The organism is Rhodococcus sp. WWJCD1, assembly GCF_002258735.1.
Classification (GTDB): domain Bacteria; phylum Actinomycetota; class Actinomycetes; order Mycobacteriales; family Mycobacteriaceae; genus Rhodococcoides.
In genome coordinates, this window is record NZ_NOXY01000020.1 from 1 (window position 1) to 56,939 (window position 56,939).

Consider the following 56,939-nt stretch of genomic DNA (forward strand, 5'->3'; position numbering starts at 1 on the left):
CAGGATTCCGAGTCCGTAGCCGTCGACGCCGCAGTTGTTGGAGAACACCTCCAGCTCGTCGGCGTCGGTGTTCGCGATGGCCTCGATGAGAGCGTCCGGGATACCGCACAGCCCGAAGCCGCCGACCGCGATGGTCGCCCCACGGCCGATGTCCGCGACCGCGTCGGCAGCGGACGCGTAGGTCTTTCCTGTCACAAGAACTCCTGATGTGTTCGTTGAGCAAACGATGACTTCAGTGAACCTGAGCTGCACTTCGTTGTGGCAAGAACGGCTCTGATTGCTCGGTCGGTGAACGGATTGAGGCATGGTGTCCACTGAATGGACGTACGATCCTCGGGTGACGTCATCGGATGCCAACGCGAGTGTGATCGGGAAGATCTGTTCGTTGCTGAGGGCAGCGGGAGCCGAGGAGCCGTCCGGTGCCTCCACCACTGCCCTCGCGCGGGCGGCCGGTATCGCGCGACCCACCACCCATCGCCTGCTGTCCACGCTCGCCGAACAGGGATTCGTCGATCGTGACACTGCGACCGGCCGCTGGTCGCTGGGGCCGGAGATCTACCTGCTGGGGTCCATGGCGGCCCTGCGGTACGACATCACCGACCAGGCGCGAAAAGTTGTGCAGGCGTTGGCAACCGAGAGTGGTGAGAGTGCGTTTTTGTCGGCCCGCCGGGGTTCGGAGACGGTGTGCCTGCTTCGAGTGGAGGGAAGTTTTCCGCTGCGCTCTCATGTGCTGTACGAGGGAATCCGGCTGCCGCTCGGAGTGGCGTCCGCAGGGTTGGCCATTCTTGCGCACCTACCGGATCGGGAGGTCGACGAGTATCTCGATGCCGTGAACCTGGTGCCGGAGTGGGGAGAGAGTCACTCGGCCGTGGAGATTCGCAGGCGGATAGCGAATACCCGCTCCACGGGATTCGCCGTCAACCCGGCGTTGCTCGTGGAGGGTAGCTGGGGGCTCGGTGCCGCCGTTTTCGATCGCGCCGACAAGCCGGCATGGGCGCTGAGCTTGACCGGTGTCGAGACACGATTCCGCGACGATCGACGGCGTGAGCTGGGCAAGATGCTCCTCGACGCGGCGCACCGACTCACCCTGCAACTGGGGGAGCGGCCCACACCCGGCTAGCTGTCGAGCTCGTCCAGGATGTCCGCGGCGTCCTGGCTGCCTGCGGCCGCCAGCCTGTGCAGCTCGACGCGATCACCGCGTTCACCGGCAAGTTCGACCAGGATGTCGACGGCATCGGTACTGCCTGCGTCGGCGAGGGAGCGCAGTTCGTCGACGTCGTTTCGAGAGCCTGCGAGTTCGACCAACTGGTCGAGTGCATCCTGATCGCCGCTGCTGGCCTGGGCACGCAACTGGGCCAGCTCGGCCGGGGTGGAATCGGGCTCGGTCATGGGTCGGAGTGTAGAACGATTCATCGAATAGTGGCAGGCCAGCCGACCTTTTTGCGGTCTGTGCGTTCTTGTCGGTGGGTCGAGATAGTCTTCATTCAGTTCGAACGCATGTTCTGAATCGTTGCTCACCGGGGGGTGAAAAATGGGTGCAGTACCGATCGTGTCGCTGGAGGCGTTGACCGCTGCTGCGTGTGCAGAAAATCGTCACGCTGCCCGGAAGGTCGCTGCCTGCTACCGCGTGCACTGCGACTGGATCACCCTCGATTCCAAGTACAAGCACTACAGCCGGTACGGACGCACCGAGATGGCAGTGGCGTTGGGATGTTCGGCGACAGTCGCCGAATCGTACGTCTCCGTGGGCGTCGCCCTGCATACCCGACTCCCACTGCTGCGGTCCGCATTCGAGACCGGGGAGATCGACTTACCCCGGGTGCGGACGGTGTGCCGCATCCTCGACAACCTCTCCGACGACATCGTCACGATGGTCGAAGACGAGATCGTCGAAGCAGCACGCAGGTCGTCGCCGGGTCCGTTGGAGAAGGAGATATGGGAGATCCTGCTGCGGGTCGCACCCGACGAAGCAGCAGCACTACGAGAGTTCGCAAAACGGTTTCGCAACGTCGGCTACAGCCCCGCCGGGGAACTGGCCCGGATCCGCGCGGAATTGACCGCCCCCGAGGCTGCCGCCGCATGGCAGTTGCTCGAGGAGATGGCCGACACCCTCTGCCCGAAGGACCCCCGAGGCAAGAAAGAGCGCCTGTGTGATGCGTTCATGGCGCGCATGCACGGCGAACCCCGCCTGGCATGCCTGTGCCGACGTGATGACTGCCCGAAAAAAGATGTAGAGCTGCCGGATCGTCGGGTGCCGTTGACGATGATCACCGTCGATATCGCCACCCTCATCGGACTATTGGCGAACCCCGCGTACCTGGCCGGGCATGGATCCATCGATCCTGATCTCGCGCGGGAGTTGGCGCGCAACAGTCAGTGGCAGATCCTGCTCACCGACGCAGTCACCCTCGCGGAGAAACTGGGACTGGCCGTGCAGAACCCGGAAACCGGGGAATGGGAACGACGCCCGGACAGTGAGAAGACAGGGGCTGCAGCAGGACCCGAGACGGGAACAGCGACGGAACCGGACGCAGACACAGGCAGAGACGCCGACACGGACACAGGCGCAGATGTGGATTCGGCTGCTGATGCTGATGCTGGCGAGGGAACGGGGTCGGCCACGGATTGGGATAGAGAGGCTGATTCCTCGACCGAACCGAATTCGTCCAGTTCACCTGCACCTGCACAGGGGAACATCTCGGCACCGGCACCAGAGGCACAGGCAGATGAGCTCGACGATGCCGAGGAGAACGACGAGTCCACGCCCGTACCTGCGAGCGTCCCATCGACAACTCCCGACCTGGACGCCGCCGATCCTGTCCGGAAGCATGCAGCAACACGCGCGACGGCAACGGCGACGGACCCGCGAGGGGACGCAACGTCGGACACCGACCGTGAGGCAGCTGCGTCGTCTGAACCCGCATCGGATTCACGATCACCTGCGGAACTGACATCGCCGGCACCTGATACCGGACCGAGCTGTTCGGAATTAGGCTCTTTCACAACGGCATCCGGCTCCACAACGCCATCCGGCTCCACAACGCCATCCGGCTCCACAGTGCCATCCGGCTCCACAACGGCATCCGGCCCCACAACGGCATTCGGCTCCACAACGCCATCCGGCTCCACAACAGCCGGTCCGACTCCAGTACCTGAACCAGCGGCGGACACCGCGTCATCGCCTACTCCGAAGCCGCCGGCCGAGCGGAGTTCGTTACCGGATCCAGTCCCAGCAGAGGCTGGCCCGACCGACCCGGCACCGGGCGACGATCGATCTCAGCGTCGTCTGCAGTCGCTGACCTCCGCTGCAGCCCTGTTCTGCACCCACACACCAGTCGGCAGGGGCACACGGCACAGCTCTGCCCTCGATCTGTCCTCCGTAATCCGGCGCAACAACCGAACCATCCACACACCCTCGGGCCTCTATCTCGGAAACGCATCGCTGGCCGCGGCACTCGAAGCCGCGATCGCCGCCGACCCCACCCTCGGAAAATCCGTCGCACGGGACCCACTGACCGACCGAGCCCTGATCTACCGACCCGACACCCTCACCACTGCCGCCGTACGGCTACGTGACCGACACTGCCGCTTCCCCGACTGCCACCGCCCCGCCGACCGCTGCCAACTCGATCACGTGATCCCCTTCGATCACGCCAACCCCCTCGGCGGCGGCTGGACCACCGTCAACAACCTGCAATGCCTGTGCGAGTTCCACCACACCGTCAAAACCTCCGGCTACTGGACAGCCGTCATGCTCCCCGGCGGCGCCATCCTGTGGACCTCCACTTCCAAGACCACCCGAATCACCCTGCCCGCCAACGGAACAGCCGTACCCATCATCGGCAACGACCTGAGGCCACACATCCCCACCAAACCCAGACGATCCGGCATCATCGCCTACCCCGACCCACCCGACAACGAACAGCCCGAGACAGACGACACGGCAGCACCGCCGTTCTAGGCGATGCTGCCGTGAATCCCTGTGCCTGCTCCGTCAGACCCGTGCCCGCTCGGTCAGACCAAGTGCTGAATGTGATCGCGCGTGAATTCGATGCGCTCGTCGACGCGGCCGTCGCCCACCTTGTTCACCCACTCCGGATCGGACAGCAACGCGCGCCCGACGGCCACCAGATCGAACTCGCCGTCCTGGAATTGGCCGACGAGAGCGTCCAATCCGGTCACACCCGACGCGGCATCCTCCGACCATGCCGACGTGAACACCGAGTCGAGGCCGACCGATCCGACGGTGATCGTCGGAACTCCGGTGAGCTTGCGCGTCCAACCGGCCAAGCCGAGCCTTCCGTCGTTACCGTCCAGCTCGGGGAACGCCGGATCCCAGTGGCGTCGGGTCGAGGCGTGCAGCACGTCCACTCCGGCGTCGACCAGTGGCGTCAGGACGCGTCCGAGCTCCTCGGGGTTCTGTGCGATCCGAGCGTCGAAGTGATTGCTCTTCCACTGCGAGAATCGGTACACGATGGCGAAGTCCTCGCCGACGGCCGCACGAATCGCAGCAACGACCTGTGCGGGGAAACGGGTGCGGGCTTCGAGCGAGCCACCGAACTCGTCGTCGCGCACATTGGTTGTAGCCCAGAGGAACTCGTCGAGCAGGTAGCCGTGAGCGCCGTGCAGTTCGAGGCCGTCGAAGCCGGTGTTCTGTGCGTTGACCGCAGCCTGTACCCACTGAGAGGTGAGTTCGTCGAGGTCGGCGTCGGTGAAGGCTCTACCGACCGAGGAGCCGTCGAGGGCGATTCCGGACGGGCTGACGGTGGTGACGTCTGGGAACAGGCGAGGCTCGGTGCCCCGCTCGACGCCGAGGTGCCACAGCTGCGGGATGATCGCGCTGCCCTCGGCGTGCACCGCGTCGACGACGCCCTTCCAGCCTTCGAGGCTGGCGTCGCCGTAGATCCGTGGGACGCGGGTGTGAGGACCTGCGGCGGGGTCGGGGATGTAGGTGCCCTCGGTGATGATGAGGCCGGTGCCACCGGCGGCGCGCTTGCGGTAGTACTCGGCCACATCCGGGCCGGGGATGCCGTCGGGCGAGAAGGCGCGCGTCATCGGGGCCATGGCGAAGCGGTTGCGCAGCTTCAGCGACTTGACCTCGAACGGTTCGAAGAGCCCGGCGGTGGACAGATGCTGAGTTGTGGATGCAGTTTCGGTCACGCCTGCGCACAACCTGCACCAACCCCGAGCTATTCCCCGTGCGGGGCTGTTAGCGTCGGATCCTTATGAGCCCTTCGCCGCTGATCTCTGCCGCCGAACTGCACGATCTCTTCGAGATGGGACGGGCCCCCGTCGTCCTCGACATCCGGTTCACGCTCCAGACCGGGAGCGACAGAGCAGGTTACGAGGCCGGGCACATCCCGCACGCCCAATTCGTCGACCTCGATGCCGATCTGGCCGCCCCGCCGGATCACGGGAGTGGAGCCAGCAGGAACGACCCGAATCACCGCGGCCGTCACCCATTGCCCGACGAGGAGACCTTCGTTGCAGCGATGCGCGGCGCCGGCGTCAGCGACGGCTCGTCGGTCGTCGTCTACGACGGAGGACCGGCGACCGCTGCCGCGCGCGGCTGGTGGCTGTTGCGCTACTACGGCCATGCAGACGTACGAGTCCTCGATGGCGGTCTGGCTCAGTGGGTGGCCGCCGGATTCCCGATCGACACCGAACCGTCGATCGTGGCGGCCGGATCGTTCACCGCCCGGCCATCCCTGGCACGCGTCCTCGACGTCGACGACGTACTCGATTTCGCCCGGGACAACGTACTGCTCGACGCCCGGGCACCCGAACGATTCCGCGGCGAGGTGGAGCCGGTGGATCCCGTGGCCGGTCACATCCCGGGCGCGATCAACCGACCGACGACCGACAACGTCGATTCGGACGGAAAGTTCCTGGATCCCGAGGTACTCGATGGCACATTCGGTGGACTTGTGCCGGAAGGGAAAGACGTCGCTGTCTATTGCGGATCCGGGGTGACCGCCGCACACCAGATTCTCGCCCTGGAGTTGGCTGGTATCGACGCTGCGTTGTATCCGGGCTCGTGGTCGGGATGGATCACCGATCCGACGCACCCGAGGGCAACGCACCCCGCCTGAGCTGCCCGTTCACCAAACCAGGGTTGAACTTGAATCTGACTTCAACTATACCTGGGGAATGAAGGTTGAAGGCAAGGTTGCCATCGTCACCGGCGGTGGTGGCGGAATCGGCGGGGCCATCGCTGCTCGACTCTCGGAGCACGGCGCACGCGTCGTCGTCTCCGACCTCGACGGGAAGACGGCTCGAGCAGTGGTCGACGCCATCGAACGAGACCGGCCGGGGACGGCCGTCGCGGTCGCGGCGGACGCGTCGAACATCGCGGATATCGAACGGCTGATCGCACAGGCCGAGGCCTCGTTCGGTCCGGTCGATCTCTACTTCGCCAACGCAGGCATCAGTGGCGCACCCGGACTCGACGCCACCGAACAGGACTGGGACCTCTCGTTCGATGTGAACGTACGCGCACACATACGCGCTGCGCAGCTTGTGGTGCCGGGTTGGCTCGAGCGCGGTGAGGGGTATTTCGTCAGCACCGCCTCTGCAGCAGGTCTGCTCACCCAGATCGGTTCGGCCACATACGCAACGACCAAGCACGCGGCCGTCGGATTCGCCGAATGGATGAACGTCACCTACGGCAACCGAGGCATTCGTGTCAGTTGCCTGTGCCCCATGGGTGTCAACACCAAACTGCTCTACGAGGGACGCGAGTCGGGAGATGCGTTGGGAGCGGCCGCAACTGCGGCGGTTCTGAGCGCCGGTGCCGTACTCGAACCCCTCGACGTTGCCGATGTGGTGCTCGACGCGATGGACCGCGAGCAGTTCCTCATCCTGCCGCATGAGAACGTACTGGACATGTACCGCAACAAGGGTGCCGACTACGACCGGTGGTTGCGCGGCATGCGTCGCTACCAGGACAGCTTGCTCGACAACAACCGATAGGGGCCCACCGTGGCATTTTTCGAGACCTCCGACCGTGCGAAGAAATACGAGTCGGATCTGTTGGAGTTCATGGACTCTCACGTCTACCCGGCCGAGGCCGTGTACGAGCAGCAGATGCTCGACTCCGGTGACCCGCACTTTCAGCCGCCGATCATCGAGGATCTGAAGAAGGAAGCGCGCTCACGTGGACTGTGGAATCTGTTCCACCCGCACCCCGAATGGGGCCCCGGTCTGACCAACCTCGAGTACGCCCCGCTCGCCGAGATCATGGGCCGCAGCCTGCTCGCTCCCGAGGCATGTAACTGCAACGCACCGGACACCGGCAACATGGAGGTGTTCACGCTATTCGGCACCGACGAGCACAAAGAGAAGTACCTGAAGCCGTTGCTGGACGGCACCATTCGCTCAGCCTTCGCGATGACCGAGCCCGACGTGGCCAGTTCCGACGCCACGAACATCGCCATGAAGATGGACCGCGACGGGGACGACTTCATCCTGAACGGTCGAAAGTGGTGGACGTCCAACGCAATGCACAAGAACTGCAAGGTTCTCATCGTCATGGGCAAGACGGATCCCGAGGCCGCTACCCACCGTCAACAGTCGATGCTGGTGGTACCCATCGACGCACCCGGTGTCACGGTCCTGCGTAATCTGCCGGTGTTCGGCTACATCGACCGCGAAGGTCACGCCGAGGTGCTCTTCGAGGACGTGCGGGTGCCGGCAAAGGACGTGTTGAAGGGCCCGGGCGAGGGCTTCGCCATCAGTCAGGCTCGCTTGGGGCCCGGCCGTATCCACCACGCGATGCGCACCATCGGCGTCGCCGAGCGGGCGCTCGAATTGCTCTGTCGCCGTGCAGTATCGCGAGTGACGTTCGGTAAGCCGGTGGCGATGCGCTCGAACATTCAGGACTGGATCGCCGAAGCGCGCATCGAGATCGAGAAGACGAGACTGCTCACGTTCAAAGCCGCGTACCTGATGGACACCGTCGGGAACAAGGAAGCGCGCACCGAGATCGCCGCCATCAAGGTTGCTGCACCCGAGATGGCACTGAAGATCATCGACCGTGCCATCCAGGTGCACGGCGGCGGCGGAGTGAGCAACGATTTCCCGCTAGCGATGATGTACGCCCACATTCGCACCTTGCGTCTGGCCGACGGTCCGGACGAGGTGCACAAGATGTCGATCGCGAAAATGGAGCTGAAGAAGTACTTCTGAACCTAGGTCATCGACCCGGCTGCCAGGCCGGGTCACGGCCGATGAAGGCCATCAGCTTGTCCTGCGGGGAAGCGTCGTCGCCGACCGGGACGGAGGGTCCGTACTGTCCGCTGTCCCGTAGCATCTGCTCCATCGGTCGCATGGCGTCGAGGGCCGCAGCGCAGCGACCTTGGCCCAAGTCGTGTTCCAGGCCGAGGGCTTTCGCAAGGTCCCAGGAGTGCATCCAGATGTCGGCGGTGTAGAACATCGCGATCGCCTCGTCCACCGGCATGTCTCCCGTGTGCGGGTTGCTCAACACGCGGTCGGAAGGGTCGTCGAGAATTGCCTGGATGTCGGCGACGTGGTGTCTCCATGCGGCTTTCGGGTCGGCGTCGATGTCCAGGGTCTCGAACTCGATTCCCGCGCCGCCGGCGAGAAAGCCGCGAGACCACTCGATCAGGTGCTTCACAACATCGATTGCGGCCCAGTCCGATACCGGGCTGGGGCGTGACCAGTCCTCGGGCGAGGCGGACTCGACCAGCGCGGTGAACATCGCCGCGTCCTGTAGGTGCTGCTGGGCCGGCCCTTTTCGTTGCCCGAGCAGTTCGTCGAGTTTGTCGTAACCCTCTTTCACCCCGACATCCATGCCACTGGACAGCATCCCGTCGCGAGTTGCGAAGTCCGACATCACACTGAGAACTTTCAAGAGCGTGCCCCCGCCGTCGCGCCGCTCGAAGGTGAGGGTCTCGAGGGCGACCGAATCGGGTTGGCCCTCGTAGGTGAACGTCCACACGATCCGCTCGTTGTCCCTGACCTCGTGGAAACTGCCGAAGAAGGCTGCGATCTCCTCGCCGCCCCGATCGTTGGCAAAGGCCCAGGACCCTCCGGTGCGTCCCTCCCACTTCAGAATTCGCGTGGTCAACGATCTGGGCCCCACCCATTGCCGATACAGCTCGGGATCGATATGAGCGCGGAACACCTGCTCCGGTGCTGCATCGAACTCTCGAACGATCTCGATCGTGGGTACTTTCTCGTCTGCGAGGATCTCGGTTTCGTGCACAGTCATGACACCTCTTTCGTCTCGGTGGTCTTGTCGTCTGCGATGCCGTCCAGCAGGGCGTCGAGGCGTCGATAGCGTTGTTCTGCTTCCTGCCGGTACCGCTCGATCCACTTCGTCATCAGCCCGAACACCTCCGCGTCCAGATGCACCGGCCGACGCTGGGCATCTTTGCTGCGGGTGACCAGGCCGGCCTCCTCGAGCACCTTCACGTGCTTGGATACGGCCTGCAGGCTCATGGCGTACGGCTCCGCCAATTCGCTGACACTCGCATCCGAGGCGGCGAGCCGTGCCACCATGTCGCGTCGAGTGGGGTCGGCCAAGGCCGCGAACGTCTTGTCGAGTTGCTCCGTGTGATCCTGCATCGGCTCCTCGCTTTCTCGATGAAGCCGAGAGTAAGCCGCGTGACGTGCATAGTCAACCATTTGGTTGAGTACTTCCCTTGGCCTACCCTCGTCGGATGGGCATCGGTGATGACATGGTGCGGGACGTGATCTCTCGAGATCTGGGGCACCCGCTACGTGTGGCGATCGACGGGGTGACGGCATCGGGAAAGTCGACCTGTGCGCGGTGGCTGGTGAGTGCTGTTGCAACGCAGGGGCGTCCTGCGATTCATGTGACCATGGACGGTTTCCATCACCGGCGCGCCTATCGGTATCGGCAGGGGCGAGCGTCGGCTGTCGGTTACTACCGGGACGCATACGACTTCGACGCGCTGTGTACGCAGGTGCTGATCCCGTTGGGCCCGACCGGAAGCGGCGAAATCCGGCGTCGGATCATCGATCTGGCGTCCGATGAGCCGGTGGAAGATCCGCCTGAGCCGGTGCCTACCGACACGATCGTCGTGGTGGACGGAACGTTTCTGCACCGGCCGCCGCTGCCTGACTACTGGGACTACACGGTCTTCGTCGACACCCCGATGGACGTCGCACGGGCTCGCGGTACAGCCCGGGATGCGGATGCGCTCGGGGGTGAAGTGGCCGCGGGTATGGCCTTCGACCAGCGCTATCACGCGGCGTGCCGGATCTATCTGGACGAGGTGGATCCGCGCGCGCGAGCCACTCGGGTGCTGCCGGGTATTGACAGCCTGCTGTCAATGGGGTGATGATTGACAGCATACTGTCAATCGATGCGAGGACGTTCCGATGACCACCATTGCGCTCTACGCCACCGACACCATGGCCGACTGGGAATACGGGTACCTCACCGCCGGCCTGGCCATGGCCCGTGAACAAGACCCGGAAGCCAACCGGCTGATCGTCGCCTCGGAGACGGGGGAGGCTGTGACGACGATGGGAGGATTGCGCATCACGCCGGACGTCGGCTTGGCGGATCTGCCGACACTCGACGCGTTGATTCTGCCGGGAGCGGGCAGTTGGGAGTCCGGGCACGACACGGTACTGAAGCTCGCCGCCGTACTCGTTGCGGCGGGGACCCCGGTGGCGGCGATCTGCGGTGCCACCTACGGGCTGGCTCGGACCGGACTGCTCAACGACCGGCCACATACGTCCAATGCTGCCGAATTTCTCACTGCTGCAGAGCTATACAGCGGAGCCGAGCACTACCGAGACGACAAAGCGGTGTCCGACGGTACGGTCATCACTGCCGGCGCGACGGCACCCATCGAGTTCGCCAAGCTGGTATTCGAGCGGCTGAACGTGTTTCCGCAACCCGTCGTCGATGCCTGGTACGGCCTGTACACGACAGGCGAGCGAAAGTACTACGACCAGCTGGCGGGGGCATGACCGACCGCAGCCCGGAGGGTGATTCGCTGACGGCGGTAGTGCTGCCCGTTTTCGAGCTCAACGGCGAATTTCTCGCTGCCGCACAGGACATCACCGAGCCGACGGGCCTGACTCCGGCCTGGTGGCAGGTTCTGGGGGCCACCCTGGACGAGCCATTGTCGGTCGCTGATATCGCGCGACGCGTCGGGTTGGGATTGGCACGGCAGAGCGTGCAGCGGACGGCAAATCTGTTGGTGGACAAAGGCTGGGCGGTCTACGTCGACAACCCTCACCACAGGCGGGCCAAGCTCCTCGAACCCACTCCCAAGGGACGCGAGACAGTCGCCGCACTGAGAGATGCTCAACACGCGTGGTCGGACGCCGTGGGTGCCGCGGTGGGTGAGGACGAATTACGCTCTTTCGCAGCTACCCTGGAGAAGATCCTCGCAGCCTCACGTCACTACCGCGGTGGCCGTGCATAATTCGGCAATGGCTGTGCTCGCACTACTGCTCTCCGGACTGCTGGCCGGTTTGCTGTCGCAATCCGACGGGGTCGACATTTTCGGCGACACCAGCGTCGGCGGCGTGCTGCACTCCAGCGGTGGAGGGGGAGTTGCGACAGCAGTGATTCTGGCGTCTGGTCTGGCGATGCTCGTTCGTCGGCGCAGTATTCTGGCCGGCCTGTCCATCGCCGCTGCCGTTGTCGCCGGGGTGACGGCACTGCTGATGCCCTCCGACCTCGCCGAGGTGGTGGCAGGCGGAGTTCTTCTGGGATGCACTGCAGTACGGGCGAACGGTGCACGAGTTCGACAAGCGCTGCTGATCGGGTCGTTCCTTCTCGGTCTGCTCAGTGCAGGCGCGGTCGAGGCTCTGCACTACCCGAGTGTCCCGCGTCGCTACGCCGATTACCTCACCGAGTCCGATATCGGCACACCAGTGGTCGTACCGGTCCTCTGCGCCCTCGTGGTGCTGACGGTGTTCTTGGCAGCTCGTGTCGACCGCGGTGACGACTGTTCGTCACCCGAGCGGAACATCCGTACGGTCGGGGCGATACTGCTGGTCTCGATCGGTGGCCTTCTGCTCGATGTACTGTTCGGGCTCAGCGTGTTTCAGAGCGAATACGGGTTCGTCGGTCGTTGGTACTTCGGAATCCTCGTCGTACCCGTACTGTTCGCGGCCGCTGCTCTGCTGCCGGGCCGCGGTGGCAGGCTCGTTCTCGCCGGGACCGCCGTCCTGCTCACCTCGAACACCACTTCCGGTGTGGGTATCGATGTGTCGGAAGGAGTCTGGGTACTCGGGCTGGTGGCCGTCACGGCACTCGCCGTGTCGGTCGGTGTGGCACTCGGAATACGCTGGGGGCGTTCGTGGATCGGCATCACTGCTCTGGCACTGGTCTGTGTGACCGCACTGTTCGAGTACCCGCCGCTGGACAACGTGCACTACGTGGCAAGTCTGGTGGTTTTCCCCGCAGCTGCGGCCTACCTGTACGTCTCGTGCACCCCCTCGACCCCCACGACCGCGACCCCCACGACCTTGACACTGGGCCTCGCGGTTCCGGTGGCGATCACGGTCCCGATGGTCGTCACCTACGGCTGGACTGCCTACACACCGTTGACGTCGATCGACACGAGCACGTTCTCTCCCAGCATCGACCTGTGGCTCTCGACGGGAGTTGCCTTCACGACGGTGGTGCTCGCCGGCGTCGGGATGTGGGCCCTCGGCCGCTACCGGACTCTGGGGTAGACGACGTGCGAAACCTGTTCTGACGTCTCGGTATTTACGGCAGTGCTGGAGCCGGTATGTCGGCGTCGACGGAGGCTTCGAGAGCTGCCGCAACTGCGAGGGCGGTGGCGTCTTGCCCAGGCGCGGCAGCGACGGTCAGACCGTAAGGTAGGCCGCTCGTCGTGCTACCGATCGGGATCTGAACCGAAGGAGCGCCGGTGTTCGCGCTGATACCGCACGCTGCCGTGCCCGCCCACTCCGCTGAGGCTGTTTCGGGCGTCGTCGGGTAGATGAGGACGTCCACATTCTGGGCGGCCATGAGGTCGGTCAGCGCCTGCGTTCCTGCCTGTTGTTTCGCGTTGATCGCATCCTGCGCCGGATTGGGCAACGGGGGTGCCTCCGACCACTCTGCGATCGTGTCTGCTTCCAGCGCACTGCCTTCGGTCATATCCTCGAAAGTCAGAACATCCGAGGGGAGGGCCCTCGCGGCAACCTCGGGATCGTAGGCGGCGTTCGTCGAACTGAGAAACTGGTCGATGGATGGCCGTGCATCCTTGTAACCACTGTCCGTCAGAACGTCGGTGGCGAACTCTTGGTTCAGCTCGGGTAGGTCGACCAACCGCGGTCCCGACTGGGTGAGGGCCTCGACGGCCGCATCCGAACCGCTACGGATCTGAGGCCGCACGGCCTGGTCGGGACTGTCCGGATCAGCTCCACGAGCGTCGAACGGCCAGGTGAGGTACGCCGCCGTTACGGATGTGAGGTCTACTGCTGCTGCGGAGTCGGACCATCCGTTGTCTCTGCCACTGGTCAGATCGGCTACCGCCGCTGCGTCGGCGACCGAGTGCCCGATCGGCCCGACCACGTCCTGCGCGAGAGACAGGGGGACGACGCCGTCCCTGCTGATCGCGTCGTGACTCGGGCGAAATCCCACCAGGCCGGCGTGGGCGGCCGGTCCGACCACCGAGCCACAGGTGTCCGTGCCCAAGGCGATCGGGGCGAACCCCGCCGCCACGGCAACTGCGCTTCCGCCACTGGAACCGCTGGCGCTGAGGTCACGGTCGAAGACGTTCGCGGTCGTACCTTCGACGGAACTCCTGGTAAACGTTCCATGCCAGGCGAATTCGGACATGTTGGTGGTTCCGAGGATGATTGCGCCCGACTCTCGCAGGTTGCGAACCACCGCAGAGTCCTCGACGGGACGGAACGAACTCAGGTTGACGTTTCCCGCCGTCGCGGCAAGCTCCGAACTTCCGATGTTGCTCTTGATCAATACCGGAATACCGTGCAGCGGGCCCCGTATTCTTCCCGCCGCGCGCTCGTCGTCCAACGTGCTCGCCTCGGCCAGTGCGTCGGCATTGACGTCGACAACAGCGTGCAGCGGCGTCGGGCCAGTGTCGTCGTACTTCTCGATCCGGTCGAGGTACGTCCTGGTGATATCCGCGCTGGTGTACTGACCCGACTCCAAGCTCGACCGAAGATCGTCGACGCCGAGTCCCTGCAACGGGAGGTCGGAACCGTTGTCAGGAGTGCTGGTCGATTGACAACCGGCGGCGCTGAGCGTGAGAGCCGTGATCAGTACGAGAACGCCCCTGCGGTCTTTGATGGACACGGTAACGACGCTAACGAGGCCGTATGCACAGGCTGTTACACATCAGTAAATTCGAACCGCGTGACAGTACGGAGTCGGAGCTGCGGCCGGAGTACCGTTTTCTTCATGGCTTACAGATACCTCGGAAACAGTGGACTCAAGATCTCGGAGATCACCTACGGCAACTGGTTGACGCACGGATCGCAGGTGGAGAACGATATCGCCACCCAGTGCGTACGCGCGGCTCTCGATGCGGGCATCACCACGTTCGATACGGCCGACGTCTATGCCAACGGAGCTGCCGAGACGGTGCTGGGCGACGCGCTGAAAGGCGAGCGTCGGGAATCGCTCGAGATTTTCACGAAGGTCTACTTCCCCGTCGGACCCAAGGGCCCCAACGACACCGGACTCTCCCGCAAACACATTCTCGAAGGCATCGACGCCTCGCTGCGTCGGCTCGGCACCGACTACGTCGACCTCTACCAGGCTCATCGCTACGACGTCGAGACCCCGCTCGAAGAGACCATCGCCGCCTTCGGTGACGTCGTCCGCCAAGGAAAGGCGCTCTACATCGGCGTCTCGGAATGGACCGCCGACCAGCTCCGCGCCGGGCAGGAACTCGCCCGCCAGAACGGCTTCTCGATCATCTCGAATCAGCCGCAGTATTCGGCTCTCTGGCGTGTCATCGAGGATCAGGTGATCCCGACGTCGAAGGAACTGGGCATCTCGCAGATCGTCTGGTCGCCCATCGCCCAGGGTGTGCTCACCGGTAAGTACCTTCCCGGTCAGCCCCTGCCGGATGGTTCTCGCGCGAAGGACGACAAGGGCGGCGACAAGATGATCGCGCGCTACCTCGACGATCAGACGCTCACCCGGGTGCAGCAGCTGAAGCCGATCGCCGACGATCTCGGAATCACCATGGCGCAGTTGGCCGTTGCCTGGGTGTTGGCCAACGACAACATCGCCGCCGCGCTCGTCGGTGCCTCGCGGCCGGAGCAGATCGCCGAGAACATCAAGGCCTCCGAGGTCACCCTCGACGCCGATGTGCTCGCGAAGATCGACGAGGCCCTCGGTGATTCCGTCGAGCGTGACGCGGGCAAGACGGGCTCGCCCGAGGCACGTCTGGTCTGAGCACCCGAAGTTGCCGGTCCGACCGACAAGGCGAAGCGAACAGGGTAATAAGGACGTATGGACACGATCATCGTCGATACACCTCAGGGCCAGGTTCGCGGTCGGACCGGCGCAGGCGTCACCTCGTTCCTCGGAGTGCCGTACGCCGAGGCTCCGTTCGGACCCCGCCGATTCCAAGCGCCGTCACCGCCACCCACGTGGGACGGCGTGCGCGACGCGCTCGAGTTGGGGGCGACCGTTCCCAAGGTGGGTTACCGTCCGCCGACCAGCGAGATCCTCAGTGAGCCGGTGGTGCCCGGCGAGGACTGCCTGAACGTCAACGTCTTCACCCCCGATGCCGGCGGCTCGGCACCGGTGTTCGTCTGGATTCACGGCGGCGCATTCGTCAACGGCAGCAACGCCATTCCCACGTACGACGGTTCCGCCTTCGCGCGCGACGGCATCGTGGCCGTGGTGATCAACTACCGACTCGGCGTCGACGGTTTTGCACTGATCGATGGAGCTCCCGCCAACCGCGGGATGCTCGATCAGGTCGCGGCCCTCGAATGGGTACGCGACCACATCGCTGCCTACGGCGGCGACCCGGCCCGGGTGACCATCGCGGGAGAGTCTGCGGGCGCGATGAGCGTCGGCACCCTGATGTCGATGCCCCGTGCCGAGGGGCTCTTCCAACGGGCGATTCTGCAGAGCGGTGCCGGTCACCACGTCATCACCGCCGAGACCGCCGCGAAGGTATCCGCTGCGTTGGCGGCCTCGCTCGGCGTCGAGGCGACGGTCGACAGCCTGGGGTCGGTGCCGGTGGATGCCTTGGTCGATGCTCAGCGTGAACTGTCCGATCGAATCACGGCCGAGGCTCCGACCGGAGCCTGGGGTGAGCTCGCCCTGAACGTGATGGCCTTCGAGCCGTACATCGACGGTGATGTCGTTCCGGGGCTGCCGTTTTCGCGAATCATCAGTGATGGCGCGAGCGCACAGGTGGACGTGCTGATCGGAACCACCAGCGAGGAACATGCGTTCTTCATCGTCCCGGCCGGGATTGTCCCGCACCTCACCGAGGACTACGTGAAGATGGTCCTCGCCGGGTATCGAGCCGACCCGTCGGCGCTGGACCGGTACCGCGAACAGCTGCCCGACGCCTCAGCCGGCGAGCTGATGATCGCCGTCATGACCGACTGGTTCTTCCGTATCCCGGCCACGCGCCTGGTCGAGGCCCGCTCCGGTAACGCCTTCGTCTACGAATTCACCTGGCGCTCATCACTGTTCGACGGCGCGCTCGGGGCCTGCCATGCACTCGAGATCCCGTTCGTGTTCGACATGCTGCACAAGCCCGAGACCGCACGAATCACCGGCCCGAATCCGCCGCAGAAGGTTGCCGACGAGATGCACCGTGCCTGGGTCGAATTCGTGCGCGACGGCTCTCCCGGATGGGACTCGTACGGCACCGACCGTGCGGTGATGATGTTCGGCGACGAGCCGGGGGTCGTTCTGGACCCGCGGTCGGCGACGCGCGCGGTGTGGGACGGGATACGCTGAGCACCTGAGCGGCTGAGCACCTGAGCACCTGAGCACCTGCGCCGCATGTGCACGGAACCTCGTACTCTGCTACGAGGTTCCGCGCACATGGGTCACCGAAGGTGATGCACTTCCTGCAGCCCGTAGACCGGGGTGTCGATACCCTCGTAGCGCGCCTTGATCTGGAGCGCGAGGTAGAGCGAATAGTGTCGCGACTGATGCAGATTGCCGCCGTGGAACCAGAAGTTCTCCTGCTGCGTCGGCTTCCACATGTTGCGCTGCTCGCCCTCCCAGGGGCCGGGATCCTTGGTGGTGTCCGACCCGAGGCCCCAGCATTTGCCGACCTTGTCCGCGGTCTCCTGATCGATCAGGTCGGCGACCCACCCGTTCATCGAGCCGTAGCCGGTGGCGTAGACGATGAGGTCGGCCGGCAGCTCGGTACCGTCTTCGAGGACGACGCCGGTCTTGCTGATCCGCTCCACCTGTCCGGCAACGAGTTTGATCTTGCCGTCCGCGACCAGCTCCGAGGCACCGACGTCGATGTAGTAGCCCGAGCCGCGGCGCAGGTACTTCATGAACAGTCCCGAACCGTCGTCACCGAAGTCGTGTTGGAAGCCGGCCTTCTCGAGGCGATCGTAGAAGTCCTTGTCCTGCTCCGCGATCTGCTGATACACCGGGATCTGGAACTCGTGCATGATCCGGTACGGCAGCGAAGCGAACGTGAGATCGGCTTTGCCCGTAGTCATTCCGGACTCGACGGCCCGCTCGGAGTACAGATCCCCGAGGGCGATCTCACACAGCGAATCGGACTTGACGATGTGTGTGGACGAGCGCTGCAGCATCGTGACGTCGACGCCGGTCTCGTACAGAGCCTTGCAGATGTCGTGCGCGGAGTTGTTGGAACCGACGACCACGACGCGCTTGCCGACATAGGCGTCGGGACCGGGGTGTTCGCTGGAATGATGCTGCTCGCCCTCGAACTCGTCCATGCCGGGGAAGTTCGGGACGTTCTTCTTGCCGGACATCCCGGTGGCCATCACCAACTGCTTGGGCCGCAGGATCACTTCCTCACCGTCGCGGTCGACGACGACCGTCCACTCCTTCGCCACCTCGTCGTAGGTGGCGGACTTCGCGGTGGTCTTGCTCCAGTACGGAACTTCCATGACCTTGGTGTACATCTCGAGCCAGTCGCCGATCTTGTCCTTCGGCGCGAACACCGGCCAGTTCGGCGGGAACGGCAGGTAGGGGAGGTGGTCGTACCAGACCGGGTCGTGCAGGCACAGCGACTTGTAGCGTCCACGCCACTGATCGCCGGGGCGTTCGGCGCGATCGACGACGATCGCAGGCACCCCCAACTGCCGGAACCGAGCGCCGAGAGCGATACCGCCCTGACCGCCACCGATCACGAGGGCGTACGGCTGCACGCTGTAGCCGAGCTCGTTCTCCTCGATCTCCTTCTTCTCCGCCCAGTTCTGGGTATCGGCGTTCGAGCCGTGCACCGCGCCTTTGATACGGGACTTGCCTTGACGCTCCTCATGGCCCTTGAGCTCCTGCATGGTCGTCAGCAGAGTCCAGGCCACGTCGTCGCCGGTGTCGGCATCGACCGTCAGGCGCAAGTGCCCTTTACCTCGGCTCGTTGCGGTCTCGAACTCGATCCACGCCGAGATGACGCCGTCCGCCTCGTCGGGTACTTCCGTGGTGTGAAAGCCCGTCGGATCGGTGTCGTCGAGCCGCTCGGAGAGCATGTCGGAAACGCCGTCCCGGCCCTCCACCGTCTTGAGATTCCAGGTGAAGGTGACGAGGTCACGCCAGAAGCTGCTGACGGCGAACATGCCGGCAACGCGGGGGATGTCTCGTGCGACCAGTGCGTCCTCGAACTTCGACAGCCAAGCGTCGACCCGTTCCTGCGGGGTGTGTGTGCGGGTGATCGAGGCCGGCTCGATGGTCTGGGTCATCAAAACTCCTAGCGATTCGTGGTTCCAGCGATGTGACCCAGCACACTCCTGTTGCGCGCTGGGGTCGAGAGTTGCAGTGGGTTGCACTGCGCGATGGGCGCTATAGTTCTAGGAATTTCCGGGGGAAACATGATTCGTCGCATGGCTGCAGCTCTTGTTCTCGTCGTCCTGACGGGATGCTCGTCTGCGCCGCAGGACGTGCCTGCTGTCGCTACCGGAACACGTTCTCCGACGGTCCCGTGCATCGATTCCGTCGGCGAGAACTCGATGCCGACCGTCATGGGTGACGCGCTTCTCCACACGCCGTATCTGCGTGTGCGGGGACACGTGCGCACGGAGTTCGAGGAAGAGTTCTATTGGAGAAACGGTCAGCCCGACGACCCTTTCGATTCGCAAAGACTGAGCGCGTTCGTTCCCGGCGGCAGCAAGACCGCATTGCTGTACCCGAACACACCTGCCGGCGGCGATGCGGAATTCGCCGCAGCCACATGCGGTCTCGAATTCGAATGGAAGGCAGGCCTGTCGTCCGCCGAGTTCGAGTCGGTGGTCTCGACCCCAGGGTTCTTGCGCAGTCTGGGCCGTCGACTCTGCACCGAAATAGAGATGTCGGGCGACACTGCCGATTACCTCGCCAGGGCCGATGAGGAACTGGCCGAATCCGAGGACAACAGTGCTGGCGCTGTCGACTTCATGAGGGCGACGCACCAGAACTCGCTGCAGGACCGCCTCGACTACCTTGCCTCGGCCGTGGAGCCGGGTGAGCTTCCGGAGAATCGACGAAGTGCCCGACACGATGTGATCGAGTTGCAGGACATCCTTGCGCGACTTGAGCATGAGACCGATGAACATCTTCTGCAGATCAAACGAGATCGGGTCGAATTCATCAGAGCTGCACTGACATTTCAGTGCCCTGCGCTCGACGACTGATCGGGCTGTCAGCGAACGAGGTCAGCCGTGCGAGAGCTTCTTCAACCCCAACGACTGGAATCCGACGACGTAGATCAAGGTCCAGAGCACCAGCCAGTCGATGAATCCCAGTGCGTTCCCGGAGATCCCGGCGGCGACGGTGGGCTCGTGCAGTATGTGCTGCGCGACGACGTAGTAGTAGGCCAGGAACGTGCCGATGGCCAAGGCGAAGGTCAGCACCGCGCGCCCCGCCGCGGGGAAGCGATTACCGAAGCCGTTGGCCCAGAAAATCATCCAGAAGGCCCAGCACACGCCGATCTGCGCCGGGAACTGGTTGATGACGGAGCCGAGCTCGGCGGTGGCGTCGGACCCGACCAGGAGCTTCGCCAGGGGAACCATCAGGAAGTAGATCGCGGTGCCGAGAACCGCGTTGCCGACCGTTGCCGCCAGGGCGGTCCGTCCGCCGCCACCGGCCAGTTTCCACGGCCAGTTGTCGAGGGTCTGGCCGGTGAGGATCACCGAGACGACGATCGAGTAGAACCAGCCCAGTGCGGTGTCGACGGACATCAGTGGATCGGTGGCCGAGAGCGAGACCGAGGGCAGCCCGAACACGAAGTACAGCGCGAGAGTCGGGACGGCAACGACGGCGATCTCGCACAGCCCGATCAGCGGTTGCTTCATACGCAGTACGGTCCACGGCCAGTGCTGCCAGTTCAGGACCACCATCACCCAGGTTCCGAAACCGAACAGCACGAACAGCGCACCGGCGAAATAGCCGAGTCCGCCCTCCCGAGAGCCGGCGAAATCGGGATACAACGACCCGAGGCCGCTACCGAGGATCCAGGTGACGGCCACGGCGAACACTGCCGTCGAGGCCAGGATGGTGAGCCCGCGTATCGGTTGCTTCAGTGAGTCGAATCCGGCGAATTCGCAATCGAATCCGATGAACACGATGAACAGAATTGCCCAGAACAGCGCGGCGTTGAAGGGGAGGGGATAGAAGTTCCACGGACTGGTGGTCGGGTCGGCCAGCAGATACCACGCCGCAAGCGACACGGCCACCACAACGGCGAGGTTGGCAACTCCGAACACGAGCCAGTTTCCCTGTGGTGGAGTGATTTTCGGCTTGCTCAGTGGGCGGTCTGCGGTAGCGGTCATGTGCTGCTCGTTTCGTTCGAGGCGAAGGTGACGCCGTCACTATGAGCTGAATCACACCCGACCGTCAGGGTTGCGGGAGGTTGCACTGCGGCCGGCGCAGTGCAACGCGGTGCAACCCTGGCGGTTGTGCTCCGGGTCACATAAACCTGAGTGCATCCAATCCAGTCAGGAGTGAAAACCGATGCGCGCAGCTATGTACTACGGACCCAACAAGGTGGAGATCACCGACGTCCCCGAGCCTCATCCCGGTGAAGGGCAGGTCAAGATCAAGATCGGGTTCAACGGAATCTGCGGAACCGACCTGCACGAGTACTACGCCGGCCCCATCTTCATCCCCACCTCGCCGCATCCGCTGACCGGTCAGGAGATGCCGCTGATCCTCGGGCACGAGTTCTCGGGAACCGTCACCGAGCTCGGCGCGGGCGTGACCGGCATCGCGGTCGGCGACCGCGTCGCCATCGAGCCGCTCTATCGGTGCGGACACTGCGGGCCGTGCCGGGCGGGCAACTACAACATCTGCGCGCAGATCGGCTTCCACGGACTGATGTCCGACGGCGGAATGGCCGAATACACCGTGGTCCCCACCGACATGATTCACGCCTTGCCCGACAACGTCTCGCTCGAACTCGGTGCGCTCGTCGAACCGATGTCGGTCGCCTATCACGCTGCGACACTGGGAGATCCGAAGACCGAGGACACCGCGATGGTGTTCGGAGCAGGGCCCATCGGCATCGGACTGTGGTTCGCGCTGCGCGGCAAAGGACTCGACAACGTCTACGTGGTCGAACCGTCGCCGACGCGTCGAGCATCGATCGAGGCCCTCGGAGCGAAGACCCTCGATCCGACAGCTCTCGACATCCCGGCCTACATCGCCGACCTCACCGACGGCAAGGGTGCCGACGCCATCTACGACGCAGCCGGCGTGCAACCTGCCGTCGAGGCCGCGCTCGGTTGTATCGGTGCGCGTAAGCCGCTGATCAGCGTCGCTATCTACGAAAAGCCTCTCACCACGCCGCTGCAGAAGCTGGTGATGAACGAATCCCGAATTCAGGGCTCGCTGTGCTACACCTCCGCCGACTACGAGGCCGTCATCGATCTGATGAGCCAGGGCCACTACGACACGACTGGCTGGGTGGACAAGATTGCGCTCGACGGCGTCATCGACGACGGGTTCGAGGCGCTGCACGCAGGCACGAAGATGAAGGTTTTGGTCGATCCTTCGACTGGAGCATCCGCATGAGCGCGGTGTTGGTGACCGGAGCGGGTCAGGGCATCGGCCGCGCCATCGCGTTGCGGTTGGCGAACGACGGTCACGACATCGCATTGGTGGATTTGGCCGAGGACAAGATCGCAGGCGTCGCCGACGAGGTGCGTCGAACTGGCTCGAAGGCAACGACATTCGTGGCCGACGTCAGTGATCGCGACCAGGTGTTCGCGGCCGTCGACCACGCGCACAGCGCGCTCGGCGGGTTCGACGTCATCGTCAACAATGCGGGAATTGCGCAAGTGGCCCCGCTCGACGATGTTCGGCCCGAGGACGTCGCGACGATCTGGGCCGTCAACGTCGACGGCGTGCTGTGGGGAATCCAAGCGGCCGCAGCAACATTCAAGTCTCTCGGCCAGAAGGGCAAGATCATCAACGCGTCGTCCATCGCGGGTCACGACGGATTCGCGATGCTCGGGGTCTACAGCGCAACAAAATTCGCGGTTCGGGCACTGACCCAGGCTGCGGCCAAGGAATATGCCGCTGAGGGCATCACCGTCAACGCGTACTGCCCCGGAGTGGTGGGCACCGACATGTGGGTGACCATCGACAAACGGTTCGCCGAGCTGACCGGCGCCGCGGAGGGCGAAACCTACGACAAGTTCGTCGGCGGTATCGCTCTCGGTCGGGCGCAGACGCCCGAGGACGTGGCAGCGTTCGTTTCGTATCTCGCTGGACCCGACTCGGACTACATGACGGGCCAGGCACCGTTGATCGACGGTGGCCTGGTCTATCGGTAACCCCCGTTGATGTCGATCTGTGAGCTGGAGCACAATTGACTGTGATGACGCAGTCGACAGGTCCTGAACCTGCGCTGGCGGCCGGCGAAGACCCGCGCCGCTACGCGCAGATTCTCACTGCCGTGTACGACGCGACCATGACCGGCGGCAAGTCGCCCGCACGTCCCCGCGAGGTCATCGGTGACTCGTGGCGGCGGTTGCAGACCCTGGGCATCGACCCCGAACTGGGCAACCCAGCCGAGACGCAGATGGACGTGTCCGATCTCGAGCTCAGCCGTCGAGAATCGGGGTTGTTCGACATCCTGGACGATCTGGCCCGCGGCCTGGAATCGGTGGTGCAGGACGGCGACAACATCCTCGTCGTCGCCGATCGTCACGGCCGCGTGTTGTGGCGGAGCGGATCGACGGCCGTCCTCGACCGCGCCGACGATCTCGGATTCGTCGAGGGGGCCAACTGGGCGGAGGACTCGGTGGGCACCAATGCCATCGGCACTGCGCTGGTCTCGCGGCGCGCGGTCCAGATCTTCTCGGCCGAACACTATGTGCGCAGCCATCATTCGTGGACGTGTGCCGGCGCGCCCATCCGTGATCCGCGAACCGGACAGGTACTGGGAGCCATCGACGTCAGCGGACCGGCCAAGACGGTGCATCCCACCACCATCGCACTGGTCGACGCCGTCGCACGGTTGGCCGAATCGCAACTGCGCGAGATTCATCGGAGCACACTCGATCGACTGCGTTCGGTGGCCGCACCGATGCTCGCGCGCCTGCAGTCCCCGGCCCTGGCCGTCGACGCGAACGGCTGGGTCGCGGCCGTCGAATCGGTGGCGCTGCGCAATCGCATCCTGCTGCCCGAGGATCTCGCGACGGGACGCTTCTGGCTGCCGACCCTCGGTGTGTGCGATTTCGAGCCCCTGCCCGGTGGCTGGCTCGTCCGACCCGCAGGCCCAGCGGACTCGTCGGTCGCGGACTCGGGCAACACGACGAGAATTCGCATCGACCTGCGCAATTCGCAGAAGCCTCGCATCGAAGTGCGCAGCGAGGTGGGGGAGTGGACCCACGAGCCGACGCCCCGGCACGCCGAGATCCTGTACCTGCTCGGCACCCATCGCCAAGGACGGACCGCCGCGCAGATGGCGACCGATCTCTTCGGCGACGACGGCCGCGCGATCACCGTGCGGGCCGAGATGTCGCGGCTTCGCAAGCACCTCGCAGGCATCATCTCCACGCAGCCGTATCGGTTGGACGAATCGGCGACCGTGGAGGTGATCACGCCTTCGGACATGAGCCGGTTGCTACCGCATTCGTCGGCCCCTGCGATCCGGGCGGCACGGGGCTGAGCCGTAGCGCAGAATCGGGGAATGAAGCGCCTCGCCCGAATCCTCGACGCCTCGGATCCGGGGCAGGTACGGCTGCGCAGCGCGTCGGCGACGACGCTGACGGTGCTGTTGGCGATGGTGACGCTGGTGCTCACCACGCGCGCGATCGGTCAACCCGTGACCGTGGCGATGCTCGGAACCGTCGTGGCGATGCAGGCGTCTGCAGCAGTGAAGGACAAGGACCAGCGCAGTCGGCTGATCACCACCGCGCTGATGGCGCTGCCCGCATCGGCGGCGGTGGCGTTGGCGGCGTTGCTCTCCGAGCTCGGCAAGGTGGCCGACGTCGGATTCATCGTGGTGCTGTTCGCGGCGGTGTGGGTGCGCCGGTTCGGCCCTCGCGGTACGGCGCTGGGGATGGTGTCGTTCATTTCGTACTTCTTCGCGCTGTTCCTGCGAGCGACCCCGGGGCAGCTACCGATGTTGATCGCAGCCATCCTCGGCGGCTTGGTGATCGCCCTGTTCGTGCGAGCCGTCGTCTTCCCGGACCGGCCGGTCGTGGAGGTGCGCCGGCTGTTGTTCGCGATGCGGGCGGTATCGGCCTCGGTACTCGAGGCGGCGTCGGCAGGGGAGAGCCGCGACCTGAACCTGGTGCGCCGCAGGCTCGATCGGCTCGGCAATACCGCGTTGATGATCGACGACTGGCTGGACCGACACGATGCCGGGCAGCTACTCAGCGTCACCAGTGCCGATCTCTCACTCCGAGTGTTCGACGCCCAGATCGCGACCGAGCAGCTCGTCAGCTCACTGTGGGCTCTCGATCCCGTCAAGCCGTGGCCGACGGCCCTGGGACAGGCGACCACCGCGCTCGGATCGTGTCTGCAGAACACACCGTCCTCGGAACAGCTGCGGGCGGCTCGCCGATTGGCGGCGGCAGCAGCCGAGCGAGCCGACCCGTCCACCCCCGCCGGCATCGCGACGGTTTCTGCGCAGCGAGCCGTGCAGGCGCACATCGCGATTCATCACATCACCACCAATGCGGTTGCCGTCGATGCGGGTCCTCGAGTCGTCACCGAACCTGCCCCGAAGGACGCGCCCAGCGGACTGAACCCCAGCACCAAGGCTGCGATCCAGGTGGCCGTCGCCACCAGTGCGGCGACGGTGCTGGGTGAACTCGTCTCTCCCGACCGCTGGTACTGGGCGGTGCTGACGGCCTTCCTGGTGTTCACGGGGGCATCGACGCGGGGTGAAATCCTTACGCGGGCAGGTCAACGCGTTCTCGGAACGATCGCGGGCGTGCTCGCCGGGGTGGTGATCGCCGCTCTGGTGGGCGACGATCAACCGCTGCAGCTGGTGTTGATCGTCGTCTGCGTATTCTTCGCGTTCTACCTGGTGACGGTCGCCTATGCGCTGCTGTCGTTCTTCGTGACCATCCTGCTCGCAATGCTGTACGGGCTGCTGGGCACGTTCAGCATCGAGGTGCTCGAGCTTCGGATCATCGAAACCGCAGTCGGTGGTGCCGTCGGAATGGCGTCGGCGTACTTCATCTTCTCGACGAGTACTCGAAAGACGTTGATCGAGAAGGTCGATACGTACCTCGAACAGCTGGATGCGTTGATCGAATCGAGCGTCGAATCGGTTCTCTCACCGGGCGGTGCAACCGACCTGGTGGCGTCGACGCGGACGCTCGACAATGCGCTGAAAGATGTTCTGACGTCCGGAAAGCCGCTCGTGCTCGGGCCGACCACCCGCAGCAGACGTGGCGCGAAGCGACTGTTGCGGGTGCTGGCCGTCAGCAGTCGATCGGCGCATGCACTGGCCCGTGCCGGGGTGCTCGCCTCCCGCGCCGATACGCAGTCGGCTCCGTCGGACGAGACTGCCCAGGCTCTGCGCGAGGCTGCGGCTCTGGTGCGCGACACCGTGCGCCAGGTGGAGGCAGTTGTCGCCGGGGAGCACGTCGACCCGCCCGAGAAGATCACCGAGACAACGGTATTGGATGTGCTGCTCACCTCCACCAATGCGCCCGGTCCGCTGCGGGGTGCGGTGCGGTCACTGAACACGATGAACCGAACTCTCGCGGACGTGCTGAGTCGGGGTTGACCTTGGCACGGTGACAAGGTCTTGGCTGGGCCGCATGAACTCGATGAATTCGGTAAACGGGGCACTGCACCACAGCAATCCGTCGGCTCGGCTGCGGGCCGCGCTCGATCTCGGTACGACACCGGATCTGCAGTTCCTCGACGCACTGCTGCAGCGGTGCGCCGTCGAACCGGATTTCCAGGTTCGGGAAATGTTGACGTGGGCGCTGATTCGGCTACCCGCGTCGTCGACGGTTCCGCGGTTGATCGAGGAAGTGCGATCCGGCGGGGCCCAGGCTCGCAGCCAGGCGTTGCACACGTTGTCCAAGATCAAGGATCGGGCGGCGTGGCAGGTCATCACCGAGGCGTTGATCTCCGACCCCGACGACGAAGTCGCACGTAGCGCGTGGCGAGCTGCGGTGGTTCTGGTTCCGACCGGAAGCGAAGAGCAGCTGGCCGCGATGCTGGCCACGCAACTCGGGCGAGGTGGGCACGACGTCCAGCGGAGCCTGAGTCGCGCTCTGGTCGCACTGGGTTCGGTGATCGAGCCGATGTTGCGGCACGCCGCGTCGATCAAGGATGTTGCTGTTCGTGCCCACGCGCTGGCCACCGAGTCGCTGCTCCGAGACCCGGATGCCGGGTTCGCAGTGTTCGAGGCCAAGCGTGTCGATGCCCTTGGCGTAGTCGACACGGCAGGGTGAGATAGGACGATGTTGATCGGTGAGGTGGCGCGGCGGTCCGGGGTCAGTGCGCGCATGCTCCGGCACTACGACCGTCTCGGGCTGGTGCAGCCGACCTCGCGGAGCAGTACCGGTTACCGCGAATACTCCCCGGAGGATGTTCGACGCCTGTTCCACGTCGAATCCCTGCGTTCGCTGGGTCTGTCGTTGCACGACGTCGGTCGTGCGCTGGACGATCCGAGTTTCGCGGCCTCGGGACTCGTCGACCAGCTCGCGGCCCGAGCCGAAGAACGCATCGCGCGAGATACCGAATTGCTCACCCGGCTGCGTCGCATCGGGAGTGCCCGACCCGACGATTGGGAGGACGTGCTCGGCACGGTCGCGATGCTCGGCGATCTGCAGTCGGTGAGTGCAGGAAAGCGGCAGTCGGCGGCGCTGGCGTCCGTCGGAGATCGACCCATTCCGGCGGAGGCCCTGGCCGAGGCAGTGCTGCGCGAACCCGCAACCAACGTGGCAGGCGCACTTCGGTGGGCTCTCGCACAGACGGGTGGCGACGCGATGGGGCCGCTGCGCCAGGGCCTGCACTCACCGGACCCTGAGGTGCGCCGCCGGGCCGTCGATACCGTCGTCGAGATTGCCCACCCCGACGCCACCGACGTGTTGCGCGAGGCGCTGGTCCACGACGACGAGCAGGTCAGGCGGGTCGCTGCGGTGGAGCTGGCGGCCCGGGGAGTGGCCGACGCCGTCCCGACGCTGATCGAGATGGTGCACGACGGAACGAACGATGTCGACGCCGCGGACGCACTCGGGGTGCTGGGATCCGACGCGTCGACAGTTGCGGCGTTGATGGACGGGCTAGACGATGTCGCCGTGAGGCTGCGAGTGACGCAGGCGTTGGCGAGCATCCCGGGACCGGCAGCACTGCAGGCGCTGCAGGAATTGACCGGCGACGCGGACCGATCGATTGCCCTGACGGCCCAGTACATCCTCGGCCGGAGGGAATGAGCCCTTTCGGTACCGTCGAGGTCATGAAGGCATTCGGATTGTTCGCGGCACTGCTGATCACGTTGACTGCCTGCTCCACCGCCACCACCCCGGCCGCGTCCACCGCACCCGTTGCCGATAACCAGGTCACCGTCGCCGATCGGATGTACTCGCCGAAGACACTGACCATCTCCGTGGGAGAGACCGTCACGTGGGTGTTCGCGGACAAAGGTATGGCACACAACGTCGTCGCCGACGACAACTCGTTTCGCAGTCAACTCATGGAGACCGGCCAGTTCACGCATACCTTCGACACCGCGGGCACCTTCACGTACCACTGCACGCCGCATCCGGACATGACGGCATCTATCGTCGTCGAGCCCTGAAACTCCTAGGCTCAGGGGCATGACGGCACCGACCCGATCGCGCAGCATCGCCGCACCCCTCGGTGTGGCCGCTGCGGCTGTCGGTGGTGCAGTGCTGCTGCACGTTCGCGACCCTCGCACCTCGACCTACCTTCCCTGCCCGTTCCATGCGCTGACCGGACTGTGGTGCCCCGGATGCGGAGCCACCCGTGCTCTGGGTGACCTCAGCCGCGGAGACGTCTCGGCGGCCGCGTCGAGCAATGTCGTTGCGGTTGTCCTTGCGATCGTTGCGGTCGGGGTGTGGGCGCTGTGGCTTCGAGCGCGCTGGACCGGCCGTTCGCTGCCGCGCCCGCGCTTCACCCGTCCGACGGTGATCGTCCTGGTCGCTGTTCTCGCCGCCTTCACAGTGGTGCGCAACACCTCGTGGGGCAGCGCAATCGCCCCGACCTGAACCGAAGGAAATGCTGTGCTGCTGGAAATCTTCTCGATCATCGTGCTGCTGGGCGTACTCATCGCGCTCATCCCCACTGCCCGACGCGTGCTCAAGAAAGGTGACGACGAATGAGCGATTCCCTGAAGGACCGGGTGCGAGCGAAGCTGCTCGCACAACTCGCCGACGACGGTGGAACGGCCGCCGAGCAGGCCGAGGGCGACGACCCGCGGCTCAACGCTCTGCGCGACGACCTGGAGGCACTCGAGTCGGCGCAGGACGGGGATCCGGTGATCGACGACATCGCCGCACGCCACTGGGTGCCCTGACCGTTCTGCCCCTGGGGAGTCAATGTGACGTTCGGTGGCCTTTTCGGTAGTCAATGTCACGTCGAGTGGACTTTTTCGGGTCCCGAATTGGTGCACAGTTGAGGTGCATCTAGTATTTATGTTGTGCTCGAGACGAAATCTGCCGCCGATACGGCGTATGCGACGGTCAAAGAGCTCATCGTTTCGGGTGATCTGCCCGGCGGTGAGCTCGTCAGCGAGGGTGAAATCGCAACCCGGCTCGAGATCAGTCGCACGCCCGTACGCGAGGCGTTTCTGCGTCTTCAGGTAGAGGGGTGGATGCGTCTGTACCCCAAGCGCGGGGCACTGGTGGTGCCGATCGCGGTGGGTGAGGCGGAAAGTGTCGTCGATGCGCGTCGCCTCGTTGAGGCAGGAAGTGTTCGCGCGTTCATCGGCGACGTCACCGCCCGGGCATCTGTGGTGAACGCGCTACGCGAGAACCTGCAGCTGCAGGAGAAGTTGGCGGTCGACGGCACCGCCGCGCAGTTCAGCGCAGTCGACGCCGACTTTCATCGCACCGTCGTCCGAGCCGGTGGCAATCCCTTGCTCGACGCGTTCTACGACGGACTTCGCGAGCGTCAGCGCCGGATGACCGCAGCCTCGGTGACGCGCGATCCGGGTCAGATCTCGCGCATCGTCGACGACCATCGCCGACTCACCGACCTGATCGAGGCCGGCGACGCAGACGGATTCGAGCGGGCCGTCGAACAACACATGCGCGGGGTGCACGGCCTACGACCGGACAGGTCAGTCGGAGCAAACAGGGGGGGAACACGATGAGTGAAACGCTCACGAACGAACGAGACATCGAGCTGAGTGCGCGACGCTGGCTGCTGGTGGCGTCGGGCATGTTCGCCGTCGCCTGGGGCGGTAACGAGTTCACGCCGTTGTTGGTGATGTACCGGCTCGATCACGGCTTCTCGGCCGTGGTGGTCGATACGTTCCTGTTCGCCTACGTCCTGGGCATCATTCCGGCGATGCTGATCTGCGGGCCGCTGTCCGATCGACTCGGCCGACGCCCGATCATGTTGCCCGCCCCCGCAATTGCCGCGGCCGGTTCCATTCTGATCGCACTCGGACCCGACAACGCCTTCATGCTCTTCGGTGGCCGTGTGCTCAGTGGCATCGCGCTCGGAATCGGTATGGCCGTCGGCGGTAGCTGGGTCAAGGAACTCTCCAGCCGCGACGCCACCGCCAAGCCCGGTGCCGGAGCGCGCCGAGCCGCGATGTCGCTGACGGCGGGCTTTGCCCTCGGTGCCGGAGTTGCCGGTGTGCTCGCGCAATGGGCACCGTGGCCGACGCACCTCGCCTACAGCGTGCACGTGCTCATCTGCATCGTCGCCAGCGTCGGCATGCTCTCCGTTCCCGAAACACGCACCGCGACAGTGACATCGAAGAGCAAGAAGCTGCTCGACGACCTGAGGATCCCGTCTGCTTCGCACCGCCGGTTCCTGTTCGTCGTGCTGCCGTTGGCACCGTGGGTGTTCGGTGCGGCGAGCGTCGCGTACGCGGTGTTGCCGTCACTGATGGCTGATGCGTTGGCCGACGAGCCCGGGGGCGGCTATCCCGTGGCCCTCTCGGCGGCGATGGCGGTGATCGCCCTCGGCGCCGGATTTGCGATCCAGGCCGTCGGGCGACGGATCGACACACCCGCCAATGCGCGAGGCGCTCTGGTTGCACTGACTCTGTTGGTGGTCGGCATGGCTGTCGCGGCGTGGGCGGCGTCGGTGCTGACCATTGCCGCAGCGCTGATCGCGGCAGCGGTACTCGGATGTGGATACGGCATGGCTTTGGTTTCGGGTCTGCAAGAGGTGCAACGTATTGCGGGCCCCGACGATCTCGCGGGCCTCACCGCAGTGTTCTATTCACTGACATACCTGGGCTTCGCGGTGCCTGCCGTGCTGTCGGCGCTCACCGAGACCTGGCCCGGCGTGGTGACCTACCCGATCATCTTCGGATTCGGCGCGGTGATGGCTGGAATCTGCGGCCTGGTGGTGCGATCGAAGACGTCTGCTCACTTGCCGAGCGCGTAGAGGCGGTTCGGCTCTAGGATCAGCGGCATCATGCTGCAGTCCGCGCGCACTGTCCCGCCGCACCGAGTGCCTTCGACGGCGGCGCTCGCGGCTGCAACCGCATGGAACCGACGCGAGGCGTACTGGTTTCTGATCGCCGTGATCGTGCCGGCTGCCTGCTGGTCGAGGTATCCCGAGCTGGTGCCGTACTTGTTCGCGATCGTTCTGTTCGGGGCGCTGGTGTGTCGCTGGAGACGGATCGGTCAGTGGATGCCGATGCTGCGATGGGGAGTGATTGCAGACGTCGAGACCGTGGACACGGCACTGCGCGGCGACCGCAACCTTCGGCTCGCGCACGCGACCGGCTGGAACGTCCAACGACGTTGGTACACAGGCGTTGTGACCGAGTCAGCGGTGCGGTATCGAGTCGGGGACGCGCGCGGTCACCTGTTCGTTCGGGGACTGCCGTTCACCACAGGGGTCGTCCTCGCGCACTCCAAGCAGCCGTCGTCTGCCATGGCCATCAGCGACTTCCCCTGCGATCTGCAACTGGACGGCAAGGGACGCTGGGCGGCGTCGTTCCCGCACGGCTTCTGGCGTCAAGCACTGGCAACGACGGCACTGTACGGCTACGCGGTTGCTGGGTTGACGGTGTCGCTCGGGTATCGCTGACGCCGGCCGATTCGAGGGCGCGACCTACGGCAACGACGGCAACTGCTTGTCGATCAACCATGCGTCCCACAGAGTTCGGGGGCAACCGAAGCGGGAGGCGAGGTCGGTGAAGTCCGCGGTCGCCACCGTCGAGTAGCGGTACTTGGAGGTCCACTCCTGGATCAGTCCGAAGAAGCGCTCGTCGCCGATGGTACGTCGTACCGCATGCAGTGCCAGGGCACCGCGCTTGTAGACGCGATCGTCGAAGATGCGCTCGGGCCCAGGATCGGTGAGCTGCAGATCCATGGCCAGACCACGCTGAATGGTGTGCGCGCGCTTGGCCTTGTCGTGAGCTGTTGCGCCGCCGGAGTTCTCGGCCCAGATCCACTCCGAGTAACACGCGAATCCCTCGTGCAGCCAGATGTCGGCCCACTTGCCGAGGGTCAGCGAATTGCCGAACCACTGGTGAGCCAACTCGTGCGCCACCAGGCGCTCGTAGTACCGGGAACCCGAACAGTGATTGGCTCCGAAGATCGACAGCCCCTGCGCCTCGATCGGGATCTCGAGATCGTCGTCGGTCACCACCACTGTGTACGACGCGAAAGGGTAAGGGCCGTACAGCCGTACGAAAGTGTCCATCATCTGCGGTTGGCGGCCGAAATCGTGGTCGAACTGCGCGCGCAGTCGCGGGGGAGTGATCGCCTTCATCGGCACCGGACCCGGGCTGACGATGCGATGCTCGTACGGACCGATCTGAATGGTCGCGAGATACGTGGCCATCGGCTCGGGCTGCTCGTACACCCAGGTGGTCCGGCTGGCGCGGGTTTGCTTGCGCACCAACGTTCCGTTGGCCACCGCGTAGTACGGCGAATCGGTGGTGATGGTGATGCCGTAGCTGGCCTTGGACACCGGATGATCGTCACACGGAAACCACGACGCGGCACCGTTCGGCTGACTCGCGACGATCGATCCCTCGGTGAGCTCTTCCCAGCCGACCTCACCCCACAAACCGTTGATGGGCTTGGGAGTTCCGCCGTACGTCACCGTCACCACCAACGCCGCACCCGAGGCGATCGGCTTGGCGGGCGTGATCTTCAGCTTGCCGCGTTGATGGGTGAACTTCACCGAACGCGAACCGTTGACCGATACCTTCGACACGTTCATCGCCGGGCCGAGATCGAACGCGAACTTCGACACCGTCGCAGTGGTGACCGCCGTGATCTTCGCCTTGCCCGTCAACCGGTTGCTCTCCACCTTGTACTCGAGGTCGAGCTCGTAGCGTGAGACGCGGTAGCCGCGGTTACCGTTCTGCGGAAGATACGTGTCGATCGGGTTGTCGCTGGAATCGACGTCGAACACCGGTGCCACCAATCTGCCTCCCACGATCACCCCTCACTTCGGTCGTCGCGAATACGCGGAAAGGGATCACCCTTGGCCCACGGCGCGATCGGATTGCCTTGCCAACGAGTATGCGCGGGAACCGTATCGCCGCGCATCACCAGGGAGGCAGGTCCCACCGTCGCACCTTCACCTATACCCGAAGCGGGCAATGCGACACAGTGCGGTCCCAAGGTTGCGCCTGCGCCGAGATCGACAGTGTCCATGGACATGATCCGATCATGGAACAGGTGCGTCTGCACAACGCACCCTCGGTTGACCGTCGCACCGTCGGCCAACGTCACCAGATCGGCCTCCGGCAGCCAGTACGTCTCACACCACACACCCCGCCCGATGTCCGCACCGAGCCACCGCAGCCACATGTTCAGGACGGCGGTGCCCTCGGCTGCGCGCGCGAACCACGGCGCGGCGACGGTCTCGACGAACGTGTCGGCCACCTCGTTGCGCCAGACGAACGAGCTCCACAGCGGGTGGTCGGTCTTGCCGATCCGGCCCACCCACAACCACTTCGCCAACGCCGACACTGCCGCAGCCACGAAACCGGCGACGAGCAGCACGACGCCACTGAGCAGCGCAGCCAACCAGTAGCCGACGGAGTCGGCGATGGCGGTGAGCCCGAACAGCACCCCGAGCCCGATGCCGAACGTCACGACGACGGGAATCAACCGGCACGTCTCGACGAGTGCACGGGCGATCTTCAACTTCCTGGGCGGATCGAACGTGCGCGACGAGTCCGCGCTACCGGCCGCCCGACGCAATCGCACCGGTGGGCTGCCGAGCCACGACGAGCCCGACTTCGCCTTGTCCGGCGTCGCCGACAGCACCGCGACCAAGCCGTTCTTCGGAACGGTTCGCCCTGGCCCGGTCATGCCGGAGTTACCGAGAAACGCCCGCTTGCCCACTTTGGCGTCGCCCAGATGCATCCAGCCGCCGCCGAGTTCGTAGCTGGCGACCATGGTGTCGTCGGCCAGGAAGGCACCGTCGGCGACGGTGGTGAACTTGGGGATCATCAGCACGGTCGACGCTTCGACGTCCTTGCCGATCTTCGCGCCGAGGAGTCGGAGCCAGTGCGGCGTCAGCAACGATGCGTAGAGCGGAAAGAGGAACGTGCGCGCCGAGTCCATCAACCGTTCGGTGGCCCAGACCTGCCAGCCGATACGGCTGCGCACGGGGTGGTATCCGCCGACGAGTCCGATGCTGAGCAACCGGACTGCGACAACGGTGATCAGTGCGAACACCGCCAGTGACACCAGAGTGGCGACGGGCAACATCACCAGTCCACGTTGGAAGGCGTCGAGCACGGAGTCGGCAGTGTGAATCCACCAGCCCATGAGCACCAGGCTGACACCGATGGAGAACAGTGCCATGCCCGAGAGGAACAGGGATGCGACGCCGTACGCGAACACCCATTTCGTGGCGCGCGGAGGTGTCTCGGCGGGCCACGGATGATCGGCCTTGCCGACCTTCTGCGCCGGCGAACCGGACCACATCTGCCCGGCCTTGACTCGTCCGACGACGGCAGAGCCGGCGGTGACAACCGCGTTCTTGCCGACCTTGGTTCCGGGCAGAAGTGTCGAGCGGGCACCGACGGTGGCACCGGCACCGATCTCGATGCCGCCGATGTAGACGAGATCGCCGTCGATCCAATGCCCGGACAGATCCACCTCGGGCTCGATGGAACAGCCGTCGCCCAGCTCGAGCATGCCCGTGACCGGCGGCAGCGTATGCAGGTCGACGCCTTTGCCGATCTTCGAACCGAGAGCGCGCGCGTAATAGACCATCCACGGCGCCCCCGAAAGATTGGAGGCACCGCTGGCATCGGTCAATCGTGTTGCCGCCCAGAGTCTTATGTGCATGCTCCCGCCGCGCTTGTATGCACCGGGTTTCAACCCGGCCAACAGGACGCGAGATCCGATCACCGAAATCGCCATCCGCCCGACCGGCGTGATGAACAGGACGAAGGCGAGCAGAATCCACCACCACGACAGCGTCGGAGCCCACGACACGTCGCCGAACCACGACATGACGTTGAACAGCAGCCCCAGCCAGGTGACCCACTGCAACCCGGTCAAGGTGGTCAACGGAACCGTCGCCAGAATCTGCGCCCACTGAGCGGTGCGCGACGTCGGGGGCACCTCACGTGGAACGGCCTCGACGACCGGCTTCAGGTCGTCGAGATACTGTGCGAGCGAACCCAATCGGGGATGGTCGTACAACTGCGCGACGGTGACCTCGGGGAACCGCTCACGCAGTGCCGTCACCAGCTGCGCGGCCGAGAGCGATCCGCCGCCGTTGGCGAAGAAATCGGCGTTCTCGTCGGACACCTGAGCACCGAGGATGTTGGTCCACAGCTGCGCCACCCACCCCGCCGTGCCGCCGAGCGCCGACGCACCCGCCAATCCGGGCAGTGGCCACGGCAGAGCATTGCGGTCGACTTTGCCCGAGGTGCGCGTGGGCATCTCGTCGACCAATGCGAGGCGCGGTACGAGCGCCGACGGAAGCTGCTCGGCCAACAGTGTTCGGGCGGCCTCGAGATCGAAATCGGGGTCGGTGCTGGCGAGATAGCCGACCAGAACCGAGTTTCCCGCACCGGTCTTGCGCACGGCCGCAGCAGCACCGCTGACGCCCGGAAGTGCTTGCAGCGCGTTGTCTATCTCGCCGAGTTCGATGCGTCGACCACCGAGCTTGATCTGATCGTCGGCGCGGCCCTGAAAGAGCAGGCCCTCGAGTTCGAGCTTGACCAGATCGCCGCTCCGATACGCCCGCTCCCATCCGAGGGAGGGCATGGGCGCGTACTTCTCGGCGTCCTTGGCCGGATCGAGATACCGAGCCAGTCCGACGCCGCCGATGACGAGTTCACCGATGTCGCCGACCTGTACCGGAGCGCCCGACGCGTCGACCACGGCCAGGTCCCACCCGTCGAGGGGCAGACCAATGCGGACGGGACCCTTCCCGTCCATGATGGCCGCGCACGCGACGACCGTTGCTTCGGTGGGGCCGTAGGTGTTCCAGACCTCGCGGCCCTCGACGGCGAGTCGCTCGGCCAGCTCCGGGGGGCATGCTTCACCGCCGAAAATGAGCAGCCGTACCGCCTCCAGTGCGACCGCGGGCCACAGCGACGCGAGGGTCGGCACCGTCGAGACGACACTGATGTCGCGGGAGACGAGCCACGGACCGAGATCGAAACCGGATCGCACCAGCGAACGCGGCGCGGGCACAAGGCAGGCACCGTGTCGCCACGCCAACCACATCTCTTCGCACGACGCGTCGAACGCCACCGACAGGCCGGCGAGCACGCGGTCGCCGGGGCCCAGTGGATCCTTCTGCAGAAACATGCGCGCCTCGGCGTCGACGAACGCCGCCGCATTGCGATGACTGACCGCAACGCCCTTGGGTGTGCCGGTGGAACCCGAGGTGAAGATGACCCATGCATCGTCCTCGGGAGTGGGTGGCACAGCATTGTGTTCGGGTTCGTCCTGAGGGATGTCCTGCTTGGGGGCGGTCCCGGCCGCGATACCGCCTGCGGTGACGATGGCCGTCACCTTGGCCTCCCCGAAGACCAGCTCGGCGCGCTCTTCGGGGTCGTCCGCGTCGACCGGAACGTAGGCAGCACCGGCCGCGAGGATGGACAGAATGGCCACGTAGAGCGAAAAGGAACCCGACGGCATGCGGATGCCGACGCGATCGCCGCGCCGGACGCCGGCATCGGCGAGCCACTTGGCACCCTCGGCGATGTCGTCCAACAATTCGGAGTAGCTGACCGACACGGCACCGTCGTCGATGGCGGGGGCGTCGGGAAAACGATGGGCGGTGTCTCGGAGAACGTCGATGAGCGTCCGGGCGGGAGGAGCGAGAGACGAGCGAAGAAACGCCGCCGGTGCAGGCGCGATGTCCGCGCTCGAACCCGGCAGATCGTTCTCTTGATGCACAGACAACCGGGCGTCCTTATCGATTCGTTGGCAAGTGACTCTGTGGTGCTGGTGAGCAGCAGCGCCGTTGGTTATCTCACGTTCTGTTTGCCAGCAGGTGAACGAGCGCGCGTTCCCACCGCGGAAATCCTACTGCTGCACACGTGTGAGTCCCGGCTTGACAAAACCGCAGCGGGTTTGCAAAGGTTTTGTCCACGGTCACGAGTACCAGCATCAAGCCCCGGCTCGCTGGTCGGCAACCCTCCTCCGCGGTGGGGTGCTCCGGGTGACGACCAGGCTGTTGCCGGAAAACCGGCGCGGCAAGCGCGGACTCGTTCACGAACTCTTCGGTTGCGGGTCCCTCGAACGTGAGGGCTTGATCTGTCATGACATCTGTACTTTCCCGCCCCTGTGCTCCTTTTGCCCCTGTTTCGGGCACGGATCTGCAGGTACCCCTGGTGCAGGGTGGCTCGTGCACGTACGCCAACTTCGACTACGCGGCCAGCGCGCCGGCCCTGGCGGCAGTGACCGATCGGATCGCGGACCTGCTGCCGTTCTACTCGAGCGTGCATCGAGGTGCCGGCTACGCCTCGCGCGTTTCGACGGCTGCCTACGAGAAGGCTCGGGTGACCGTCGCCGATTTTGTTGGTGCGCAGAAGGATTCGGTAGTGGTGTTCACGCGGAACACCACCGACTCGCTCAATCTGCTAGCCGCGTGTGTGCCGGGCGACACCGTAGTGCTCGATATCGAGCACCACGCGAACCTGCTTCCGTGGCTTGATCGCCGCGTCGTGGTGGCCGCGTCGACACTGGCCGAGACCATCGACCGACTCGACGCCGAGCTGGCCGTGAAACCTGCTGCACTGCTGGCGATCACGGGTGCGTCGAACGTCACCGGCGAGGTTCTTCCCATTGCGGAACTCGCAGCTCTGGCACATCGGCACGGCGCGCGGATCGCGGTGGACGGTGCTCAGCTGGTTCCGCATCGCCGCATCGACATCGCTGCCCTCGGCGTGGACTACCTCGCCTTCTCCGGGCACAAGCTGTACGCGCCGTTCGGTGCGGGAGTGCTTGTGGGCGCACGTGATTGGCTCGACGCCGGTGAGCCGCACCTGGCCGGTGGCGGCGCGGTACGCAGCGTGAGCATCGACCACACGGAGTGGGCACCAGCACCTCAGCGGCACGAGGCAGGCACTCCCAACGTGCTCGGAGTTGCCGCACTGGCTGCAGCCTGTGAGGCCATCGCGGGATTCGACGACGCCGAGCTGCAGGCGCACGAGCACGAATTGTCGTCCCGACTGCGGGCCGGCCTGGCTGCCCTGGACGGTGTCGAATTACTGCAGGTGTGGGCCGACGCGCCCGACACCGTCGGCATCGTCACCTTCACGGTGGCCGGACGCGACCCGGGTGAGGTGGCCGCGTACCTCTCGGCCGAGCACGGCATCGGAGTGCGGGACGGAAAGTTCTGCGCGCATCCACTGCTCCGCCGACTGGGCCATGCAGACGGCGCGGTTCGAGCCAGCATCGGCCTCGGCAGCTCGTCGGCCGATGTGGATCGACTCGTCGACGCACTCGCCGCCCTGGTCGAGTCGGGACCGAACTGGCACTACGCGGAGGACGCCGGCTGGTGGAACCCCGTACCCGACCCGCGACCGTTCCCAGACCTCGCCGATGGGGCGGCCGGGGTTGGATCCCCGTGCACCCCTTCGGACGGTTAGCATGGCGTCATGACCGTCAGTGTCGCGTGGCTGGGCAACCGCCACTGGTGCAACAGATACGTGGATCTGTGCCGCACTGCGTCCGGCTCGTGTTCGATTTCGGCTCCGCTCCGACCGAATGCGTTCTCCGACTTCTAGAATCAGGACCACCACTCATGTCGCACAACCACACTCGCGTCGCCGTCGAATTCGACTCGATCTGGTCCGAACTGACCCTGGGTCCGGACGCGGACATCGTCCGAATCCAGGCCTCCGACCTGCGGGAAGCACAGCAGCAACGCGCGCGGCTACGCGCAGAAGCCGTCGAGCGCGGCGAGTCGGCCGACAGCACGGCCGTGTTCCTCGACCTCGAGATCCACATCGCGGCCGATGCTCGGACGGCTCGTCGCGAGTTCGCCGGACTGGACGCGCCGATCAGCCCGTCGTCCATCCGCTACGTCGGCACACCGTCGGGATTGGCCAGTCTGATCTCCGACGTCACCGCGGCCGACGTCGCCGACGGGGTGACGTTGACAGTGCTCGGCGATGTGGCTCGCCAGGCGGTTCTGGTCAACAACGCAGTACTGCCGCTGCTCGAATCCCGCGGGACCAGACTCGACATCGACGTCGTCGACACGGTCCTCGGCGCACCGATCGCCCCGACGCTCGCATCCTGACCAGACGGTCAGGTGACGTCGATCGCCAGGCCCGCGGTGATCCGCAACAACTCGGTGTACGTCGACCGAAAGATCGTGTTGGTGTGGCCTGCCGCGGCCCACACCTCGGGGTGACCGGCCAGATCCTGGTCGACGAAAGTGTCCAGGTTCGTGGGGTGGCCGACCGGTGCGATACCACCGATCGGCTGCCCGGTCGCGTGTTTGGCAGTGTCGAGATCGGCCCGTGCCAACCTGCCACCGAGACGCTCACCCGTGTGCTCGAGATGGACATTGTGTGCTCCGGACACGAGCAACAGCACCGGCTCGTCGTCGAGTAGAAACACCATCGACTTCACGATCGCACCCACCTCGACACCCAGTGCCGCAGCGGCATCGGCGGCAGTGTGGGTGCCCTCCGGACTGTTCACCACCACTCCGTGATGACCACGTGAAATCAGAGTGTCGGCCACATGGGCTGCATTCGGATGAAGTAGCCGGGACATGAACCAACCCTATTGCCCCGCGACCGTTTACGCAGATGCGTCCAGATCACCGAACAGTCTCAATCGCGCCATGCCGCCGTCGGGGAAGATGTCCATCCGAACCTCGGAGACCGGAGTCTCGTGGTCGAGTACGAAGCGATGCCGGGTGTCGGGTTGCAGCGTCGTTCGCGGCAACAGCTCGATCCATTCGCCGTCACCGAGCCGGCCGCGCAACGATGCGGCACCCGGCGCATTGCCGAGGAAGCACGTGGTGTCGAGCTCGGCGAGGCGGACGAGTCCGGTGCCCGCCAGCTGCACCTGGACCCAGTCGTTCGCATCGTTGCGTCGACGCGAGGTCTCCCAGCCCTCACCCATCGACCGCGGAGGGCCGGGGAACAGCAGATTGTTGGGGGAGCTGTAGAACATGTTGGAGCATGCCGAGACGTAGGCACCGTTCTCGAGTGCGGCCAGGTCGACCGGCCCGGCCGCGAGGAACTTGGGGTCGGGCTTGCCGCGGCCGAGTACTCGCAGGCGAGCAACTCCGCCGTCGGGATAGATCGACAGCTTCACGTGCGTCCACCGAGCGTCGGAGGTGACCTGGAATCTGTTCTCGCTGTCACCGTTGACCGGACTACGGGCGACGATGGTGGTCCACTCGGTCTGCGTGCGTAGCTCGTCCGGGGAGGCAAACCCCTCGACCTCGGCGGCCTCGATCGAGATTTCCGGCGGATAGTTGCCGGTGAACCACGAGGTGTCGACGACGATCGCCGATACGACGCCGGGTGCCCCGAGACGCACGATGGCCTCGTCGTATCCGGCCTCACGTCGCCGACGCGTCTCCCAGCCGTCGTAGATCTGACCCTTGTGCCCGAACGTCGCCGTCGAATAGTCGGCTTTGCCCGGACTGACGAGATTCTCCTTCTCCGCGAACGTCTCGTCGTTCGCCCACACCACTGCGCCTCCGAGAGTGCGGACGGCGAGATCTGGCAGGGGCAGGGGGAAGGTGGCAGTCATGGGATCACACTTTACTGGTCTCGCGCGAGCTCACCGGGTTGTGTGCCCGCCGACGCCGCAGTGCCGCGGTACCAAGGAGTGCCGTACCGGCCAGGAGGTAGAGCGCAAGTCCGAGTGCCGGCTGCCCCAGCCCGGTGCCGGAGAAGTACACGATGCTCCGCACGCCCTCGGTGCCGATGCCCGGGGTGATCCAGCGCCCGATCGAGGCGTGGAACGACGGCAATACATCGGCTCCGAAAGCTCCTCCTGCGCTGGGGTTTCCGAGGATCACGAACAGCACGATCGCGGCAGGCACCGCAGCGACGCCGATCAGTGCGCGCAGGCCCATGGTGACCAGTCCGGTGGCGAAGACCACGCCGGTACCCAGCAGGGTGAGTGGGAACCAGTGGCCGGCAAAGGTTTCCAGAACGTGGGTGGTGAGGAAAGCTCCGAACGCTCCGGATGCGAGGGAGTACACCGCGAGAATGCCGACGTGCATGTAGGTTTCGCGGCGCGAGGACGGTGCCCCGATCAGCAATCCGAATGCCGCGGCCAGCAGATAGCCGCCGACGACCCAGCCGACCGAGAGGTAGAAACCGGACAACCCTCGGTTGTCGTGGACCCCGACCGGGATCTCGTCGCGAACCACGAACTGACGGCCCTGCGCGGCGTCCACTTCGGTGAAGATCGATTGCAACGCGGTGGCCTCGGAACTGCCTGCCGCACTGGCAGTGATGAGCGTGTCCGTTCCGTTCGCGCCGACGACATAGGCCCCGATGATGTCGCGGTCGCGGAGCAGCGAGCGAACCTCGGCGGTGTCGACCGCGGTGCGTGCGTCGAGCGGCGCACCGTCGATGGCGTCCAGACGATCGGCGGTCTGCTGATCGAGTCCTTCCGGGAGGCCGGCTTCGGTCACCACCGCGATCGGGATCGCGTGCGGCGTCGGCTGATGGAACGCCGAGACGTAGCTGAGGATGAAGCCGAGCTGTAGCACCAGGACTGCGGCGGCGAGCAATGACATCTTGCGCATGGGTGAACTCCTGAACGGTGTGAAATCTGCGGGGTCGATTCCCGTGAGTCTTGTCGATACCCGAGGTATTCAATACTCTAGGTATCGTGATTGTCGAGAATCAAGAAAAGTGGGGGTCGACACAGTCGCAGCGACGACCGCAGCGTGCCGACGTACGAGACCGATTGCTCGCCGCCGCTGCCGACGAGTTCACCGACAAGGGTTATGCAGCAGCCAAACTCGTTGACATTGCGGACCGCGCCGGCTTCACCAAGGGGGCCGTGTATTCGAACTTCGAGTCCAAGCAGGCGCTGTTCGCCGAGTTGCTCGCCAAACGCTCACTCGACCTCGCGGCCCGCGTGCTGGCCCACATCTCCGATCTGGACTCCGGTGCAGCAGCAGGAGCAGGCGGCAACGAGATCGCCTCGTGGGTGGTCGCCGAACCCCGCTGGCCGCTGCTCACCGTCGAGTTCGGCATCCTGGCCGGACGCGACCCGGCCGTCGCCGAGCGTTACCGCACCGACCGTCGCGCGCTGCGGCGTGAGCTCGAACGTCTCATCGCCGAACGCGCGGACCAGTGGGGCGTGGGCGACAAGTTCGATGCCCGACGCGTCGCGACGTCACTGACGGCCTTGATCTCCGGATTGGCCGTCGAACATTCGGTGGATCCGGAGGACATCGACGAGGGAATCATCGCCGACGCGGTGTCCGAATTGTTCGCCGGAGCGATAGCTAGGGCACATCTCGATTGAGGGCGACCGCACCGGGTAACCACGCAAGATGAATGCTCAGAATCCGGATCCGGACGTCACAGCAGGACTCGAAGCGGGTGGCGGCGTCACCCCAGGAGACACCCCGCCCGCCGAGACAGGTATCGGCGGACCCAACCACGAACCGCCGCAGCGCAGCCGAGTGATGCCGATTGTGATCATCTGCGTGGTCGCATTGTTGGCCATTTTGATCGCCGGTGGATTGATCGGTCGCGTCGTCGGCCTGTTCGGCTGATCTCGCTCAGAACAGGGGCCAACCACCCTCGGGGCCGAGAAGTCGGTTCAGTCGGATGTGGTTGATTTCCGCGAGCTCGTTGCGCATGATTTTGCGCTCGGTGCGGTCGTCGTTGTCGAGTCGGTGTCCCAGATCCACCAGGATCTCGCGTGGCTCGAACCCCTCGGGTCCGAACATCACACTGGCCACGTACGGAAATCCGAATCGCTCGCCGTAGGCGCGAGCGGCGGTTCCCAGCGCTCCTCGCGTATCTGTATCCATGGCGGCGCACACTTTGCCGGGCTCCGGAAGATTCGCGGCGAGCGAATCGACGTCCTGGTCCGACAACTCGGCCAGTTCGGCATCGGCTGCGGAGAACAGGTCGGCGCGGGAGCGATAGCTGCGGCCGTCGGCCACCCGTGAAGCCCACGCCACCGAGCAGCAGCACTCGTACAGTGCGTGCACCGCTTTGCGACGCGGCAGGTCGTTGAACGTTTCAAGTCCCAATCCCTGGTGCATCAGCATGTGTCGATAGTGGGCCGACTGCGCCGGATGTACCAGAGCTGAGCAGGGACTTAGCGCAGACGTTACGCGCCGTAACATGCGGTGCGGCAATCTCGGGCGATCCCGCTAGGCTCGCACGCATGACGGAACGTACCTGGAAAGCCTTCTCGGTCGAGATCGCGGACCACATCGCGCAAGTGACACTTCTCGGGCCCGGCAAGGGCAACGCAATGGGCCCCGACTTCTGGAGCGAGAGCACCGAGCTGTTCGCGCAGCTCGACGCCGATACCGAGGTTCGGGCAGTGGTGCTCGCCGGCTCCGGCAAGAACTTCACCTACGGACTGGATCTGGCCGCGATGGCAGGTACGTTCGGTCCTCTCATGGCAGACAAGGCGCTGGCCGGTCCTCGAACGTCCTTCCACGACACCATCAAAACGATGCAGAAGGCGATCAACGCCGTCGCGGACTGCCGCAAGCCCGTCGTTGCAGCGATCCAAGGCTGGTGCATCGGCGGTGGCGTCGACCTCATCACCGCCGCCGACGTGCGATACGCCAGTGCCGACGCGAAGTTCAGCGTGCGCGAGGTGCGGGTCGCCATCGTCGCCGACATGGGTTCTCTGGCCCGGCTCCCCGCGATCATCGGCGACGGCCACCTGCGTGAGCTCGCGTTGACCGGCAAGGACATCGACGCGGCCCGCGCCGAGAAGATCGGCCTGGTCAACGACGTGTTCGATGACCACGATGCCACCCTCGCCGCCGCCCGTGAGTGCGCGGTGGCCATCGCCGCCAACCCGCCACTGGTGGTGCAGGGCATCAAGACCGTACTGGACCACTCCCGGTCCTCCAGCGTCGACGACTCGCTGCGGTACGTGGCGGCCTGGAACGCCGCCTTCCTCGCCTCGCACGATCTCACCGAGGCGATCACCTCCGTGTTCGAGAAGCGGCCGGCTCAGTTCACCGGTAGCTGACGTGGTCGAGTTCGCCGAGGAGTTGGGCACCCAGCTGGTTCGATTACAGCGTCTACGCGAGCGCAACATCGCGCAGATCTCGTCGTCGGGTGGCGTCGAGGGTGCCGCTTACGTCTGTCTGTTCCGGCTCTTGCGTGACGGGCCCATGAGGTCCAGTGAGCTTGCCGCCATGGTGAATTCGGATCCGTCGACGGTGAGCAGGCAGGTGGCTCAGCTCGTCGAACTGGGACACGTCGAGCGGCTGCCCGACGAACGGGACGGTCGGGCCTTCGTCCTCGCGGTGACGCAGTCGGGCCAGGAAGTTGCCGCGGCGATTCAGCAACGCCGAACCGAGGCGCTCGGGCGAGTCATCGAGAAATGGGAGAGGGACGACAGATCGGCGCTGGTCGGGCTGTTGGACCGATTCTTGACCGATTACGAAACCGTCAGGCCGGACCTACCCGATCAGCGCACGGGTAACGTCTGAGCCGCGAGGAACCTGAACAACGTCGGATCGCGAGTTCGTCCCGTGCTCGTGATCCCAGCGACGATCGGGACGCAGGCGATGCCTTACCCGGACGCTCGAACTGCCCGAACGGACGGAGGGAATGTGGTGCCAACCGATCACGACAGACCTCCCCGGTCCTCCGACCGGGGACCAGGATCGGGTTCGGTTCGGCTCGAACGCCGCGTTGCGAGAGGAATCGCATTTCTCGTTCCGTCCTTCGGGTTGATCGGCTCGATCATCATGCTGTCCGCCGACGGCCCGGTCGGCGCGACGGCCGTCGTGATCTGCATGATCGTGCTGCTCTCGACCGTGCCGGTGGGAGCATGGTGGTGGCTGCGCTCGGTCGACGCGTCGCACATGCCCGGGTGGTTCGTGATCTACGCCGACGTGGGCGTCGCGGTCATGCTGCTCACCTTTGCCGACCGGAGCTTGGCTTTGTACGGCGCAGCCCTGTTCTCGGTGATCGGCACCTACATCGCCTACTTCTCCCGGCGCAACGTCCTCAAATTCCACACCGCATTCGTCAACGCCGTGATTCTTCTGCTCGCCGTGCTGGCCGTCGTCGAGCAGCCGGGCGATCCCGCGTCGATCGTCGCGCGGGCACTGGTGACGGTGTTGGTGGTCAACTCGGTGCTGGCGTTCAGAGCCGTCATTCAGCGCCAGCTCGACCTCGCCAATACCGACTCTCTGACGGGCCTGCTCAACAGGCGAGGCCTGGAACTTCGGCTGGACCGAATGATGGCCCGTTTGACCGAGGAGCAGTCGGCGGCGCTGATGGTGGTCGATCTCGATCAGTTCAAGCTGGTCAACGACACCTACGGTCACGCCGTGGGCGACCGAGTTCTACGCCGAACGGCCCGGCGCCTCACCGCCGCGACGGGCGGACGGCCCTGCGTGGCGCGCACCGGGGGCGAGGAGTTCACGATCGCGGTACCGGTCTGCGGCGACTCGGCCGACCACCTCGCAGACGATATTCGCGAGGCGGTGCACGATGCGAGTGACGACGTGCCGGTCACGGTCAGCATCGGTGTCGCCGTACTCGATGCCGCTCGGTGGCGAGCGGCCGTGTCCTCGTACGCCGCAGCCGAGCTGGTGCGCAACGTGCTGCTCGATGCCGACACGGCAATGTACGAGTCCAAGCACGCGGGTGGAAACAGAACGACGGTGTATGCCGGCGATTGATCAGCCGACACACACCGTCATTCGTTCGGGGAGAACGATCAGCGCAAGGCGCTCTTGGGGTCGTTCCACAACTGGTCCGTGAAGTCTTCGAGCGCGACGAGAACGATGGTGTCCTCGGTGCGGCGCAGGATCGACTTGCTGGCGCGTACCTGAACGACGTCACCGGTCTTGTCGGTCATCCGCCACAGCGAATCCGCGCGGGTGGCCACCGTCGTCAGGAACATGTCGGCGACGTTGACCCCCTCCGGTGCCCGGTCGGGAAAGATGTCGTGCAGGTGGAAGTCCACGCGTTCGGTGCGGTCGAGACCGAACAGATCGTCGAAGGCCTCGTTTGCGAACACGATCGCACCGCTGGGATCGACAGCGAGGATCGGCACCGGAATTCGGTCGAGAACGACCGTCACCGGCAGATCGGGGAACTGCGTCGGATCCGAGATCGCCCGCGAGTCGAGATTGCGCCGATCACCGGCGGCGCCGTTGGAACTGCTGTCGGTCATAGGTCTCCCCAAACTGTGTTTCGTCGGCGCGCGGCCGAGACGAAGTGTGTAGTGCCGAAACGATCAGTGACCCGGATTGTCCGTCAAGCGCTTGAACGATGCGGCGATTTCGGCCTCGGCCTCTGCGCGCCCCACCCAGTCTGCCCCGGTGACGTGCTTGTTGGGTTCGAGATCCTTGTAATGAACGAAGAAATGCTTGATCGCGTCGAGTTCGAACGTCGATACGTCGCTCAGATCCTGGATGTGATCCCAGCGGGTGTCACCTGCAGGCACGCACAACACCTTGTCGTCGCCGCCCGCTTCGTCGACCATCTTGAACATCGCGACAGGCCGCGCCTCGACGATGACACCCGGGTAGACCGACTCGGGCAGCAGCACCAGTGCGTCCAGCGGATCGCCGTCCTCGCCGAGCGTGTTCTCGATGAAACCGTAATCGGCTGGATACGCCATCGCGGTGTAGAGGTAGCGGTCGAGGCGTACACGTCCGGTGACGTGGTCGACCTCGTACTTGTTGCGCTGCCCCTTGGGGATCTCGATGGTGACGTCGAACGGCACGTGCAGTCCTTACTGTCTTCGTCGAGCCGCAGGGGCCCGAGCGGTTGCGAATGTCTCGATGGTGGCGGCGCAAGGCTACCGGACCCGAGGATACTGTTGACTGGACGATCATGGGTACGACCACGGCAATGACGGAGGAACGGTGGCGGGGCTGACACGGCGGTTCCTCGGTCCCACAGCGGGCCGGCGGCGCAGGAAGAAGCGGTTGATCCTGACGCTGTGCGCTGTGTTCGTGGTGATCCTCGCCGTGACCACCGCGGCGCTCGTGCTCCCGTCGGTGTCCGACGGCGCGGAGACCGCGATCGCGCCGCCGCCCGACACCGTGCTGCCGAACCCGAAGATCACTGCGTTTCCCGAGTCCGCCCCGTCGCCCAGCTCGGCGGGACTGGCCGGCGCGCTGGCCGGTGTGGTGGACGATTCCGATCTCGGCACCTTCACCGGAACCGTCGCCGACGCACGGACCGGCCAGGTTCTGTGGTCCCGGAACCCCGATGCACCGATGACTCCGGCCTCGACGACCAAGGTGCTCACCGCAGCCGCGGCGATGCTCGCGCTCCCGGCCGACCACCGCGTCACCACTCGCGTCGTCCAGGGCAGCAGCGAAGGAAACATCGTGCTGATCGCGGGCGGAGACCCCACGCTCACCGCACTGCCGGTCGGCACCGTCGGGTTCTATCCAGGTGCGGCCCGCATCGACGATCTCGTGGAGCAGATCCGCCGCAGCGGAACGACGGTACGCAGCATCAGCGTCGACACCTCGATCTACTCCGGCGACACCATGGCGCAGGGCTGGTTTCCGGCCGATATCGCTGCAGGTTCGATCACCCCGATCGAACCGATCATGCTCGACGGCGGAAGGTCCGATCCGCTCGTCGACGAGTCACCCCGCAGCACCACTCCGGCGCTCGACGCGGGCCGCGCACTGGCGGCAGGACTGGGCGTCGATCCGGCGGCGGTGACGACGGGTACGGCCGCCGAGGGCGCCGACCAGCTGGCGTCGGTGCAGTCCGCCCCGTTGCGAAACCGCTTGCAGCAGATGATCTATCGCTCCGACAACGTCCTCGCCGAGGCGGTCGGCCGCGAACTGTCGATCGACATGAACACGGCAGCAAGCTTTTCCGGCGCGGTGGCGGCCATCGGACAGACTCTCTACACGGCAGGTTTCGACATGGCCGGGTTGGCCCTGGAGGATGCCAGTGGGCTGTCGGTGGACGGCAAGATCCCGGCCCGACTGCTCGATCAGGTGCTGACCTCGGCCGCCGGAACCGAACAGCCGACATTGCGTCCGATGCTCGACTACCTGCCCGTCGCCGGTGCCACCGGAACGTTGTCGGATCGGTATGCCTCGGGGGATCGAACCGGAGCGGGTTGGGTGCGGGCCAAAACCGGAACCCTGTCCAATGCAAGCGCTCTCGCGGGATACGTCGTCGATGTCGACGGCCGTGTGCTGACCTTCGCGCTGATGTCGAACGACCGGCCACCCGAGGTCAGTCGCCCCGCCCTCGATGCCGTGGCATCGACCTTGAGATTGTGTGGTTGCCAGTGAAGTCAGCAGCGGCGGCGAGTGCCGACGAGAACGAGAGCACGTCCGGGTTCGCCGGTGCGGTCGATTGGTCGGTAGCCGCCAAGGCCGGAGCCAAGCTGGCCCGCCCGGGTCCGGCCACCTCGCGCTACACCGCCGATGCGGCCGTGGAAGAGCTTGCCGCCGCGTCGATTCGAGCCGAGGGACCGGTTCGCGAGACCACCGGTCTGGCCGACGGACTCCCGGTGCCCGACGCCCAGGTGGTCGATCGAGCAGGCTGGATCGCCGCGGCCGCGTCGGCGATGAAGCACCTCACCGGGGACGACGACGACACGCCACCGTCGGGGCTCCTCGGCGGAAAACCCGCCGGACTTCAGGCGGGCGCGATGCTGGCGTTTCTCTCCAGTGCCATTCTGGGACAATACGATCCGTTCACCGGGGAGAACGGAACGCTGCTGCTGGTCGCACCGAACGTGATTGCCGTCGAACGCGCACTGCGCGTCTCGCCCAGCGACTTTCGCCTGTGGGTGTGCCTGCACGAAGTGACGCACCGAGTGCAGTTCTCCTCCGCGCCGTGGCTCGGCGGCTACATGCGCGAGAACGTGGGGGTGCTCTCCGACGGCACCGACGAGCCACTGTCGGACGTCGCCAATCGGTTGACCGGTGCGTTGAGGGCCCGCAAGAATCCGAGCGGAACGACAAAATCGGAGGACGCGGGCATCGTCGGCCTGCTGCGCGCCACCCAACCCCAGCCGCAGCGCGACGCCATCGATCGGCTCCTGGTGCTCGGTACTCTGCTCGAAGGCCACGCCGACCACGTGATGGACGCCGTCGGGCCGGCCGTCGTGCCGACCGTGACTCAGATTCGCGGTGCATTCGACCAGCGGCGGCGACGCAAGGTCAACCCGCTCCAACGCGTCGTCCGGGCATTGCTGGGGATGGACGCGAAGATGGCGCAGTACGTCCGCGGCAAGGCATTCGTCGATCACGTCGTCGCCGCGGTGGGGATGGAGCGCTTCAACACCGTGTGGACGGGTCCCGACACGCTGCCGCTGCTGTCGGAGATCGAGAACCCGGACGCGTGGATCGCGCGAGTTCTGGGATAGTGCTCTTGCCCGAGGGAGTGGAGCCCGCGGAACGACCCAGATTGCCCGAGGGCCCTGCCCTGCTGGAGATTCGGCATGCGGTGCGGGCGTGGCTCGCTGCGCACCCCGGTCCGGTTGCCGTTGCCTTGTCCGGTGGCGCGGATTCGCTCGCCTTGACGGCCGCGACCGTGGCCGAGGCCGAGGCCCCGAACGTGCGTGCGCTGATCGTCGACCACGGACTTCAGGAAGGTTCGGCCGAGGTCGCGGCGACGGCGGCGGCACGGGCGCTGGAGTTGGGTGTGGTCGATGCCCGGGTTCTGCCGGTGCACGTCACCGGTTCCGGAGGGACGGAAGCAGCGGCCCGCAGAGCCAGGTACGACGCGTTGAATCTCGCCCGCGGCGACGCGTCGGTGCTGGTGGCGCACACTCTCGACGATCAGGCCGAGACGGTGCTGCTCGGGTTGGGCCGCGGATCGGGGCCGCGGTCGATTGCGGGCATGACGGCGTTCGCCGCACCGTGGGGGCGTCCGCTGCTCGGAGTCAGGCGGGCGATCACCCGGGCTGCCTGCGTCGAGCTGGGGCTGGAGCCGTTCGAGGATCCGCACAACGCCGATAGCGATTTCACTCGGGTGCGGCTGCGCCACGAGGTGTTGCCGTTGCTCGAGGACGTGCTGGGCGGCGGCGTCGCCGCTGCGCTCGCGCGGACGGCCGAGCAGTTGCGTGAGGACGGCGACGTGCTCGACGCGCTTGCCGGGTCCGTTGCAGACACCGACGGACCGGACATCGAGGTCTCGGCGATCGAGACGCTCGCCCCCGCAGTACGCCGCCGCGTGCTGCGCCGATGGTTGCTCGGCCGGGGAGTGACGTCGTCGACCGATCGACAGCTCCGAGCCGTCGATGCCCTTGTCGTACGGTGGACTGGCCAGGGCGGGGTTGCCCTGCCAGGCGGAACGCCCGACGCCAGGTTGGTGTGCTCGCGTCGACGTGGCAGGCTGAGCGTCGGCCTGGAGAACGAATGAAGGGAAACCCCGTGTACGAGGGCGACATCGAATCGGTTCTCATTTCCGAGGAACAGATCAAAGCGCGCACTGCGGAACTCGCAGAAGAGATCGCCAAGCGGTATCCCGAAGGCTCCCCGGAAGGCGACCTGCTCCTGGTCGGCGTCCTCAAGGGCGCGATCATGTTCATGACCGACTTCGCCCGGGCGCTGCCCATCCCGGCGCAGCTCGAGTTCATGGCGGTCAGCTCCTACGGCTCGTCGACGTCGTCCTCCGGCGTCGTCCGGATTCTCAAGGACCTCGACCGCGACATCACCGGACGCCACGTGCTGATCGTCGAGGACATCATCGACTCCGGTCTGACTCTGAGCTGGCTCAAGCGCAACCTCGCGACCCGCTCGCCTGCCTCGCTGTCGGTGGTGACGCTGCTGCGCAAGCCCGACGCCATCAAGGTCGACGTCGAAGTCGCGAACGTGGGCTTCGACATCCCCAACGAGTTCGTCGTGGGATACGGCCTCGACTACAACGAGCGCTACCGAGATCTGCCGTACATCGGCCTGCTCGATCCCAAGGTCTACAGCTGAGTCCGTTCCTTCGGTCCGCCCCGTTCGCGTGAATGGACCATTGCCGCGCCGACACGTATGCAATGGTCCATCGATGCGGATAGGGTGCCGAAGAGGTGGGGAACTGCCGGGGGAGTGCGGTCGTTGGAGGGGAAGAAGCGTCGACGCAAACAGGTGCGTGGACGCAGAGCGCCAGGTATGAGCGAGTCAGATGTCCGAGTCTCGCGCTAGCCTGGAGTATCCGGCGGGCAGGGAGCAGCCAGCGCGCGGGAGCGGACTGAAAGGACACGGCCGAGTCGGCTGAAGCTGTATGAATCGGAAGACAGTAATACGAAATCTTGCCATCGTTTTCGGCATTCTGTTGGTGATCTATGCCTTCAGTTACTTCGGTAACGACACGCGGGACTGGAAGACGGTCGACACCTCGGTGGCGATCGCCCAGCTCGATGATCGCAACGTCGAGTCCGCGCAGATCGACGACCGTGAGCAACAGGTTCGGCTGACACTCAAAGAGGCCTCCGACGCCACCGACAACGAGACGAAGATCATCGCGAAGTACCCGGACTCGGCGTCCGAGCAGATCTTCGACAAGGTCGACTCACAGGGCCTCGACAGCTACAACACCACCGTCACCCAGGAGAGCTGGTTCAGCTCCTTCCTGCTGCTGATCCTTCCGATGGTGCTGATCCTCGGCGTGATCATCTTCGTGATGAGCCGCATGCAGGGTGGCGGTCGCGGCGGAGTCATGGGCTTCGGCAAGTCCAAGGCCAAGCAGCTGACGAAAGACATGCCCAAGACCACCTTCGCCGACGTGGCAGGTGCGGACGAGGCTGTCGAAGAGCTGTACGAGATCAAGGATTTCCTGCAGAACCCGGCGCGCTACCAGGCGCTCGGTGCCAAGATTCCGCGCGGCGTGCTGCTCTACGGCCCTCCCGGAACCGGTAAGACGTTGCTCGCACGCGCCGTCGCAGGCGAGGCGGGCGTCCCGTTCTTCACCATCTCGGGCTCGGACTTCGTCGAGATGTTCGTCGGTGTCGGTGCATCCCGCGTACGCGACCTCTTCGAGCAGGCCAAGCAGAACAGCCCCTGCATCATCTTCGTCGACGAGATCGACGCCGTCGGTCGCCAGCGCGGTGCAGGTATGGGCGGCGGGCACGACGAGCGCGAGCAGACGCTCAACCAGTTGCTCGTCGAGATGGACGGCTTCGGTGAGCGCACCGGCGTGATCCTCATCGCCGCGACCAACCGCCCCGACATCCTCGACCCCGCGCTGCTGCGTCCGGGCCGCTTCGATCGGCAGATTCCGGTCGGTGCCCCCGACCTGGCCGGCCGTCGAGCAATCCTGAAGGTGCACTCGGCAGGCAAGCCCGTTGCTCAGGACGCCGACCTCGAGGGTCTCGCCAAGCGAACCGTCGGAATGTCGGGTGCAGACCTGGCCAACGTCATCAACGAAGCGGCGCTGCTCACCGCGCGTGAGAACGGCACCGTCATCACCGAGGCTTCCCTCGAGGAGTCGGTGGACCGCGTCGTCGGTGGTCCGCGCCGCAAGAGCCGCATCATCAGCGAGCACGAGCGCAAGATCACCGCGTACCACGAGGGTGGACACACACTCGCCGCGTGGGCGATGCCCGATATCGAGCCGGTCTACAAGGTCACCATCCTCGCTCGCGGTCGTACCGGCGGCCATGCGATGACGGTGCCCGAGGACGACAAGGGCCTGATGACGCGGTCGGAAATGATCGCTCGTCTCGTGATGGCCATGGGCGGCCGCGCGGCGGAGGAGCTCGTCTTCCACGAGCCGACCACCGGTGCGTCATCCGACATCGACCAAGCCACCAAGATCGCCCGCGCGATGGTGACCGAGTACGGCATGAGCAGCAAGCTCGGAGCCGTTCGGTACGGGCAGGAACAGGGCGATCCGTTCCTCGGCCGTTCGATGGGCCAGCAGTCCGACTTCTCGCACGAGGTCGCCCGCGAGATCGACGAGGAGGTGCGCAAGCTCATCGAAGCTGCGCACACCGAAGCGTGGGCCATCCTCAACGAGTACCGCGACCTGCTCGACACGCTCGCGTCCGAGCTGCTCGAACGTGAGACGCTCACCCGCAAGGACCTCGAGAAGATTTTCCACAGCGTCACCAAGCGCCCGCGGATAACCTTGTTCAACGACTTCGGTGACCGCAAGCCCTCGGACAAGCCGCCGGTGAAGACTCCGCGCGAACTCGCCGCCGAGCGCGGCGAGCCGTGGCCTCCGGTACCGCCGGCTCCGAAACAGCTTCCGCCGCAACAGGTTCCGCAGCCCAGCTACTCCGGTTCGCCGCAGCTGAGCAAGGGCGGCTACCCGAACGGAAGCAACGGATACAACGGCGGCCCGCTCAACGGTGCCCCGACGAACGGCGCTCCCACGAACGGTGCCCCGACGAACGGTGCCCCGACCAACGGGATTCCGAGCAACGGTGCCCCGAGCAACGGTGCCCCGAGCAACGGCGGCCCGGTGCATGGTGGCGGCTACAACGGCGGTGGCCCCAACGGCAATTACGGTGGCGCTCCCAACGGTGGTGCTCCCAACGAGGGCGGCTACTCCGAGGGCTATCGCAGACCGGAACCACGGCCGGCCCCCAATTCGGGTTCACGGCCCGATTACGGCGCTCCGGCAGGATGGTCTGCTCCGGGCTGGCCGCCGCGCGATCAGCCGTCGGTCCCGCGCTACCAAGGCCCGACCACTCCGCCGGCCCAGAACCAGCCGAGTCGTGAGCAGCCGGAATCGGATCGGCCGGAACAGAATCGGTACGAGCCTCCTCAGGGCCAGCCGACCTACCGACAGCACCCGACGTATCAGCAGCCGCCGTCGTACCAACCGCCGACCGGCCAACAGGCGTACCAACCGCCGCAGTATCAGCCGGATCCGTTCCGGCCGGATACGCGGGATCAAGGTCGGACGTCCCGACACGCGCCTCCGTACGGCGAGAACCCGGACGGTTCCGCCCACGAGGAGCCGTCGGCCCCGTCGTGGCAGGTGCCCGGTCCGTCGCAGAACTACCCGCTTCCCGGCGACGACCGTTCCGGCGACACTTCGTCCGAGGATTCGCGGCGCGACGAGCGAGCCGAGGACGACGGCGACGAAGGTCCGCAGACGCACCGCTGGGAAGGGCCGGGGGGTTCGTACCGCTAGGCCTGTCATTAGGCTTGCTGGGTCGATCGTGACGGTCGGCCCAGCACGTCGTTCGAACTGTGTTGGGCTCATCCGCAATTGTTCTCTTCGGACCGTTGCAGGTGGGCCCAGCCGTCACATTCGTGAAGCCCAAACGGAGGTACGTTCACGTGTCAGTCAATCGGACCGACGAGTCGACCAGCGACTCGGCAGAAGTCCCGGCAGTCGAGCAGCGCGCGGTCGAGCAGACGGTTGCCTACGCCACCGGGGCAGTCTTCGACCAGCCTCGCGCCGAGGCCGCAGTACGTGAGTTGTTGATCGCCGTCGGCGAGGATCCCGATCGCCCCGGCCTGCTCGACACCCCGGCCCGCGTCGCGCGTTCCTACCGCGAAATCTTCGCCGGGCTCTACACCGACCCGGACACGGCGCTGAACACGACGTTCGACGAGGGTCATCAGGAACTGGTACTCGTCCGCGACATCCCGATGTACTCCACGTGCGAGCACCACCTGGTCTCGTTCCATGGCGTCGCACACGTCGGATACATCCCCGGCAAGAGCGGCAAGGTCACCGGCCTGTCGAAACTGGCGCGCGTGGTGGACATGTACGCCAAGCGCCCTCAGGTGCAGGAACGTCTGACCAGTCAGATCGCCGACGCCTTGATGCGCAAGCTCGACCCGCGCGGAGCGATCGTCGTCATCGAGGCCGAACACCTGTGCATGGCGATGCGCGGAATTCGCAAGCCGGGGGCCAGCACCACCACCTCGGCCGTGCGCGGTCTGCTGCAGTCCAGCGCGGCATCGCGTTCGGAAGCACTGGACCTGATTCTGCGGAAATGACGCTACCGGTCGATACCAGATGAGTCCTGCGAGGAGTATCCCCTCGGCCCCCGTCGTCATGGGCGTTCTCAACGTCACTGCCGATTCCTTCTCCGACGGCGGTCGGTACCTCGACGTCGACGCCGCCGTCGAGCACGGGTTGGCGATGCATCGCCGCGGAGTCGACGTCGTGGACATCGGTGGTGAATCGACGCGTCCAGGGGCCGACCGGATCGATCCGATTCTCGAGGCCGAGCGTGTGGTGCCGGTGATCGCTGCGCTGGCCGCAGAAGGCGTGGTGACCAGTGTCGATACGATGCGCGCCTCGGTCGCCGAGGCCGCCATCGAGGCAGGCGTGTCGATAGTGAACGACGTATCGGGCGGACGAGCCGATTCGGCCATGGCCGGGGTGGTCGCGGACGGCGGGTTGCCGTGGATCCTGATGCACTGGCGGGCCGCCGGGTCCGAGTATCGGCACTCCGGTCCGGCCGACCGGTACGACGACGTGGTTGCCGACGTACGCAGCGAACTACTGGAACAGGTCGATCGTGCGATGGCCGCGGGCGTCGACGAATCGGCGCTCGTGCTCGACCCCGGTCTCGGCTTCGCCAAGAACGCCCAGCACAACTGGCAACTGCTTCGCGGCCTACCCGAGCTGGTGGCGGCCGGTTTTCCGGTACTCGTCGGTGCTTCTCGCAAACGCTTCCTCGGGTCGCTTCTGGCCGACGAACACGGTTCGCCTCGACCACCGGACGGACGCGAGATCGCCACGGCTGTCGTATCGGCACTCGCTGTCGCAGGTGGCGCTTGGGGCGTGCGGGTGCACGACGTCCAGGCGTCACTCGACGCGGTCGCCGTCGTCAAGGCATGGCAGGGTGATCGGGCATGAGCGAGAGCAGTGGCCGCGACGGTCTCGGAACGCGTCGCGGCGACCGCATCGAACTACGTGGCCTGACGGTCCGCGGTAATCATGGAGTCTTCGACTTCGAGAAGCGTGACGGTCAGGACTTCGTCGTCGACATCACCGTGTGGATGAGTCTTCGTCCCGCAGCCGAGACCGATGATCTGACCGAGACGCTGCACTACGGCGAACTGGCCGAACGTGCCGCGGCCGTGATCTCGGGACCTTCCAGGGACCTGATCGAGACGGTCTCGGCCGAGATCGCCGAGGTGGTGCTGGCATACGATTCCCGCGTCGACGCGGTGGAAGTAGTGCTGCACAAGCCGTCTGCCCCCATCCCACTGTCATTCGAGGACGTGGCCGTGGTGGCATACCGGGAGCGGACGTGACGCGTGCGGTGCTGTCGATCGGCAGTAACATCGGCGACTCGCTCGGTCACTTACGTTCTGTGACAACAGAATTGGGATCGCGACTGGTGGCCTGTTCGGCCGTGTACCGATCTGCGCCCTGGGGTGGCGTCGAGCAGCAGGATTTTCTCAATGCGGCCCTGGTGGCCGAGGACGACGCGTACGACCCCTGGGACTGGTTGCGCCTGGGGCAGCAACTAGAAGAAGCGGCGGATCGCGTTCGAGTACAGCGATGGGGGCCACGCAGCCTCGACGTCGACGTGATCGTGTGCGACGACGTGATCAGCGAGGACCCTCGACTACTACTGCCGCATCCCCGCGCGCACGAGCGGGCGTTCGTGCTGCTGCCGTGGCTGGATGTCGAACCCGACGCCACCTTGCGCGTCGG

Annotated in this window: 57 protein-coding genes and 1 riboswitch (1 of these 58 running past the window's edge); of the genes, 41 read left to right on the top strand and 16 right to left on the bottom strand. The window is 65.4% G+C overall.

What is annotated here, in order from left to right; all coding sequences use genetic code 11:
• Positions 1-195: CoA-transferase (locus tag CH286_RS12195; RefSeq protein WP_303396148.1), on the bottom strand; the 195-nt coding region annotated here is incomplete at its 3' end.
• Positions 196-304: 109 nt separating this feature from the next.
• Between CH286_RS12195 and CH286_RS12200 the strand changes: the two genes are divergently transcribed.
• Entirely contained in the window at positions 305-1,120 is an 816-nt protein-coding gene (locus CH286_RS12200; RefSeq protein WP_094609339.1) for an IclR family transcriptional regulator, read from the top strand.
• Here the strand turns inward: CH286_RS12200 and CH286_RS12205 are convergent.
• Positions 1,117-1,389 (bottom strand): hypothetical protein, encoded by a 273-nt coding sequence (locus tag CH286_RS12205; RefSeq protein ID WP_094609340.1) that lies wholly within the window; start codon positions 1,387-1,389, stop codon positions 1,117-1,119. The two genes, CH286_RS12200 and CH286_RS12205, sit on opposite strands and share 4 nt — an antisense overlap.
• 142 nt (positions 1,390-1,531) lie before the next feature.
• On the opposite strand from CH286_RS12205, the gene CH286_RS12210 reads away from it, so the two are divergent.
• Positions 1,532-3,961 carry an HNH endonuclease signature motif containing protein gene (locus CH286_RS12210; protein WP_094609341.1) on the top strand — a complete coding sequence of 810 codons (2,430 nt, stop codon included), beginning with the start codon at positions 1,532-1,534 and terminating at the stop codon, positions 3,959-3,961.
• Positions 3,962-4,014: 53 nt separating this feature from the next.
• On the opposite strand, the gene CH286_RS12215 is transcribed toward CH286_RS12210, so the two are convergent.
• Positions 4,015-5,160, bottom strand: coding sequence for an NADH:flavin oxidoreductase (locus tag CH286_RS12215; protein WP_176458220.1), 1,146 nt, complete (start codon positions 5,158-5,160; stop codon positions 4,015-4,017).
• Positions 5,161-5,225: 65 nt separating this feature from the next.
• Between CH286_RS12215 and CH286_RS12220 the strand changes: the two genes are divergently transcribed.
• The 3 genes from CH286_RS12220 (at position 5,226) to CH286_RS12230 (ending at position 8,187) form a co-directional block, all read left to right on the top strand.
• A complete protein-coding gene (locus CH286_RS12220) occupies positions 5,226-6,092 on the top strand; it encodes a sulfurtransferase (protein ID WP_094609342.1) in 867 nt (288 codons plus the stop codon).
• A gap of 58 nt (positions 6,093-6,150) precedes the next feature.
• The gene (locus CH286_RS12225) at positions 6,151-6,972 is read left to right on the top strand and encodes an SDR family oxidoreductase (protein WP_094609343.1); all 822 of its coding nucleotides are present in this window, start codon (positions 6,151-6,153) and stop codon (positions 6,970-6,972) included.
• A gap of 69 nt (positions 6,973-7,041) precedes the next feature.
• Positions 7,042-8,187 (top strand): acyl-CoA dehydrogenase family protein, encoded by a 1,146-nt coding sequence (locus CH286_RS12230; protein WP_441347121.1) that lies wholly within the window; start codon positions 7,042-7,044, stop codon positions 8,185-8,187.
• 7 nt (positions 8,188-8,194) lie between these two features.
• Here CH286_RS12230 and CH286_RS28425 read toward each other — a convergent pair whose 3' ends face one another.
• Together CH286_RS28425 and CH286_RS12240 are read right to left on the bottom strand one after the other, a co-directional pair.
• Positions 8,195-9,232 carry a TIGR03086 family metal-binding protein gene (locus tag CH286_RS28425; protein ID WP_094609345.1) on the bottom strand — a complete coding sequence of 346 codons (1,038 nt, stop codon included), beginning with the start codon at positions 9,230-9,232 and terminating at the stop codon, positions 8,195-8,197.
• On the bottom strand, positions 9,229-9,588 hold the full coding sequence (locus CH286_RS12240; protein ID WP_094609346.1) for an ArsR/SmtB family transcription factor: 360 nt from the start codon (positions 9,586-9,588) through the stop codon (positions 9,229-9,231). The genes CH286_RS28425 and CH286_RS12240 overlap by 4 nt, the downstream gene beginning before the upstream one ends.
• Before the next feature lie 95 nt (positions 9,589-9,683).
• On the opposite strand from CH286_RS12240, the gene CH286_RS12245 reads away from it, so the two are divergent.
• From CH286_RS12245 to CH286_RS12260, 4 genes are read left to right on the top strand one after another with little or no spacing between them, the layout of a single operon-like run.
• Entirely contained in the window at positions 9,684-10,328 is a 645-nt protein-coding gene (locus CH286_RS12245) for a hypothetical protein (RefSeq protein WP_094609347.1), read from the top strand.
• 40 nt (positions 10,329-10,368) lie between these two features.
• The gene (locus CH286_RS12250) at positions 10,369-10,968 is read left to right on the top strand and encodes a DJ-1/PfpI family protein (RefSeq protein ID WP_094609348.1); all 600 of its coding nucleotides are present in this window, start codon (positions 10,369-10,371) and stop codon (positions 10,966-10,968) included.
• Positions 10,965-11,429: a MarR family winged helix-turn-helix transcriptional regulator gene (locus CH286_RS12255; RefSeq protein WP_094609349.1), complete on the top strand. Its 465-nt coding sequence runs from the start codon at positions 10,965-10,967 to the stop codon at positions 11,427-11,429. Before CH286_RS12250 ends, CH286_RS12255 begins: the two co-directional genes overlap by 4 nt.
• Before the next feature lie 7 nt (positions 11,430-11,436).
• A complete protein-coding gene (locus CH286_RS12260; protein ID WP_094609350.1) occupies positions 11,437-12,690 on the top strand; it encodes a hypothetical protein in 1,254 nt (417 codons plus the stop codon).
• Positions 12,691-12,724: 34 nt separating this feature from the next.
• On the opposite strand, the gene CH286_RS12265 is transcribed toward CH286_RS12260, so the two are convergent.
• Positions 12,725-14,281 (bottom strand): amidase, encoded by a 1,557-nt coding sequence (locus CH286_RS12265; protein WP_094609351.1) that lies wholly within the window; start codon positions 14,279-14,281, stop codon positions 12,725-12,727.
• A gap of 105 nt (positions 14,282-14,386) precedes the next feature.
• Between CH286_RS12265 and CH286_RS12270 the strand changes: the two genes are divergently transcribed.
• Both CH286_RS12270 and CH286_RS12275 read left to right on the top strand, forming a co-directional pair.
• Positions 14,387-15,391: an aldo/keto reductase family protein gene (locus CH286_RS12270; protein ID WP_037149047.1), complete on the top strand. Its 1,005-nt coding sequence runs from the start codon at positions 14,387-14,389 to the stop codon at positions 15,389-15,391.
• A gap of 57 nt (positions 15,392-15,448) precedes the next feature.
• Positions 15,449-16,924 (top strand): carboxylesterase/lipase family protein, encoded by a 1,476-nt coding sequence (locus CH286_RS12275; RefSeq protein WP_094609352.1) that lies wholly within the window; start codon positions 15,449-15,451, stop codon positions 16,922-16,924.
• Positions 16,925-17,016: 92 nt separating this feature from the next.
• On the opposite strand, the gene CH286_RS12280 is transcribed toward CH286_RS12275, so the two are convergent.
• The gene (locus CH286_RS12280; RefSeq protein WP_094609353.1) at positions 17,017-18,858 is read right to left on the bottom strand and encodes a flavin-containing monooxygenase; all 1,842 of its coding nucleotides are present in this window, start codon (positions 18,856-18,858) and stop codon (positions 17,017-17,019) included.
• A 141-nt stretch (positions 18,859-18,999) separates the two neighbouring features.
• Here CH286_RS12280 and CH286_RS12285 point away from each other — a divergent pair, with 141 nt between their 5' ends.
• Positions 19,000-19,785, top strand: a complete 786-nt coding sequence (locus tag CH286_RS12285) for a hypothetical protein (RefSeq protein ID WP_094609354.1) — start codon at positions 19,000-19,002, stop codon at positions 19,783-19,785.
• Positions 19,786-19,806: 21 nt separating this feature from the next.
• On the opposite strand, the gene CH286_RS12290 is transcribed toward CH286_RS12285, so the two are convergent.
• Entirely contained in the window at positions 19,807-20,922 is a 1,116-nt protein-coding gene (locus CH286_RS12290; RefSeq protein WP_094609355.1) for a hypothetical protein, read from the bottom strand.
• Between the two features lie 181 nt (positions 20,923-21,103).
• On the opposite strand from CH286_RS12290, the gene CH286_RS12295 reads away from it, so the two are divergent.
• The 12 genes from CH286_RS12295 to CH286_RS12350 all read left to right on the top strand — a co-directional run bounded on the left by CH286_RS12295 (position 21,104) and on the right by CH286_RS12350 (position 31,810).
• Complete coding sequence (locus tag CH286_RS12295; RefSeq protein WP_094609356.1) at positions 21,104-22,162, top strand: 2,3-butanediol dehydrogenase; 1,059 nt, start codon at positions 21,104-21,106, stop codon at positions 22,160-22,162.
• A complete protein-coding gene (locus CH286_RS12300; protein ID WP_094609357.1) occupies positions 22,159-22,926 on the top strand; it encodes an acetoin reductase in 768 nt (255 codons plus the stop codon). Before CH286_RS12295 ends, CH286_RS12300 begins: the two co-directional genes overlap by 4 nt.
• 44 nt (positions 22,927-22,970) lie before the next feature.
• Entirely contained in the window at positions 22,971-24,266 is a 1,296-nt protein-coding gene (locus tag CH286_RS12305; RefSeq protein WP_094609358.1) for a GAF domain-containing protein, read from the top strand.
• Between the two features lie 21 nt (positions 24,267-24,287).
• On the top strand, positions 24,288-26,342 hold the full coding sequence (locus CH286_RS12310; RefSeq protein ID WP_094609359.1) for an FUSC family protein: 2,055 nt from the start codon (positions 24,288-24,290) through the stop codon (positions 26,340-26,342).
• A 43-nt stretch (positions 26,343-26,385) separates the two neighbouring features.
• Complete coding sequence (locus CH286_RS12315; RefSeq protein ID WP_217902924.1) at positions 26,386-27,021, top strand: HEAT repeat domain-containing protein; 636 nt, start codon at positions 26,386-26,388, stop codon at positions 27,019-27,021.
• A 9-nt stretch (positions 27,022-27,030) separates the two neighbouring features.
• Positions 27,031-28,005 carry a HEAT repeat domain-containing protein gene (locus CH286_RS12320; RefSeq protein ID WP_094609361.1) on the top strand — a complete coding sequence of 325 codons (975 nt, stop codon included), beginning with the start codon at positions 27,031-27,033 and terminating at the stop codon, positions 28,003-28,005.
• 23 nt (positions 28,006-28,028) lie between these two features.
• A complete protein-coding gene (locus tag CH286_RS12325; protein ID WP_094609590.1) occupies positions 28,029-28,370 on the top strand; it encodes a plastocyanin/azurin family copper-binding protein in 342 nt (113 codons plus the stop codon).
• Positions 28,371-28,389: 19 nt separating this feature from the next.
• Positions 28,390-28,800, top strand: a complete 411-nt coding sequence (locus CH286_RS12330; RefSeq protein WP_094609362.1) for a DUF2752 domain-containing protein — start codon at positions 28,390-28,392, stop codon at positions 28,798-28,800.
• Between the two features lie 110 nt (positions 28,801-28,910).
• Positions 28,911-29,108 carry a hypothetical protein gene (locus tag CH286_RS12335; protein ID WP_032380110.1) on the top strand — a complete coding sequence of 66 codons (198 nt, stop codon included), beginning with the start codon at positions 28,911-28,913 and terminating at the stop codon, positions 29,106-29,108.
• Between the two features lie 123 nt (positions 29,109-29,231).
• Positions 29,232-29,906 (top strand): GntR family transcriptional regulator, encoded by a 675-nt coding sequence (locus CH286_RS12340; protein WP_094609363.1) that lies wholly within the window; start codon positions 29,232-29,234, stop codon positions 29,904-29,906.
• A complete protein-coding gene (locus CH286_RS12345; protein ID WP_094609364.1) occupies positions 29,903-31,159 on the top strand; it encodes an MFS transporter in 1,257 nt (418 codons plus the stop codon). Before CH286_RS12340 ends, CH286_RS12345 begins: the two co-directional genes overlap by 4 nt.
• Before the next feature lie 30 nt (positions 31,160-31,189).
• Complete coding sequence (locus CH286_RS12350) at positions 31,190-31,810, top strand: hypothetical protein (RefSeq protein ID WP_094609365.1); 621 nt, start codon at positions 31,190-31,192, stop codon at positions 31,808-31,810.
• A 24-nt stretch (positions 31,811-31,834) separates the two neighbouring features.
• Here CH286_RS12350 and CH286_RS12355 read toward each other — a convergent pair whose 3' ends face one another.
• Both CH286_RS12355 and CH286_RS12360 read right to left on the bottom strand, forming a co-directional pair.
• Positions 31,835-33,172 (bottom strand): M1 family metallopeptidase, encoded by a 1,338-nt coding sequence (locus tag CH286_RS12355; RefSeq protein ID WP_094609591.1) that lies wholly within the window; start codon positions 33,170-33,172, stop codon positions 31,835-31,837.
• Positions 33,173-33,174: 2 nt separating this feature from the next.
• Positions 33,175-37,116 carry a Pls/PosA family non-ribosomal peptide synthetase gene (locus CH286_RS12360; RefSeq protein ID WP_176458248.1) on the bottom strand — a complete coding sequence of 1,314 codons (3,942 nt, stop codon included), beginning with the start codon at positions 37,114-37,116 and terminating at the stop codon, positions 33,175-33,177.
• A gap of 196 nt (positions 37,117-37,312) precedes the next feature.
• Positions 37,313-37,428: riboswitch (SAM riboswitch) on the top strand.
• A gap of 53 nt (positions 37,429-37,481) precedes the next feature.
• Between CH286_RS12360 and CH286_RS12365 the strand changes: the two genes are divergently transcribed.
• Genes CH286_RS12365 through CH286_RS12370 form a run of 3 tightly spaced genes read left to right on the top strand, consistent with a single transcriptional unit; the run spans position 37,482 to position 39,469 of the window.
• Positions 37,482-38,813 carry an aminotransferase class V-fold PLP-dependent enzyme gene (locus CH286_RS12365; RefSeq protein WP_094609366.1) on the top strand — a complete coding sequence of 444 codons (1,332 nt, stop codon included), beginning with the start codon at positions 37,482-37,484 and terminating at the stop codon, positions 38,811-38,813.
• Positions 38,814-38,822: 9 nt separating this feature from the next.
• Positions 38,823-38,951 carry a hypothetical protein gene (locus CH286_RS28210; protein ID WP_254925613.1) on the top strand — a complete coding sequence of 43 codons (129 nt, stop codon included), beginning with the start codon at positions 38,823-38,825 and terminating at the stop codon, positions 38,949-38,951.
• Between the two features lie 17 nt (positions 38,952-38,968).
• Complete coding sequence (locus tag CH286_RS12370; RefSeq protein WP_032403755.1) at positions 38,969-39,469, top strand: hypothetical protein; 501 nt, start codon at positions 38,969-38,971, stop codon at positions 39,467-39,469.
• An 8-nt stretch (positions 39,470-39,477) separates the two neighbouring features.
• Here the strand turns inward: CH286_RS12370 and CH286_RS12375 are convergent, their stop codons facing one another.
• From CH286_RS12375 to CH286_RS12385, 3 genes are read right to left on the bottom strand one after another with little or no spacing between them, the layout of a single operon-like run.
• On the bottom strand, positions 39,478-39,951 hold the full coding sequence (locus CH286_RS12375) for a YbaK/EbsC family protein (protein WP_094609367.1): 474 nt from the start codon (positions 39,949-39,951) through the stop codon (positions 39,478-39,480).
• A gap of 27 nt (positions 39,952-39,978) precedes the next feature.
• Positions 39,979-40,944 (bottom strand): allantoicase, encoded by a 966-nt coding sequence (gene alc, locus CH286_RS12380; protein ID WP_032403757.1) that lies wholly within the window; start codon positions 40,942-40,944, stop codon positions 39,979-39,981.
• A gap of 4 nt (positions 40,945-40,948) precedes the next feature.
• Positions 40,949-41,953, bottom strand: a complete 1,005-nt coding sequence (locus tag CH286_RS12385; RefSeq protein WP_094609368.1) for a hypothetical protein — start codon at positions 41,951-41,953, stop codon at positions 40,949-40,951.
• Between the two features lie 86 nt (positions 41,954-42,039).
• Between CH286_RS12385 and CH286_RS12390 the strand changes: the two genes are divergently transcribed.
• Complete coding sequence (locus CH286_RS12390) at positions 42,040-42,684, top strand: TetR/AcrR family transcriptional regulator (RefSeq protein WP_441347116.1); 645 nt, start codon at positions 42,040-42,042, stop codon at positions 42,682-42,684.
• Positions 42,685-42,712: 28 nt separating this feature from the next.
• On the top strand, positions 42,713-42,937 hold the full coding sequence (locus tag CH286_RS12395; RefSeq protein WP_032380119.1) for a DUF6480 family protein: 225 nt from the start codon (positions 42,713-42,715) through the stop codon (positions 42,935-42,937).
• A 6-nt stretch (positions 42,938-42,943) separates the two neighbouring features.
• Here the strand turns inward: CH286_RS12395 and CH286_RS12400 are convergent, their stop codons facing one another.
• Positions 42,944-43,441 carry a 2-oxo-4-hydroxy-4-carboxy-5-ureidoimidazoline decarboxylase gene (locus CH286_RS12400; RefSeq protein WP_094609369.1) on the bottom strand — a complete coding sequence of 166 codons (498 nt, stop codon included), beginning with the start codon at positions 43,439-43,441 and terminating at the stop codon, positions 42,944-42,946.
• 119 nt (positions 43,442-43,560) lie between these two features.
• Between CH286_RS12400 and CH286_RS12405 the strand changes: the two genes are divergently transcribed.
• The 3 genes from CH286_RS12405 (at position 43,561) to CH286_RS12415 (ending at position 46,057) form a co-directional block, all read left to right on the top strand.
• Positions 43,561-44,388 (top strand): crotonase/enoyl-CoA hydratase family protein, encoded by an 828-nt coding sequence (locus CH286_RS12405; RefSeq protein WP_094609370.1) that lies wholly within the window; start codon positions 43,561-43,563, stop codon positions 44,386-44,388.
• 1 nt (position 44,389) lies between these two features.
• A complete protein-coding gene (locus CH286_RS12410; protein WP_032380122.1) occupies positions 44,390-44,854 on the top strand; it encodes a MarR family winged helix-turn-helix transcriptional regulator in 465 nt (154 codons plus the stop codon).
• Between the two features lie 126 nt (positions 44,855-44,980).
• Positions 44,981-46,057, top strand: coding sequence for a GGDEF domain-containing protein (locus CH286_RS12415; protein ID WP_255182642.1), 1,077 nt, complete (start codon positions 44,981-44,983; stop codon positions 46,055-46,057).
• 38 nt (positions 46,058-46,095) lie between these two features.
• Here CH286_RS12415 and CH286_RS12420 read toward each other — a convergent pair whose 3' ends face one another.
• Complete coding sequence (locus CH286_RS12420; RefSeq protein WP_032380123.1) at positions 46,096-46,554, bottom strand: PAS domain-containing protein; 459 nt, start codon at positions 46,552-46,554, stop codon at positions 46,096-46,098.
• A gap of 63 nt (positions 46,555-46,617) precedes the next feature.
• Positions 46,618-47,109, bottom strand: coding sequence for an inorganic diphosphatase (locus CH286_RS12425; protein ID WP_032380124.1), 492 nt, complete (start codon positions 47,107-47,109; stop codon positions 46,618-46,620).
• A gap of 142 nt (positions 47,110-47,251) precedes the next feature.
• Here CH286_RS12425 and dacB point away from each other — a divergent pair, with 142 nt between their 5' ends.
• The 9 genes from dacB to folK form a co-directional block, all read left to right on the top strand.
• A complete protein-coding gene (dacB, locus tag CH286_RS12430) occupies positions 47,252-48,655 on the top strand; it encodes a D-alanyl-D-alanine carboxypeptidase/D-alanyl-D-alanine endopeptidase (RefSeq protein WP_032403761.1) in 1,404 nt (467 codons plus the stop codon).
• A complete protein-coding gene (locus tag CH286_RS12435) occupies positions 48,640-49,737 on the top strand; it encodes a zinc-dependent metalloprotease (protein ID WP_441347117.1) in 1,098 nt (365 codons plus the stop codon). Before dacB ends, CH286_RS12435 begins: the two co-directional genes overlap by 16 nt.
• A gap of 5 nt (positions 49,738-49,742) precedes the next feature.
• Positions 49,743-50,735, top strand: a complete 993-nt coding sequence (gene tilS / locus CH286_RS12440) for a tRNA lysidine(34) synthetase TilS (protein WP_255182643.1) — start codon at positions 49,743-49,745, stop codon at positions 50,733-50,735.
• A gap of 11 nt (positions 50,736-50,746) precedes the next feature.
• A complete protein-coding gene (gene hpt, locus CH286_RS12445; protein ID WP_032380712.1) occupies positions 50,747-51,298 on the top strand; it encodes a hypoxanthine phosphoribosyltransferase in 552 nt (183 codons plus the stop codon).
• A gap of 289 nt (positions 51,299-51,587) precedes the next feature.
• Positions 51,588-54,446 (top strand): ATP-dependent zinc metalloprotease FtsH, encoded by a 2,859-nt coding sequence (ftsH, locus tag CH286_RS12450; protein ID WP_094609373.1) that lies wholly within the window; start codon positions 51,588-51,590, stop codon positions 54,444-54,446.
• Positions 54,447-54,595: 149 nt separating this feature from the next.
• A complete protein-coding gene (folE, locus tag CH286_RS12455) occupies positions 54,596-55,264 on the top strand; it encodes a GTP cyclohydrolase I FolE (RefSeq protein WP_037178265.1) in 669 nt (222 codons plus the stop codon).
• A gap of 19 nt (positions 55,265-55,283) precedes the next feature.
• Entirely contained in the window at positions 55,284-56,132 is an 849-nt protein-coding gene (gene folP / locus CH286_RS12460; RefSeq protein ID WP_170944710.1) for a dihydropteroate synthase, read from the top strand.
• A complete protein-coding gene (gene folB, locus CH286_RS12465; protein WP_052058247.1) occupies positions 56,129-56,533 on the top strand; it encodes a dihydroneopterin aldolase in 405 nt (134 codons plus the stop codon). Before folP ends, folB begins: the two co-directional genes overlap by 4 nt.
• Positions 56,530-56,939 carry the 5' portion of a 2-amino-4-hydroxy-6-hydroxymethyldihydropteridine diphosphokinase gene (folK, locus tag CH286_RS12470; protein ID WP_032380128.1) on the top strand. It continues 100 nt past the right edge of the window, so 410 of the gene's 510 nt are visible here — the first part of the coding sequence; its start codon is at positions 56,530-56,532; its stop codon lies off the right edge, out of view. The genes folB and folK overlap by 4 nt, the downstream gene beginning before the upstream one ends.

Coding starts and splice junctions, on each gene's coding strand:
- CH286_RS12200 (WP_094609339.1), top strand. CDS start 305: ATGGTGTCCACTGAATGGACGTACGATCCTCGGGTGACGTCATCGGAT.
- CH286_RS12205 (WP_094609340.1), bottom strand. CDS start 1,389: ATGACCGAGCCCGATTCCACCCCGGCCGAGCTGGCCCAGTTGCGTGCC.
- CH286_RS12210 (WP_094609341.1), top strand. CDS start 1,532: ATGGGTGCAGTACCGATCGTGTCGCTGGAGGCGTTGACCGCTGCTGCG.
- CH286_RS12220 (WP_094609342.1), top strand. CDS start 5,226: ATGAGCCCTTCGCCGCTGATCTCTGCCGCCGAACTGCACGATCTCTTC.
- CH286_RS12225 (WP_094609343.1), top strand. CDS start 6,151: ATGAAGGTTGAAGGCAAGGTTGCCATCGTCACCGGCGGTGGTGGCGGA.
- CH286_RS12230 (WP_441347121.1), top strand. CDS start 7,042: ATGGACTCTCACGTCTACCCGGCCGAGGCCGTGTACGAGCAGCAGATG.
- CH286_RS28425 (WP_094609345.1), bottom strand. CDS start 9,232: ATGACTGTGCACGAAACCGAGATCCTCGCAGACGAGAAAGTACCCACG.
- CH286_RS12240 (WP_094609346.1), bottom strand. CDS start 9,588: ATGCAGGATCACACGGAGCAACTCGACAAGACGTTCGCGGCCTTGGCC.
- CH286_RS12245 (WP_094609347.1), top strand. CDS start 9,684: ATGGGCATCGGTGATGACATGGTGCGGGACGTGATCTCTCGAGATCTG.
- CH286_RS12250 (WP_094609348.1), top strand. CDS start 10,369: ATGACCACCATTGCGCTCTACGCCACCGACACCATGGCCGACTGGGAA.
- CH286_RS12255 (WP_094609349.1), top strand. CDS start 10,965: ATGACCGACCGCAGCCCGGAGGGTGATTCGCTGACGGCGGTAGTGCTG.
- CH286_RS12260 (WP_094609350.1), top strand. CDS start 11,437: ATGGCTGTGCTCGCACTACTGCTCTCCGGACTGCTGGCCGGTTTGCTG.
- CH286_RS12270 (WP_037149047.1), top strand. CDS start 14,387: ATGGCTTACAGATACCTCGGAAACAGTGGACTCAAGATCTCGGAGATC.
- CH286_RS12275 (WP_094609352.1), top strand. CDS start 15,449: ATGGACACGATCATCGTCGATACACCTCAGGGCCAGGTTCGCGGTCGG.
- CH286_RS12280 (WP_094609353.1), bottom strand. CDS start 18,858: ATGACCCAGACCATCGAGCCGGCCTCGATCACCCGCACACACACCCCG.
- CH286_RS12285 (WP_094609354.1), top strand. CDS start 19,000: ATGGCTGCAGCTCTTGTTCTCGTCGTCCTGACGGGATGCTCGTCTGCG.
- CH286_RS12290 (WP_094609355.1), bottom strand. CDS start 20,922: ATGACCGCTACCGCAGACCGCCCACTGAGCAAGCCGAAAATCACTCCA.
- CH286_RS12295 (WP_094609356.1), top strand. CDS start 21,104: ATGCGCGCAGCTATGTACTACGGACCCAACAAGGTGGAGATCACCGAC.
- CH286_RS12300 (WP_094609357.1), top strand. CDS start 22,159: ATGAGCGCGGTGTTGGTGACCGGAGCGGGTCAGGGCATCGGCCGCGCC.
- CH286_RS12305 (WP_094609358.1), top strand. CDS start 22,971: ATGACGCAGTCGACAGGTCCTGAACCTGCGCTGGCGGCCGGCGAAGAC.
- CH286_RS12310 (WP_094609359.1), top strand. CDS start 24,288: ATGAAGCGCCTCGCCCGAATCCTCGACGCCTCGGATCCGGGGCAGGTA.
- CH286_RS12315 (WP_217902924.1), top strand. CDS start 26,386: ATGAATTCGGTAAACGGGGCACTGCACCACAGCAATCCGTCGGCTCGG.
- CH286_RS12320 (WP_094609361.1), top strand. CDS start 27,031: ATGTTGATCGGTGAGGTGGCGCGGCGGTCCGGGGTCAGTGCGCGCATG.
- CH286_RS12325 (WP_094609590.1), top strand. CDS start 28,029: ATGAAGGCATTCGGATTGTTCGCGGCACTGCTGATCACGTTGACTGCC.
- CH286_RS12330 (WP_094609362.1), top strand. CDS start 28,390: ATGACGGCACCGACCCGATCGCGCAGCATCGCCGCACCCCTCGGTGTG.
- CH286_RS12335 (WP_032380110.1), top strand. CDS start 28,911: ATGAGCGATTCCCTGAAGGACCGGGTGCGAGCGAAGCTGCTCGCACAA.
- CH286_RS12345 (WP_094609364.1), top strand. CDS start 29,903: ATGAGTGAAACGCTCACGAACGAACGAGACATCGAGCTGAGTGCGCGA.
- CH286_RS12350 (WP_094609365.1), top strand. CDS start 31,190: ATGCTGCAGTCCGCGCGCACTGTCCCGCCGCACCGAGTGCCTTCGACG.
- CH286_RS12365 (WP_094609366.1), top strand. CDS start 37,482: ATGACATCTGTACTTTCCCGCCCCTGTGCTCCTTTTGCCCCTGTTTCG.
- CH286_RS28210 (WP_254925613.1), top strand. CDS start 38,823: ATGACCGTCAGTGTCGCGTGGCTGGGCAACCGCCACTGGTGCAACAGA.
- CH286_RS12370 (WP_032403755.1), top strand. CDS start 38,969: ATGTCGCACAACCACACTCGCGTCGCCGTCGAATTCGACTCGATCTGG.
- CH286_RS12375 (WP_094609367.1), bottom strand. CDS start 39,951: ATGTCCCGGCTACTTCATCCGAATGCAGCCCATGTGGCCGACACTCTG.
- alc (WP_032403757.1), bottom strand. CDS start 40,944: ATGACTGCCACCTTCCCCCTGCCCCTGCCAGATCTCGCCGTCCGCACT.
- CH286_RS12385 (WP_094609368.1), bottom strand. CDS start 41,953: ATGCGCAAGATGTCATTGCTCGCCGCCGCAGTCCTGGTGCTACAGCTC.
- CH286_RS12395 (WP_032380119.1), top strand. CDS start 42,713: ATGAATGCTCAGAATCCGGATCCGGACGTCACAGCAGGACTCGAAGCG.
- CH286_RS12400 (WP_094609369.1), bottom strand. CDS start 43,441: ATGCTGATGCACCAGGGATTGGGACTTGAAACGTTCAACGACCTGCCG.
- CH286_RS12405 (WP_094609370.1), top strand. CDS start 43,561: ATGACGGAACGTACCTGGAAAGCCTTCTCGGTCGAGATCGCGGACCAC.
- CH286_RS12420 (WP_032380123.1), bottom strand. CDS start 46,554: ATGACCGACAGCAGTTCCAACGGCGCCGCCGGTGATCGGCGCAATCTC.
- ftsH (WP_094609373.1), top strand. CDS start 51,588: ATGAATCGGAAGACAGTAATACGAAATCTTGCCATCGTTTTCGGCATT.
- folP (WP_170944710.1), top strand. CDS start 55,284: ATGAGTCCTGCGAGGAGTATCCCCTCGGCCCCCGTCGTCATGGGCGTT.
- folB (WP_052058247.1), top strand. CDS start 56,129: ATGAGCGAGAGCAGTGGCCGCGACGGTCTCGGAACGCGTCGCGGCGAC.